The organism is Actinomadura rubrisoli (assembly GCF_004349215.1).
GTDB lineage: Bacteria > Actinomycetota > Actinomycetes > Streptosporangiales > Streptosporangiaceae > Spirillospora > Spirillospora rubrisoli.
Genome location: NZ_SMKU01000041.1, coordinates 1 through 41,055, shown reverse-complemented (window position 1 = coordinate 41,055; position 41,055 = coordinate 1). Strand labels below are relative to the sequence as shown.

Below are 41,055 nucleotides of genomic sequence, written 5' to 3'. Positions count from 1 at the left end.
TCTTCCGCTGGGCCACCCGCTACAACACCCGCCGCAGGCACTCCCGCCTCGGCCAACTCTCACCGATCAACTACGAGAAACCACCGGTAGCCTGACCGCTACCGCCTGAAATCGGTGTCCACATTTCAGGGGGAAGCCCCTGATGACGTTCTACCTGTCACGGGCACGGGCCGAGCAGCATCTCGAACGCGACGACGTCACTGAGGCCGTTGCCGCCCGCCTAGAACGGCAACAGTGCTTGACCCGGCCAGACGCCCTGTGGGGTTTCATCCTCGAAGAAGACGTGCTGTGGTACAGGTCTGGGCCCGCCGACACTCATCGAGAGCAGTTACAGCACCTCATCGAGGTGAGCGGTTCTGACCGGCAGAACGTTCTCCTCGGGATCATCCCGCGCGACGTCGACCGGCGGGGCGTTATCCCCGGCGAGGCGTTCATCATGGACGACGACAGGCTTGTCACTGTCGAGCTGATCAGTGGATACCTGCGCCTGACCATGCCGGACGAGATCCGCATGTACGGCGAAGCCTGGGACCGGCTGCTGTCCATCGCCGTGCACGGCGACCAGGCCCGTGCGCTGATCCACAGGCCGCTGCAAGCGCTCGGGTGAAGGACCTTGGGCTCACACCGTGAACTCGTCGTGCGGCGTCGCACGCTCCCAGACCTGCTCGAACGCGGCGACGACCTGGGCGACGTGGCAGGGATCGGAGGTGTATTCGTACCCCGGCACGTGCTCGCCGTCTCCGTCATTGAAGTTGTAGAGCACCACCCGCTGATCGAACATCCACAGGTCGGCGCCGGGCAGCATGAGATCGAACGCCTTCCGCCGGGGCAGCCATCGCACGTCCTCGCCGGCCTTGAGGTTGACGTCGGTGACCAGGTGCAGCCAGCGGGTGTAGTCGCTGACCGGCTCGGACACGACACGGGCTCGGCGAACCCGCACGCCGCGGCCGACAGCGTCTTGGACCACCGCGACCCAGGAACTGCGGTCGGTGCGCCCATCGCCCCCGGCCATCCAGTCAGCGAAGCCCGGCGACGGCTTGTAGAGGTCGCGCATCTCCAGGTGGACCGCGGAGCGCGTCGCCCTGGCGAGCAGGTTCCTGACGGTCGGTTCGCCGTGTCGATCACGAGCCATGATCGGCACTCTGGCCTGGGCTGACCGCGTCAGCGGGGTGGGGGTTGGATCTTGCCTATGCCCAGGGTGTTGCCGGCGGGCATGAGGCCCGTCTCCAGGACCTTGATCAGGATCGGCATGGTCAGGTCGGTCAGGCGTCCGCGCTTCTGCGGGCCCAGCGCCCGCCAGGGCTCGTAGGCGAGGTCGTCGGTGGTGCGCTCGATGGAGTCGCGCAGTTCGTGGCCCTTGCCGGTGGCCGTGCCCTCGGCGGTGACCAGGCCGCGGGACGCGAGGCGGTCGCGGGCGGCGGTCCATTCGGCGTCCGTCCAGCCGCGGCTCCCGAACGTCTCGACGGGGGCCGCGCCGACCGCGGCGAACGACACCAGGGCCTCGGTCGGGTCGAGGCCGGCGGTGAGGAGCGCGGCGACGTGGCCGTCGCCGCGGTGCTCGCGGAGGATGCCGATGGCGTGCCAGAGCGCCAGGTGCGGCTCGTCCGGCCAGGGGAGGGCGGCGTTGGCCGCGGCGATCGGACGGCCCGCGGTGTTCGCGGACGCGGCGGCGCTGCGCGCCAGCTCGGCGGCCTCGGCCAGCTCCGGGGACGCGACGTCGTCGCCGAGCAAGGCTCGGTACATGCGGTCAACGGCGCGGGTCCGGGCCTCCAGGACGCGCTCGGGCGCCGCGATCGTCCAGGCGGACGGGACGTGCTCGGCCACCATGCGGGGGCTGAAGCTGTAGAACGCCGCGGACACCAGTTCGGCGGGCGCGGCGCCGAGGGGCGCGGCGCGCCAGGCGAAGTAGCTGGGCCATCGGGTGTCCACCTTGTAGCCGAGATCCCCTGCTTCGGTGACCGCCTCGGGCGCGTACCAGAAGAGGGCGTGCAGGGGTTCGAGCTGGTGCCACATCTGCCGTGCGATGCCCGGGTCGTCGGTCATGCGCCCAGCCTTTCATGATCGCCTCCCTGCCCTCTCAGGTGCGTGGCGGGCACGTCCAGCCGGTGCCCGCCGGTCGTCATCGCCGTGCCGAGGCCGGAGACTTCGGTAGCCAGAGGTGTCTCCCGGTGGACGGCGCCCCCAACCCCCGTCCACCAGGCGAGAAACGCTGTCGAAACGGAGGGTGACAGGGAGAGGGCGTCCGGCGATTCGGGCCGGATCACGGAGAATATGGGCGTTTTGCGCGCCCGGATGAGGAGCGATGTGAGCATTCGACGACGCCGGGTTTACTTTTGTCATAATCCCGGGATGAGGCGTTAAGTCATACCGTAGGCTCCGCCACAAGCTGGACCGGAAGGCGGCCGTCCCGCCGAGCGCGTCCCGGAAAGGTCAAGATCAAGACGCCCAGTGCGTTGCCCGATCACTTGTCGTAGGTGAATGATTGCGATGCGCTTCCGATCCTCAGTGTGGTGATGCAGTGACTCTCGGTACGACCGCCCTCGCCCTCCGCGTCCGCCCGCGGCGGTGCGTCACGCCGGACACCGGGTCGTGACCGCCGGCATGGAGCGGCTCGGCGATCCGCTCGTCTTCCCCGCCGACCCGGGCGAGGGCCGCCGCGCGCGGCGCGCGATCCGCGAGCTGGCCGCCAAGGCGATCCCCGAGGGCACGCTGCTGGACGACGTCGAGCTGATGGGCGCCGAGGCCATCGCGAACGCCATCCTGCACGGGTCCGGGCTCATCCGGGCGGCGGTGTCCACCGACGGGCGGCGGCTGCGCGTGGAGGTGGGCGACGACGGTCCCGCGCCGGGCGACCTGCAAGGCCGGCGCCGCGTCGACCACGGGCGCGGCCTGACCGTCATCGACGCCCTGGCCGACGAGTGGGAACTGGACCAGACGCCCCGCCGCACCCTGCTGTGGTTCGAGGTCGACACCACCGCCGACGTGACCGCCGACGCCGCCCGCTGAGCCGACAGGCCGGGTCGTCGTCGGCCATTCGGCGAGGCGCTTGTCAAGATCCTTGCAACTGGCGGCTCCGCGCGCGCATGACCGACTCCCGCCGCAATGGCTCTGCCGAGGATTCTCACCCCTTCCGAACAAGTCCGCGACCTGCGGTGTTATTGCCAAGGCGCCGAAAACAGCAGGTCAGAGGATTAGGGGCGCCAGCGGGTGCCGTGCGGCGAAAACACGCCGCCACCTGCGGCCGGAGCCTTGCTGGACTTGCGATCTCATACGCTTTCCACAATGGTCGTCTTGCGTGTCTGGGTAGGGTGGGCCGACCATGAGGACAAACAGCGGGGAGATCAACGGCGGACTGCGCGAGCGCAAGAAGGAGGCGACGCGCAAGGCGCTCCACGAGGCCACGATGCGGCTCGCGGTCGAGCATGGATTAGACGAGGTCACCGTGGAGGCGATCGCCGACGCGGCGGGGGTCTCCCGGCGGACGTTCTCCAACTATTTCGCCGGCAAGGAGGACGCGCTCCTCTACGGCGACGAGCAGCGGATACGGGTGCTGATGGAGACGTTCGGCGCCCGTCCGCCCGGGGAGTCCTCGTGGACGGCGCTGCGGGTGTCCTTCCACGCCATCGTCGACGGGGTGGGCGAGGCCGATCTGCGGTGGGCGGCGCAGGCGCGCCTCGCCCGCGTCCACTCGTCCGTCCAGGCGCGGCAGCTCGCCCGCTACGCCACGTTCGAGCTCACCCTCGCCGAGCTCATCGCCGCCCGGGACGGCCTCCCGCCCGGCGGCGCCCGCTCCCGCGCGATGGCCGGCGCGTTCATGGCCGCCCTCCGGATCGCCGCGCACGTGTGGAGCGACGAGCGGTCCCCGCGCACGCTGGGGGAGATAGCCGACGAGCTCCTGGACGAGCTGGCCACGCCGTTCGAATGACGCCCGGCCGGGCAGTGGCCACGCCGTTCGAGTGACCCCAGCCGGCCGGTCAGGGGCGCGGGATGTTGCGCAGGTTGCTGCGCGCGAGGTCGAGCATCTTCCCGACGCCGCCGGTCAGCACCGTCTTGCCCGCCGCGAGCGCGAAGCCCTTGACCTGCTGCGGCGTGATGTGCGGCGGGATGGACAGGGCGTTCGGGTCGGTGACGACGTCCAGGAGGTAGGGGCCCGGCGAGGCGAGGGCCGTGCCCAGCGCCGCCCGCACGTCGGCGGGACGCTCTACGCGGGCCGACTCGATCCCGGCGGCCTCGGCGATGGCGGCGTAGTCGACGGCCTCGTGGTCGGTCTCGAACGAGGGCAGCCCGTCCACCAGCATCTCCAGCCGGACCATGCCCAGCGACGCGTTGTTGAACACGATGATCTTCACCGGGACGCGGTGCAGCCGGACGGTGAGCAGCTCGCCGAGCAGCATCCCGAGCCCGCCGTCCCCCGACACCGAGATGACCTGGCGTCCGGGCGCCCCGTACTGCGCGCCGATCGCGTGCGGAAGCGCGTTGGCCATGGAGCCGTGCACGAACGAGCCCATGACGCGGCGCCGCCCGTTCGGCGTGATGTAGCGGGCGACCCAGACGTTGCACATGCCGGTGTCCACGGTGAAGATCGCGTCCTCGGCGGCGAGATCGTCCAGGACGCTCGCGACGTACTCCGGATGGATCGGCGTGTGCCGGTCGATGTCGCGCGTGTAGGCGGAGACGACGTTCTCCAGAGCGCGCGCGTGCTGGTGCAGCATGTCGTTCAGGTACGTCTGGTCCCTCTTCTGCTCCACCTTTCCCAGGACGAGCCGGAGCGTCTCCCCGACATCGCCGTGGACGGCGAGGTCAAGCGGCGTGCGGCGGCCCAGCCTGGACGGGTCGTCGTCCACCTGGATGGTGTTCTTGCCGGGCAGGAACGGGTCGTACGGGAAGTCGGTGCCGAGCAGCAGGACCAGATCGGCCGCCTGCATCGCCTCATAGCAGGCGCCGTAGCCGAGCAGGCCGCTCATGCCCACGTCGAACGGGTTGTCGTACTGGATCCACTCCTTGCCGCGCAGGGCGTGCCCGACCGGCGAGAGCACCCGGTGCGCCAGCCGCATCACCTCGGCGTGGGCGTCCCTGACCCCCGAGCCGCAGAACAGCATCACCTTGCGGGCCCGGTTCAGCGCGCCGGCGAGCTGGTCGACCTGGTCGGCGGGCGGACGGACGACGCCCCTCCGCACGAGGAAGTCGTGCTCGCCCGTGGGCCCGGCGGCGTCCCGGCTGGCGGTGTCGCCGGGCAGCGCCAGCACCGCGACGCCGCCGAGCCCGACGGCGTGCTGGATCGCGGTCCGCAGGATCCGCGGCATCTGCGCCGGAGTGCTGATCATCTCGCAGTAGTGGCTGCACTCGGTGAACAGCCGCTCGGGGTGCGTCTCCTGGAAGTAGCCGCTGCCGATCTGCGTGCTCGGGATCTGCGAGGCCAGCGCCAGCACCGGCGCCCCCGACCGGTGCGCGTCGTACAGGCCCTGGATCAGGTGGGTGTTGCCGGGCCCGCAGCTTCCCGCGCACACCGCGAGCCGTCCGGTGGTCTGCGCCTCGGCCGCCGCGGCGAACGCCCCCGCCTCCTCGTTGCGGACGTGCACCCACTCGATGCCGCCCGTCCGGCGCACGGCGTCCACGACCGGGTTGAGGCTGTCGCCCACCACCCCGTAGATCCGCCGCACCCCCGCCTGCCGCAGCACCTCGATGAACTGATCGGCGACCGTCGCCATCGTCCCCCCATGGATCGTCCCCGCCGCAGGTGAGATGCCCCAAGATCGTCCACCTGACACACCGGCCCCGGGCCGCTGCCCCGTGACCGCTGACCGATAATCAATCCATGAACAAAGCCGAGGCGGACCCCGGGACTAGGCTGGTGACCATGGACGGCGAGCGCGAGGACCTGGACTTCTGGTCGTTCGTCGACCTCGCGGGCCGCCGTCTCGCGGACGAGTTCGGGTTCCCGCACCGGCTCGCGACCCGGCTGCTGCTGACCCTCAACCGGGCCTCGGCGATCGTCACCTACGACCTGGAGTCCACGGTGCACCGGCCGCGCGGGCACTCGTGGGCGGGCTTCCGGCTGCTGTTCGTGACCTGGCTCGCCGGGCCGCTGGAGCCGGGCCGGGCCGCCACCCTCGCCGGAATGAGCAGGGCCGCGGTGTCCAATCTGGCCAAGACGCTGGTCGCGGACGGGATGATGGTCCGCACGCCGGGCGAGCACGACGGCCGCTCGGTGATCCTGTCGCTGACCGACCAGGGGCGGCAGGCCATGCTGGAGATCTTCGCCGGGCAGAACGAGCGCGAGCGGCAGTGGGCGAGCGTGCTGACCGAGACCGAGCAGCACATCCTCATCATGCTGCTGGACAAGCTCATCGCGGGCCGCGGCCAGTTCGACGTCCGCGAACGGAGCTGACACGCCCGGCGGGGCGAACGGGCCTTCCCTCGGCCTGTGAAGGGTCGTAGTGTCGTCCAAAGTAGTACATGCGTTAATCATCTGCGGGAGGCGACGACCATGGCCCACTACCGCCGGGCCGGCGATGTGCCGCCGAAGCGCCATACCCAGCACCGGGACGGCGACGAGCGGCTCTACTTCGAGGAGCTGATGGGCGAGGAGGGATTCTCCTCGGACTCGTCCCTTCTCTACCACCGCGAGATCCCCTCGGCGATCGTCGACTCGCGGGCGTGGGAGATCCCCGACGTCGCGACGACGGCCAACCATCCGCTCAAGCCGCGCCATCTGCGGCTGCACGAGCTGTTCCCCAAGGAGACCTGGGACGAGACGGACGCCGTGACCGGCCGCCGGCTCGTCCTCGGCAACGGAGACGTCCGCCTCTCCTACGTCGTCTCGGCCACGGCGTCGCCGCTGTACCGCAACTCGACCGGCGACGAGATCGTGTACATCGAGTCCGGCTCCGCGACCGTGGAGACGATCTTCGGGACGCTGCGCGCGCGGGAGGGCGACTACATCGTCATCCCCACGGCCACGACCCACCGCTGGCTCCCCACGGGCGACCTTCCGCTGCGCGCCTACGTCATCGAGGCCACCGGGCACGTCGCGCCGCCCAAGCGCTACCTGTCCCGCTACGGCCAGTTCCTGGAGAACGCCCCGTACTGCGAACGCGACCTGCACGGACCGGCCGGCCCGATCCCGGTGAACGGCACCGACGTCGACGTCCTGGTGAAGCACCGCGGCTCCCGGGGCGTCACCGGCACCCGCCTGACCTACGCCCGGCACCCGTTCGACGTGGTCGGCTGGGACGGCTGCCTCTACCCGTACACGTTCAGCGTCCACGACTTCGAGCCCATCACCGGGCGGATCCACCAGCCGCCGCCCGCTCACCAGGTCTTCGAGGGGCACAATTTCGTCGTGTGCAACTTCGTCCCGCGCAAGGTGGACTACCACCCGCTGTCGATCCCGGTGCCCTACTACCACTCCAACGTGGACTCCGACGAGATCATGTTCTACTGCGGCGGCGACTACGCGGCCCGCAAGGGATCGGGGATCGGGCAGGGCTCGGTCTCCGTCCACCCCGGCGGCCTCGCGCACGGCCCGCAGCCCGGCGCGTACGAGCGCAGCATCGGCGCCGAGTTCTTCGACGAGCTGGCCGTCATGGTCGACACGTTCCATCCGCTGGAGCTGGGAGAGGGCGGCCTGGCCTGCGAGGACCCTGGCTACGCCTGGACGTGGGCGAGGCGGGGGCCGCAGGGATGAGCGGCCTGCCCGCGTTCGCCCTGGGCCTCTGCGACGACGCGGCCGTGTTCCCGCCGGGACTCGCGCCGCTCGCCGACGCCGTCCCCGCCCACCGCCGCCACCGCGCCGCCGCCTACGCGGACCTGGTCGGCCCGCTCGTCCTGCCCGTCCCCGCGCTGGACGAGCTGGCGCCGCTGCTGTCCGGCGAGGACGAACTGGACGTCTCGGTCACCGCGCCAGGCGGCCCCGCCCAGGCCGCCGGCGCCCTCGCCGCCGCCACCGGCCTGCCGATCGACCTGCGCGGACTGGAGGTCGCCGTCCCCGCCGGAACGGCCACCGCCGACTTCTTCCGCGCGCTCGACCTCGCCCGCCGGGGCCGCGAGGACGTGCCCGTCTACGTCGAGGTGCCCCGGGACGAACGCCGTCCATCGGTCATCGAGGGCCTCGCGGCCACCGGGCACCGCGCGAAGTTCCGCACCGGAGGCGTGACCGCCGACCTCTACCCGTCTCCGGACGAGCTGGCCGCCGCCGTGCACGCCGCCGTGGGCGCGGACGTGCCGTTCAAGGCCACCGCCGGACTCCACCACCCCGTCCGCAACACCGACCCGGAGACGGGCTTCGACCAGCACGGCTTCCTCAACCTGCTGCTCGCCACGGACGCCGCGCTGGACGGCCGCCCGCCGTCCGACCTCGCCGAGCTGCTGGCCGACCGCGACGCCGCGTCCGTCGCCGCCCGCGTGAGCGAACTGTCCGCCCTCCGCGTCGCCGCCGCGCGCGCCCGCTTCCAGTCCTTCGGAACGTGCAGCATCACCGACCCCCTGACCGAACTCGCGGACCTCGGACTGCTCCCGCCCGCGATCACCAAGGACACCCGATGACCCGGATCGCGATCCCAGAAGACTCCCCGTTCGGCCTCGCCAACCTGCCGTACGGCGTGTTCTCCACCCCCGGCACCGAACCCCGCGTCGGGGTCCGCGCGGCCAACGTCGTCGTGGACCTGGCCGAGGCGCTCGGCGACGACGTCTTCGCCCGTCCGTCCCTGAACGCCTTCATGGAACAGGGCCACGAGCGGTGGGTGGAGGTGCGCGAGCAGGTCCTGGACCTGGTGACCGACGAGGTCCCCGGCTCCGCCGTCCACCCCGTCGGCGCGGTGACGACGCACCTGCCGATCGAGATCGCCGACTACGTGGACTTCTACGCCTCCGAGCACCACGCGTCCAACCTCGGCCGCCTGTTCCGCCCTGACTCCGAGCCCCTGTTGCCGAACTGGAAGCATCTGCCCGTCGGCTACCACGGCCGCGCCGGAACGGTCGTCGTGTCCGGGACGGACATCGTCCGCCCGAGCGGCCAGCGCAAGGCCCCGGACGAGCCGTCCCCCTCCTACGGCCCGTGCCGCCGCCTGGACATCGAGGCCGAGGTCGGCTTCATCGTCGGCACCGGCTCCCCCCTCGGCACCCCCGTGGCCGCCGACGACTTCCACGAGCGCGTCTTCGGCGTCGTCCTGGTCAACGACTGGTCGGCGCGCGACGTCCAGGCATGGGAGTACGTGCCGCTCGGCCCGTTCCTCGGCAAGAGCTTCGCGACCTCGATCTCCCCGTGGGTCGTCCCGCTCCTGGCCCTGGAGGCCGCCCGCGTCCCGACCCCGCCGCAGTCCCCCGAACCCCTCCCGTACCTGCGCGAGACGAACCCGTGGGGCCTCGACATCGACCTCGTCATCGAGTGGAACGGCCAGGTCGTGTCCCGTCCCCCGTACCGGGAGATGTACTGGTCGCCCGCCCAGATGCTCGCGCACCTGACCGCGAACGGCGCCTCGTCCCGCACCGGTGACCTGTTCGCCTCCGGGACGGTCTCGGGCCCCCTCAAGAGCGAGCGCGGCGCGTTCATCGAGCTCACCTGGGGCGGCAAGGAGCCGATCGAGGTGCAGGGCGAGAAGCGCGCCTTCCTGGAGGACGGCGACGAGGTCGTCATCTCCGCCACGGCCCCGGGCCCGTTCGGCACCCGCGTCGGCTTCGGCGAGGTCCGAGGCCGCGTCCTCCCCGCCCGCTGACGCGATTACCCAACGTTCATGGCCCGTAACAGCTACCGTTGAATGGTCGCCGTGGCGTCGCTCACGGCGACAGAAAATTACGGTCAACACCGGTCAATACGGGTGGGCACAATGGCGTCCGACGACATGACGGCCTTCAGCGAGAAGCTGCACGCGCTCGTTACCGCGCGTCTCGGCCTGTCGCAGCGCAGGCTGGCGAACCAGGTCTTCATCAACCCCGGCCACCTCTCTAAGATCATCAATGGCCACAAGCTGCCGTCGCCGGAATTGGCGCAGGCCCTGGACGATGCCGTGGGCGCTGGAGGGGAGCTCGTCGCGCTCTTGCCCGCACGCGAGGCGCGTACCTCGCGCAAGGCCCGTCAGGGCCAATCCACGCCCCCGGCGGGTACCGTGGTTCACGGTCCTACTCCCGAGCGGGGAGGCGACGAAGTGAGACGCCGTGCCGCAATGAAGTTGATCACCGTAGCCAGCGCGGGGGCCGCGATTCCTCCGGGAACTCTGGAAACAACTCTGTCCGGAATCGAGGAAGCGCTGGGCAACCCTCTGGACGTTGCCGGGTGGGAGCGGTTGGTCACCGATTATGATCACCAGCTTCATACCACCCCCGCCGGTGGTCTGATCAGCGATCTGACGTCCGACATCGTCGCCATGAGCGAGGTGTTCAAGCGTCGCCTTCCCCCACTACAGCATGCGGAGCTGCTTCGGGTGAGCGCGGCGCTGTCCGGGCTCCTGGCCATCGAGTTCTGCGATTCGGGCGACCAGCGTGCCGCGCGCATCACGTGGGGTATCGCCATCAGAGCGGCCGACACATCCGGCGATCAGCAGATGCGAGTATGGACGCGAGGACGAGCCGCTCAGGATGCCTTTTTCGCCGGAAGCTCACCCGTGGCAGTGGCGAACCTCGCCAACGAAGCGGAGCACATAGCGGGCGGCACGCCTTCGCCCGGACTCGCGAAAGCCTGTGCCGCACGCCTCTCTCTAGCAGTCCAGCAACGCGACAACACCAAGATCCATGTCGCGCTCGCAGACCTGAGACGAACATGTGACCAGGTACCGGATTCCAACATCAAGCAATCTGTTTTTGGGCACCGGGAGACCCAACGGCTGTGGGAAGAGTCCTACGCCTATGTTCACATCGGGGATAAGCGCGCCGAAGGCACCCTAGCCCAAGCCCGTGCGCTCTATCCCGACAACGCTCTCGCACCTCTATCCAATCTGAAGCTCATGCGCGCGGTGTCCCTGATCAAAGCCCGAGACGTCACCACCGGACTTCAGTTGGCCCTGGACACTCTCCAGACACAGAAACGGAGCAGCGCAGGGGGCCGCATGCTCGCCGGTTCCGTCCTCGGCGCTCTGCCGCTCAAAGCCCGCGCATTGCCCGAAGCCCGCGAAATCCGCGCCCTCGGATTCACCGCCGGAGCCTGAGAGGCGAGAGCTACGTGGGCTTTTGCCCCATATGGAAGGCTTTGACAAACGCACCAAACCCTTGTTCGTCAAGGTTTAGCGATCTTTCGGCCAGGGCATCTCGCTGACGGCCATACGTACCGTCAGGAGCGAATCATGGAAAATCAAGAACTGTACAAACGGGATATCAGCGGCGCCAAGTGGCGCAAGAGCAGCCACAGTCTCATGATCTGCGTCGAGGTCGCCGAGATCGGCGAAGGCGCCATGGCAGTCCGGGATTCCAAGAATCCTGACTTGGGCGCCCTCCGCTTTACCCCGGAAGAGTGGACTGCCTTCCGCGAGGGAATCCGCGCGGGCGAGTTCTGAGCCCTCACGTGCACCAACGGCCGGGTACCGGCAAGCGGCCAGGAGCCGCCTACCGGTACCCGGTCCCCTTCCTCCACGTCAGATTACTAACAGAATTCCGGTTGAACGTGGTCGACCACGAACGGCTAATGAACCTACCCAAGGCAGAGTCGGAGCACACAGAATGCAGCGACTTGTCCCGTCCTGTCTGGAGGGGCGAGAGCACTGTTCTGCGCCGCGTGGAACCGAGCGACTGGGAAGTCGTCTTGGCCCTCGAATCCTCGTCTTCCTACCAGCGCGCCTGGGAGCGTGTCACCGCGCCGCGCTCGCCTGAGAACTGCCAAGAGTGGCTGAAGAAGGAATCGGCAAAGGACCCCCTGGACGACAACTTCCTCCTAGCCATCACCGATCGACGGCACGGCTTCATGGTGGGCTGCATTAATACGAGCCAAGCCGATCCCGTGGCGGGGCGCTTCTATCTGGGTCTGGCGGTCGCCCCAGAGCACCAGCGCAGGGGATACGCCTGGGAAGCCGGACTTCTGGTACTCGGCTACATGTTCGGCGAACGTCGCTACCAGAAAGCACAAGCCTATGTGCACGACTTCAATGAAGCCTCACAAACAGGCATGCTCGCCTTCGGTGCCACTCTGGAAGGTCGCCTGCGACGGCACGACTTCTTCGCCGGCCGATATCACGACAACCTGATCTTCGGCCTCACGGCCGAGGAGTTCTTCGCCGCACACGGAACCCCAGCCTCGCAAGCATCCACCTAAGCCAGGCCCTCACCCACCGCGACCGCGCGCTGACCTTCGCCCCGGGCAGGTCATCAGCACGTGTGCCTGTACGGCGACGCGTCCTCCACCCGCACCTGGCCCGGGGCTGGCCGAAGTCGGCCACCCCTCAACCGCTTCGCGAGCTACGACCGCAATGTCCGCTGCTTACGCGCGCCTCCCCGCGCACGAGTCGACGATCACGATCGGACTGTGCCGGAGTTCTTCCTTCAGGGGGGTTCAGCGTTTACCTGATTGGTTAATACTGAAGGGGGAGCCGCGATTGGAGGTACGGTATGCCGACCCGGACCTGCGCGACCTCTGTGCGTCCGACCGAGCGCTTCGCAAGAAGTACGGCGCCGCTTGCGCCAAGAAGATCGCGATCCGGCTCCGAGCGCTGGACGCGGCTGACAGCCTCAGCGACCTCATGCAGATGCCCGGCCACTGCCACCCGCTCAACGGCGGGTACTACGAGGACTGCTTCGCCTTCCGCCTGCACGCGGGGATGCGCATGGTCTTCCGCTTGATGACAGCTGAGGAGAGAAAGGCCCAGGGCATCCCGGATGACGTGGCCGCGCTGGTCGTTGAGATCATCGACTACCACGAAGGCTGATCAGACAGAGCAACGGAAGGGAGTGAGGGCGATGGCGACCAGCCAGGATCTGTACACGGCCGCAGAGCCGGACTATGCCGTGCCACCGGGCGAGACCATCCGCGAGTTTCTGGACGACCTGGGCATGACCCAGCGGCAATTGGCGGCTCGCCTTGGCCTCACTCCGAAGCACGTCAACCAACTCGTCCAGGGCCTGGTGCCGCTGTCTCCGGACGTAGCGGCCCGCCTGGAGCTGGTCACCGGGCTGTCCGCCCGGATGTGGAACCGCCTGGAGGCCGACTACCAGACCACCGTCACCCGGTTGCGCCAGCGTGATGACCACGCCGAGCTCGCATCCTGGGTGAAGGACGAGATCCCGGTGGGAGAACTGGTCAAGCGCGGCGTCCTCCCGGCAGCGCCCAAGGATGAGAGCAGCCGCATTCAGCAGGTATTGACGTTCTTCGGCGTCGCCCACTTGGAGACCTACCGGGAGCTGTACGAGTCCACCGCCGTGAGCTTCCGGCAGACCAAGGCATTCAAGGCCGAACCCGGTGCGGTCGCCTCTTGGATACGTCTGGGCGAGCTGAAAGCCCAGGATGTGCGTTGTCGGCAGTACACCAAAGCGGGTATCGAGGCCGCGCTGCCACGGCTCCGGCAGCTGACCGTCCAGCCTCCCGAAGTGTTCTTCCGGCTTACCAGGGACATCTGCGCGGCGAACGGAATCGCCGTGGTGGTGGTACCGGAGATCACTGGCGCACGCGCCTGCGGGGCAACGAAGTGGCTGTCACAGGACAAGGCGATGGTGATGCTCAGTGGCCGGTACAAGAAGAACGACCAGCTGTGGTTCACGTTCTTCCACGAGCTGTGCCACGTGATCAGGCATGGCAAAGGCGAGGTGTGGATCGAGGGCGGCCCCGGCAGCGAGGAGCCTCGCGAGCAGGAGGCCGACAGGTTCGCGCGGGATCTCCTGATCCCACCAGCGAAGGCGTCGCGCCTCCCGTCACTCAAGACCTTGGCAGAGGTGGGGCGTTTCGCTGACGAGATCGGTATCGCGCCGGGCATCGTCGTCGGCAGGATGCAACGCGAAGGGCACATGGACTACCAGGTCGGCAACATGCTCAAGGTCGGTATCGACCTCGCGAAGGCCGTCGACTGATCAGCAGCCGGGTCACGGGTGGCTGTCGGGTGGGTGGAGGCTTAGGGCGGCGAGGGCAGCCAGGGGATGAAATGGGTTCACTCTCACCCCCGACCGGTGTGGGTCTTTCAGGAGTTGATCGGGTTGTCCGGTGAGTCGAGCCAGATCGTTTGACCCTCGGGGCTCACGGTGAGACCGAACCTGCTGCGTTCGGGCTGTCCGCAGCCCAACCATGTGAGGTAGGCGCCTTCCACCTCCTCCCAAAGCCGCCGATCACCGGCTTGCCGAACCTCGAAGGTGCCATTGCCGGCCTCGTAGGTTGCAAGCGCCCAAGGACCGCCTGGGCCGCTTCCATCCAGCAGCCAGAAGGCGTCGTCCGTCCTGCGGCCGAGTACCCCGGGCACGAGCGCCGAGATCACTAGATCAGCCTCAGCCGGAGCCCACGCGATGGTACGCGGGTCGAGCTTTGTCCTGGTGGTGGAGTCATGGTCACCGGCTGTCATCCACTCGGAGGCGTCACTGGTCGAGTAGCGCTGCGACCGCATCATCATGTAGTTGGCCCCCGTGGGAAACCGACCGACAGCGGTGCCGTCAGCGAGCACGGCCAGGCGTGCCAGATGCCCCCACCCGAACCAGGGCTGAAACGGTGTAACGATCACCGCGCCGGGCCTGCACTGCTGGAGCCAGACGTGGGGGACCTGCGCGACCGAGCACGTGCTGAGGACCCGATCGAATGGACCACCGGCGGCCGTCACACTCCCGCCATCGCCGACGATGAGATGAGGCGCGAATCCCGCCGCATCCAGGTTGACGGCGGCCTGCTTGGCCAACGCCTCATCCACTTCGACGGAGCTGACATTCTCCTGTCCCACACGATGTGATAGGAGCGCGGCTGTCCAGCCGGTACCGGTGCCGATTTCCAGGACTCGATGATGATCCTCCGGCAACAACTCTCCGAGGGACCAGAAGACCGCGCTTGGAGCCGACAGCGATGAGGTATGGCGCCCCTCACCAGTGGTGTGTTCGCCGGCCCCGTCATCGGTTTGGATGACGATCGCGGCATCGGCATATGCTGCCTGCCACCACTCCTCGGGCCGGGCCTCCCGGTCGATCGGATGGTCCTCACCATCTCCGCCGGACAACCAGCCCCGCGCGGGAACGAACAGGTGCCTTGGTGCTGCGTACAGAGCCTCGTGCCACCGATCGTCAGGCAGGAGATTCTTGGCCGCCATCGCATCGGCCAAGGCCGTGATGCGCGCCTCCTCCACGGCTACTTTCCCCGCTTGCCGGGGCCCTTGCCAGGGTCTGCGGGCGGGATGGGCCGCCCCTTGCCCATCGCGCGCTCTCCTCTCCGCCGCACCTGCCTGGAACCAACGAAAGCACAAGCGCTGAGTTGGAGTCTCCGGGCAGACGAACCTTGCGGGTTGGACCTCAAGGACGCGCAGGGCACTCTCACCTGACCCGCCCGTCGGGTGGGTGGAGGCTTAGGGCGGCGATGGCTGCGCGGGCGTGGTCTGGTTGGGCGCCTTCGGCGACGGCTGTCAGTGCCGCTCGCCAGGCCGCCGCGAGCACCGGACCGAGAAGCGGTATTGCTGGGACGGCGTTCTGGCTGAGCATCTCGGCCAAGCGGTCGTGTTCGGTGCCCGCGGGCGGGTCGCCCAGGATGCGGAGGAAGCCCTCGCGTACGGCGAAATCCAGCCCGACCAGCAACGCCGACGTTACGGCTGCCGAGCGGTCCGACGCTGGTCCCGTGGCCGCCAGTGCGCCTTCCATCCGGTCCAGCAGGCGCCGCTCGACGTCCGTCCGCACGAAGGCGTACAGCCCGAGCTTGCTACCGAAGTGGTGGTAGAGCGCGCCCGTGGTGACCTTTGCCGCCGCCGCCAGCTCGGCGACCGTGACCTCGTCGAAGGGGCGCCCTCCGAACTCCTTGACCGCGGCGAGCACAAGCCTGCCCTTGGGGGAGGTCGACACCGGGATCCACTCGCGCATCCGCCCATAATGGCGTTACGCTCTCCGGGAGTCCAGTTACGCAGCTCGGAAGGATGCACCATGAAACTTGAGTTCCTGTTCGTCCCCACCTCCGACATGAAGGGCTCCCTCGCCCTCTACCGCGACGGCCTCGGCTTCACCGAGACGTGGCGCGAAGGTGACGCGACCGTCGCGCTGGCCATGCCGGGCACCGAGGTCCAGCTCATGCTCGACGCGCACGACGCCGACGCGCCGGTCGGGCCGCTGTTCATCGTCGACAGCGTCAAGGACTTCCACGCCGGCCGCCCGGAGACGCTCGCCGTGGTCGCGGCGCCTTCGGAGATTCCCGGCGGCCGCCTGGCCACCTACAAGGACCCGGGCGGGGCGACCATCTACGTCATGGACCAATCGACAGATCAGAACGCCCAGTAGGAGCGACCGGTGGAGGCCAGGGGCCAAGCTGGGGCCGTTCCCTTGGAGGAGGCCGCCGCTACGAGTTGCGGCCTTCGCCCAGGGGCGCGGGTCATTGGTCAGGAGGCCGCCACCGGGGGCCTTGGGATGAGGCGGAAGGCTATGAAGGCGGGGAGTTCTTCGAGTTTCGCGTGGTCGTCGGGGTAGCGGTCGGCCATTTCGGGGACGGGACGGGGCTCCAGGAGTTCCTCGATGAGGAAGCCGGCCCGGCGGAACTCGTCGCAGGTCACGGTGAGGGGGCGGCGCCATGCGCGGATGGGCCAGTCCGCGTCCGGGCTCAGGGATTCTTCGACGGGTTCGGTCGTGAAGTAGGAGCCGCCCAGCCGGAGCCAGGCCATCATCGGGTGCTCGGTGGACAGGACGACGGCTCCGGCGGGTGTGAGGACTCTGCGGAACTCTTCCAGGAGGGCCACGCGGTCGTCGATGTAGTGCACGGCCAAGGCGAGGACGACCAGGTCCACCGAGCCGTCCGGGACCCAGGTGAGGGGGGCGGACAGGTCGTGCAGGCGGATGTCGGCGCGGCCCCCGGTACGGTCGCGGGCCAGCTCGACGAAGGTCGGGGACGCGTCGCAGCCGAGGACGCGGGCGCCCCGGTCCAGGAACTCGCGGGCGTAGATGCCGGGGCCGCAGGCGGCGTCGAAGACGGTCCGGCCCGCGACGTCGCCCGCCAGGCCGAGGACGGCCGGACGGTCGTAGAAGGCGTTGTGGGCGCTGTCCTCGGCATGGGCCGCGTACTCGCGGGCGAAGCGTTCGTACATGTCCCCGATCGTGCCAGACAAGATCAACTTGGCGGACGACCGGTCTCGGTCAGGTCCTCCGGGACGGACGGGAGGACGGAGGCGAAGTAGTCGCGGGCGGCGGCCGTCGTGCCCACGTCGCGGCCGCTCTTCTCGGACAGGAACCAGCGGTGTTCCAGGACCTCGTGGAAGATCTCGACCTCGTCCAGGCGGTCGCGGAGGCCCTTCGGGATCGCGCGGACGACAGGTTCGTACACCTCGGCGAGCCACCGGTTGGACGCCACCACCTCGGGCACCGGGCCGCCGTTGACGCGCTCCAGGTGCCCCCGGTAACCGGCGATGTCGTTCAGGAGGCGGCGCGCCTGGTTCTCCTGGGCGTCGAGGCCGGTCCTGGCCATCAGGATGCGGCGGTGGTGGCCCGGCTCGGCCACCCGGGTGCGGACGCGGAGCCGCGCGCCGCCCGCGCCCGTGTCGACCAGCTCGACCTCGTCCACGTCGAAGCCCAGGGAGTTGATGCGGCGGAGCCGTTCGGCGATGCGGTAGCGCTGGTCCTCGGGGCGCAGCAGCTCCTCTCGGGTCAGCTCGTCCCAGAGCGCGGTGTAGCGGCGGACGGTGTCGTCGGCGATCTCGATCGGGTCGACGGGCGGCAGCGTCCCGGCGGCCTGGAGGTCGAACAGCTCGCCCGCGATGCGCTCGCGGGCGAGGTCGACGTCGTAGGCGCGCTGCCCCTCCGACAGGGACGGGTGCAGCTCGGCGGTCTCGGCGTCCACGAGGTAGGCGGCGAACGCGCCCGCGTCCATGCGGAACAGGACGTTCGACAGCGAGCAGTCGCCCCACATGAAGCCCGCCAGGTGGAGCCGGACGAGCAACTCCACCAGGGCGTCCTGGAGCCGGTCGGTGGGGTGGCCGTAGCGGGCGTTGGCGAACAGGGCCCGGTACGAGCTGGAGTAGTCGAGGAACCGGGTGACGAGGATCGCGTCAAGCCCGGACGGACGGTCCACGACGACGCCCATCACCTCCACGGCGGGCAGGCCGAGGTCGCGCAGGCGGCGCAGCAGCCGGTACTCGCGGCGGGCGAGCCGCGCGTCCAGCTCCTTCATCGCGTACACGTCCCCGGCCTCGGCCACGAACCGGACCGGATGCCGCGACAGGCCCCGCTGCCTGATCTCCACGAGCCGCTCGTCGTCCCATTCGTCGAGCGGCTCGTCCCAGGGCAGGTCCAGCAGGCCGGACGCTGTCTCGGCGGGCGGGGCGAAGACGAAGTGCATCAGCCGGTGTCCTCCGCCGCGCCGTCGGCAGGGTCGTCGGCCGGGTCGCGCTGGGCGCGGCGCTGGGCGTCGCGCGACTGCTCGGCGACGCGGCCGAGCTGGGCGACGCGGTCCTCGTCACGGGTCAGGTTGTCCCCGGTGGCCGGGTCGAAGATGTGGATCCGCGAGGTGTCGATCCACAGCTCCGCCTCCAGCCCCGGCGTGATCAGGCTGCCGGCGTCCAGCGCGACGACGGCCTGGGTGCGCAGCTGGTCGCTGTCGAGCTCGCGCGACAGCTCGCGGAGCTGCGCGGCGACGTCGGCGGGCGCCTCGTACGGGACGTAGGCGTACTGCTCGTTGCCCAGCCACTCGGTGACGTCGACGCGGGTGCGGACGACGCTGCCGCGCGCCTTCTTCTCCTCGCCGACGAGCGAGGCGTCCTCGAAGTGCTCGGGACGGATGCCGACGAGCACGATGTCCCGGGCGCCGACCGCGGCGGCCTTGCGTTCGTCGCGCAGCTCGAAGCGGCCCAGCGGGGTTTCGAGGAACGCGCCGTCCACGGAGGCGGGCAGGAAGTTCATCGACGGCGAGCCGATGAACCCGGCCACGAACAGGTTGACCGGTTCCTCGTACAGCTCGCGGGGGCTTCCCACCTGCTGCAGGAGGCCCTTGCGCAGCACCGCCACGCGGTCGCCGAGCGTCATCGCCTCCGTCTGGTCGTGCGTGACGTACACGGTGGTGACGCCGAGCCGCCGCTGGAGCCGGGAGATCTCGGTGCGCATCTGCCCGCGCAGCTTCGCGTCCAGGTTGGACAGCGGCTCGTCGAACAGGAACGCGTCGGCCTGCCGGACGATCGCGCGGCCCATCGCGACGCGCTGCCGCTGGCCGCCGGACAGGTTCGCGGGCTTGCGCTCCAGGTGGTCGGTGAGCTCCAGCAGCTCCGCGGTCTCGGTGACGCGGCGCTTCACCTCCTCGTTCGGGAGCTTGGCCAGGCGGAGCGGGAACGCGATGTTCTCGAAGACGGTGAGGTGCGGGTAGAGGGCGTAGTTCTGGAACACCATCGACAGATTCCGCTGCCGAGGTGCGATCTTGTTGACGACCTTCCCGCCGATGAGCATCTCGCCGGAGGTGATGTCCTCCAGGCCGACGATCATGCGCAGCAGGGTGGACTTCCCGCAGCCGGACGGGCCGACCAGGATCATGAACTCGCCGTCCCGCACGTCCAGGGACACCTCGTTCACGGCCGGGAAACCGTCGCCGTACCGCTTGACGATGTTCTTCATGGTGATGGCGGCCATGGTTCTCCTCAGCCCTTGACGGCGCCGGACGTCAGCCCGGCCACGATGCGGCGCTGGAACAGCAGGACGATGACGACGACGGGGACGGTCACGACGACCGCCGCCGCGCAGATGGCGGTGGTGGGCTGCTCGAACTGCGACTCCCCGGTGAAGAACGCCAGCGCCGCCGGGACGGGACGGGCGTTGTCGGTAGAGGTCAGCGAGATGCCGAAGACGAAGTCGTTCCAGCAGAAGAAGAAGGTGAGGATCGCGGCGGTGAACACGCCCGGCGCGGCCAGCGGCACGATCACCTTGCGGAACGCCTGCCAGGTGGTGGCGCCGTCGACCTGCGCCGCCTGCTCCATCTCCCACGGGATCTCGCGGAAGAACGCCGACAGCGTCCAGATCGCGAGCGGCAGCGCGAACGAGATGTAGGGGATGATCAGCCCCGGCCACGTGTCGTACAGGCCGATCTTGCGCCAGAGGTCGAACAGCGGGCCGACCAGCGACACGACCGGGAACATCGCGATGGCCAGGGCGAACGACAGGATCGCCTTCTTGCCGGGGAACTCCAGGCGGGCGATCGCGTACGCGACGAGCGTCGCGAACACCACCCCGACGACCGTCGCGATGAGCGAGATGCCGATCGAGTTGATCAACGCGGCGGTGAACAGGTCGGTCTCGAAGACCGTCCGGTAGTTCTCCCAGGTCCAGGTCTTCGGGAAGAATCCCTTCTGGTTGCCGATCTCGCCGGGCTGCTTGAACGACAGCATCACGATCCACAGGATCGGGAAGGCCGTCCAGACGAGGATGAGCAGGGACGCGACGATCCACAGCCATTTGGAACGTGCCGACTCCATCACCGATCACCTCGCACTTGCGACAGGTCCACCCGGAAGCCCCGGATGAACACGACAGCGATGAGCACCACGGACAGGAACAGCAGCACCCCGACGGCGTCCCCGAGCCCGATCGCGGTCCGGGTGATCGTCTGCCGGTAGGTGAGGAACGACAGCGTCTCCGTCTTCTCCTGGCCGAGGGTCATGATGAAGACGTTGTCGAAGATCCGCCACGCGTCCAGGGTGCGGAACAGCACCGCGACGAGGATGGCGGCCTTCATGTTGGGGATCGTCACCCGGCGCAGCCGCTGCCACGCCGTCGCGCCGTCCACCGTCGCGGCCTCGCCGAGGTCGCGCGGCACCTGCGCCAGCCCGGCCAGGAGCAGCAGCGACACGAACGGCGTCGTCTTCCAGATCTCCGACAGGATGATCACGAAGAGCGCGGACCAGCGGCCGGAGAACCAGGCGTGGTCGCCGAGGCCGAACCAGGAGTTCACGAACCCCGACTGGAGGTCGAAGGCGTACCGCCAGGCGAACGCCGAGATCACGGTGACGATCCCGTACGGCAGCAGGATCGCGGTGCGGACGGTCCGCCGGGCGAACAGCGCCCGGTGCATCACCATCGCCAGCCCGAACCCGATGACCAGCTCCACGGCCACCGTGATGAACGTGACGAGGAACGTGGTGAGGACGTCCTGCCAGAACAGCGAGTCGGACAGCGCCGTCCCGTAGTTGGCGAGGCCGACGAAGCGGCGGTCGTCGGGGGCGGTGAGCCGGTAGCTGAACAGCGACAGGTACAGCGCGTTGATCAGCGGGTACGCGGTCACCAGCAGCATCACGATCACGGCGGGGGCCGACAGGATCAGCCCGAGGCGGCGTTCGGAGCGGCTCCGGTCGGAGATCTCCGCGCGCCCGGCCCGGCGCCCGGCGGTCGGGGCGGTTTCCACTGCGGTCATCATCCGTCCCTTCAGAGCAGCGCCTGGTCGCGCAGGACCTGGCGGATGAACGAGTCGGACCGGCCGGGCGTCGAGTTCGGGTTCACCGACGCGGGCGGATGCCACCGGCTCTGCACGGCGCCGGAGACGTCGGTGTAGTACGGCGTGATCGGACGGGTCGCCGCGGCGTTGATGGAGTCGCGGATGAGCCCGGCCATCGGGAACTCCTTCTTGACCTCCGGGTCGTCGAAGACCTCGGCGCGGGCCGCCGGGTTGCCCGAGTCGAGCATGTAGAACTTCATGTTCTCGGTGGAGGTGATGCACTTCACCGCCTCCACGGCGAAGGTGTTCTTGTACTTGCCGTACGCGCCGATGCCGAGCTCGATGCCGCCGAAGGGGGGCTTGCTGTCCTGGCCCGGGTTGACCTTCGGATACCGGGCCCAGCCGAGGTCGGACGGGATGTCGCGGGGGATGACGCCGTCCTTGGCGTCGCCGTTCTCGGCCCGCCAGATGTAGCCCCAGTTGACCATGAAGCCGCCGCGCGGGCCGTTCAGCAGCGACCGGGCCTGCTCCTCGATGTCGGTGGACAGCGTGGGGCTGGCCGCCCTGGACCGGGCCAGCTTCGAGATGATCGTCGCGGCCTGCCGTCCGGCGGGGGAGTCGATGTCGATGCTGGCGTCGTCGCCCCGCTCGGCGTCGCTGATGACCCGTCCGCCCGCGGACGCGAGGAGGGCGTTGATCCACACCATGTAGCCCTCGTACTTGTTGCCCTGCACCCCCACGGTCGTGTTGGTGCGCAGGGCCGCGTCGATGAGCTTGTCCCAGGTGAAGTCGGGCGCGTTCGGATCGATGCCCGCCTTCTGCGCCGCGGACTTGCGGTACCAGAGCAGCTGCGTGTTCGCCCAGAAGGGCGCCGCGTACAGCTTGCCCTCCCACGTGGAGTTCTGGACGGCGGGCGGGAACACGCCCTGCGTGAACTGGGCGGCCTCACCGGCCGGGAAGGGGCGCAGGAACCCGGCGTTGGCGGCCTCGGCGACGAACACCGGGTCCAGGCTCATGATGTCGAGCCCGGAGTCCTTGGCGGCCAGCCGCCGGACGAGCTGCTCGCGCTGCTGCGTCGCGTCGTTCGGCAGCACCGATGTCGTGATCTTGTATCGCCCGCCGGCCGCCTTTGTGCAGGCCGCGGCGAGCTTGACCTGGCCGCCGCTGTCGGGGTTGATGTACCAGCGGAGCGTCGGTTTACCGCCGCCCCCGGAGCACGCGGCCAGCCCACCGGCCAGCAACACCAGCGCGACGGCGGCCCGGACCGTGCCGGGCGGACCGCCCCGGCTCCGCGGCCGCCTGCCCGGCCGTCCGCCGCTCCGTCCGCCCGCTCGCCCCCGTCTGACCGCCTGGCCCCGTCTCCGGCCCTGCGGCCTGCCCCTCGCTCGTCCGGCTTGCTCGCCTTTCTCGCCTTTCTCGGCTCTCTCGGCTTGCTCGCCTTGCTTGGCTTGTTCGACTCGTCCGACTCGCTCGACCATCGGGCCTCCCGAAGCCTCCCACCACGCGCGGGCGCTTCGCCGGGCCGCAATCATGGCGGGACCGATCTCCATTCGAGCACCGGACCCAGGGCCTGTCGAGGTCCAATCCCTGGTCGGTGAGGGGAACACAACCCACAGGACACACAAGTCACACCTGGGGCTACACATGCAAGAAGGCGCGGAAGGCTCGCGAGCCCCGACCGACCCGCGAGCCTCCCACGCCTTCGCCTATGGTGCGGCGTGGGCGCGGCGCCGCCTCAGTAACCGCCGCCCGACCCGTAGCCGCCCGACCCGTAGCCGCCGTCGCCACCGCCGTCGCCGCCACCACCGGCGGCGGCCTTGGCTTTCTTGCCCTCGGGCGTGGAGGCCCACCAGATCCCGCCGACGCCCTGGCCCTCGGTGTCGCCGGGCTGGTCGTCCTTGGCGTAGTAGTACAGCGGCCAGCCGTTGACGGTCAGCTGGCACTCGCCGTCGTCCTTGCGCTCGATGAAGTTGACGAGCTTTTTGTCGACGCCCTCCAGCTTGAGGCGCTTCCACCCGTTGAAGACGGCCGGCGGCCACGCCTTCTTGCACGCGCCGAAGCAGGTGGAGTTCGGCGGCTTGGGGGTGTCCTTGTCGAAGCGGTAGAGCGTGCGGCCCTTCCCGTCCGTAAGGATCTGGCCGAGCTTCGGGTCCTGCTTGGCCTTGACGACCGTCCAGCCCTTCCAGCGGTTGCCCGCCGGCGGCGCCGCCTTCCTCGGCGGGGCCGCGAGGGCGCCCGCCTTCTTGCCCGTCGGCGCCGCGGCGTACCAGGTGCCCCCCACGCCCTGGCCCTTCACGTCGCCGGGGCTCTGGTCCTTGGCGAACCGGTAGAGCGGCCACCCGCCGAGCGTGACCTGCCACTTGCCGTCCGGCCGCTTGACCTTGCCGACCAGCGACTGCTGGACGCCCTTGACCTCGGGGTTCTCGGCGCCGGCCCACACCGGCGGCCACGCCTTGGCGCAGGCGTCCATACAGGTGGACGCGGGCGGCCGGGCGGTGTCGTTGTCGAAGCGGTAGAGCGTGCGGCCCTGCCCGTCGGTGACGACCTTGCCGAGCTTGGTGACGCTGGCGACCTCCAGCGTCGTCGGCTCGGCGGCCGGTGCCGAGGGCTCGGACGAGGTGTCGGGCTCCGCCTTGGCACCGGCGGCGGCGTTCTGCTGCTTCCCGGCACTCTCCTGCCCGCACGCGGTGAGCACCAGCCCGGTCGCGGTAAGGGCGGCCGCGGCGGGGATCGCCCAACGTGGGAATTCCATGTCGTGTCCTCCAGTCGATCTGAGTCCCGGCTCCGGTCCAGGTCGCTCACGTTCGATCGAGGCGGAGCGGCCGCACCGCTCTCCCGGATCGTGGAGCAGTACGGTGACGGCGCGGAGCGGGTTCAACCGGGCGGAACGGCCTCCGGTACCGGGGAACCTTCCGGGCCTGGGCGGGGTCTGATCCACACATGCAGATCAACCGCCGAACGGTCGCGAGGTAAGAAGTGGGCAGCCGTGCACATGAGCCCGCGGACATGGGCCTCCCTGGACCTGTCAGCCTGAGCAAGGAGCCGCCCGCCACCGCTCTGGCCGCAGCCACCGGTGCGGCCGAAGCCGCCGCTCCGGCCGGGCCGGCGTGGATCGTCATCCCGGTGCGGGTGGTGGCGCTGGTCGTCCTTGTCCCGGTGCGTCTCGTCCACGACCTGGCCGTGCTGGCCGGACGGGGCCTGCGCGCCCTGATGCGGATCCCGGTCGGGCTGGTCCGGCTGATCGGCTCCGGGCTGGCCTGGCTGTTCGGCGTCCTGCTCGTGCTGCTGTCCCCGGTGGGCCGGTTCTTCGCCGCGCTCGGACGCGGGATCGCGCGGGTGCTCGGGTTCGTCCTGCTCCGTCCGCTCCTCGTCCTCGGCCGCGGTCTGGCCTGGCTCGGGAGGGGCGTGCTCCTGCTGTTCAAGGGCATCGGGCTGCTGTTCAGGGGCATCGGGCTGGGGTTCGGCCAGCTGCTCACCGTGCTCGTGGTGACGCCCGCCGTGCTGCTGTGGCACTACGTCCTGCGGCCGCCGCTGCGGATCGTGTGGCGGTACGTCCTCTCCCCCATCTGCCAGGGCGTCGCCGGGACGTGGCGTCTCGCGGGCCGCTTCCTGCGCTGGCTGTGGCTCGTCCTTGTCGTCGTCCCGGCCCGGTGGGGCGGACGGGCGGGACGCGTCCTCATCGTCGAACCGGCCAGGTGGGTTCGGACGAGCGTCCTGCGGCCCATCGGGAACGCCGTCCGGAACATGTGGCGGGTGTACGTCCGCGACCCCTACCGCTCCGCCCGCCGGACGATGCGCGAGACGAGCCGCGAGGTCCGTCTCACCCTCCGCCGGACCTTCCGCGGCCGCTGACCGGCACGGCTGGGATACTGGCGTGCGATGTATCGACTCTTGTTCTCACTGGTCATCAGCCGGGTCTCCGCGGAGACCGTCCACCACCTGACGCTGCGGGCGCTGCGGGCGATCCAGGCCGTGCCGGGCGCGGCGTCGCTGCTGCGGCGCCTGCTCGTCCCGCGTGACCCGGCGCTGGCCGTCCGGGCGCTCGGGCTGGACTTCCCGAGCCCGCTCGGGCTCGCCGCGGGCTTCGACAAGGACGCCGTGGCCTATGACGCGCTCGGCGCGTTCGGGTTCGGCCATGTCGAGATCGGCACCGTGACCGGCCGCCCGCAGCCCGGCAACCCGCGGCCGCGGCTGTTCCGGCTGGTCGCCGACCGGGCGGTCGTCAACCGGATGGGCTTCAACAACCAGGGGTCGGAGGCCGCGGCGGGGCGGCTGCGCGGCCGCGGCGCGGGCACGATCGTCGGCGTCAACATCGGCAAGACCAAGGCCGTCCCGGAGGGCGAGGCCGCCGCCGACTACGTGGCGAGCACCGAGCGCCTCGCGCCCCACGCCGACTACCTCGTCGTCAACGTCAGCAGCCCCAACACCCCCGGCCTGCGCGACCTCCAGGCCGTCGAGCACCTGCGCCCGCTGCTGACGGCCGTCCGGGAGGCGGCCGACCGGTCCGGCCCCCGCCGCGTCCCCCTGCTCGTCAAGATCGCGCCGGACCTGGCGGACGACGACGTCGACGCGGTCGCCGACCTCGCCCTGGAACTCGGGCTGGACGGCATCATCGCGACCAACACCACCATCGCGCGGGACGGCCTGCGCAGCGCTCCCGACCTGGTCAAGGAGACCGGCGGGCTGTCGGGCGCCCCGCTGAAGGAACGCTCGACCGAGGTGCTGCGCCGCCTGCGCGACCGCACCGGCGGCCGCCTCGTGCTCGTCTCGGTCGGCGGCGTCGAGACCGCCGACGACGCCTGGGAGCGCATCCGGGCGGGCGCGACCCTCGTCCAGGGCTACACCGGGATGGTCTACGGCGGCCCGTTCTGGGCGCGCCGCGTCCAGCGCGGCCTGTCCCGCCGCCTGCGCGAGAGCACGTTCCCCACCATCGAGGCCGCCCGGCACTGACCCGGCCTTGCCCGCTGCTGTCGGTCGTCCGGCCACGTTTAGGGGACCTCGAAGAACCCGTCGGCGACCAGTTCGGGCAGGACGACGGCGGCGTGCGCGCGGACCTGCGCCGCGTCCATGCCGGTGAGCTGGGCGATGGCGTCCAGCAGCGGCTCCAGCGGCAGGGTTCCGTCGCAGACCCCGGCGAGCCCTGCCTCGACCGTCCCGACGCCGGCCGCGCGGCGGAGCCCGCCGGTCTGCCGCAGGACGATCCGCTCGGGGTCCTCGGCACCGGGCGCGCCGATCTGCTCCTGGACGATCCCGGGCGCCGCGCGGAGCGTTGTCATCCCACCTTGTCCACAGGCTGTGGAAAACTCTTCGGCTGCGGCGAGCCCGTCCAGCACCCGGCCGGCATAGGCGCCCACGGGCTGCTCGACGGCGTGCCGGATCTCCTCGACGCGGACGGCGGGACGCTCCGCGCCGGTCCGCCGCAACGTGATCCACCCGAAGCCGATGCCGGTGACGCCTCGGCGCTCGAAATGGTCGAGCCACGCCTCGTACCGGGACGCGTACTCGGGTGTTCCGGCCTCGCACGAGTCCCGCAGCCACAGCTCGGCGTACTCCGCCGGGTCCTGAACGTCCCGCTGGACGATCCACGCGTCGCACCCCGACTCTCGCGCCCATGCTCCGACGCGCTCGTCCCACGGCACGTCCTCGACGTGCAGCCAGTTGGCCAGCAGCTGGCAATGGCCGCCGTCGTTCAGCAACGCCGGCGCCTCGGCGACCAGCCGCCGGCAGAAGTCGTCACCGGGCATCCCGGACTCGCGGTAGGTGAAGCGCCGGTCGCCGGACGGCGCGACGACGAACGGCGGGTTGGACACGATCAGGTCGAAGCGGCGCCCCCGGACCGGCTCCAGGAACGGCCCCTCCAGAAGCTCGACGCCGTCCACGCCGGAGAGCACGAAGCTCATCGCCGCCAGGTCGAGGGCGCGCGGATTCACGTCCGTGGCCGCGATCCTTGCGTGACGGTTCCGCGCGGCCAGATGGACCGCTTGCACCCCGCATCCCGTCCCGAGATCCAGAATGTTATCCACAGGGCTGTGGATAACCAGCCGCGCCAGGTTTCCCGAGGCGCCCCCGACACCGACGACGTGATCGGGCGCGACGGCGCCCCCGGACCCTGGCCGCACCTTGAGATCCGAGACCGCGTATCCGGCGTGCCCGTCGCCGTCCACGCTGTCCACGCCGTCCACGCTGTCCACGCCGTCTGCGCCCTCCACGCCGTCTACGGACTCCAGTGGCTCCACATGCAGAAGCGGCCGGAGCTGACCGCCGGAGAGTTCGGCCAAGGCGGCGCCGACCAGATCGTCCGCGAGACCCTTCACGGCATGTGCGTCCACAGGCACCTGTAGCCAGAACAGCCGGGTCAGGGCGTCCAGGGGCGTCCCGCCGCCGGTCGCGCGCAATGCCGGGACGATCTCGTCACGCGCCAGCGCCCCGCCCGCCACCGGGCCGAGCAGCGCGCGCACACCGCCGACGGTGTATCCCGCCTCCAGGAGGCCGGCACGGACACGGGCGAGGGGCACGCAAAAATCAGGCATCCGCCAATCCTGCCCGCTGCGCCCGCGCAGGACCGTCCACACCCGGCGGCGAGTCCCGCGGGCTCACCTTGCGTCGGCTCGGCGTGCGCCGGCCCACCTTGCGCCGGCTCAGCTGAAATAGGACTCGAAGCCCTCGACCAGGGACTCGGCGATGCGCTGGCGGAACGCGGCATTGGAGAGCTTGGCCGCGTCGCCGGGGTTGCGCATGTTGCCGCACTCGATGAACACCTTCGGGACCGTGGACAGGTTCAGCCCGCCCAGGTCGTCGCGCCGGTCCAGGGCCTTCTCACCGAGGTAGGTGGAGTAAACGATGCCGGTTCCCGAGTGGTAGGCATCGCGGATCGCCTTGCCGAGCTTGAGGGAGGCGGGCACCGACCCGGCGTTGTGGCCCCGCACCGCGATCGGCTCGATGATGTGGAAGCCGTGCCCGGACGCGGCGGCGCCGTCGGCGTGGACCGACAGCGCGGCGTCGGCGTGGAGCCGGTTGCCGATCGCGGCCCGCTCGGTGATGCACGGCCCGACGCCGGTGTCGCTCTTGCGCGTCAGCGTGACCTTGGCCCCCTCCTCGCGCAGCAGCCTGCTCAGGCGGTTGGAGACGTCCCAGGTGAAGGCGTGCTCGTTGTAGCCGGCGGCGGTGCTGGCGCCGGCCGTGTCGCACTCCTTGGTGCCGTTGCCGATCTGGACCTGCTTGTTGATCTCGGACGGGTGGGACGCGTTGCCCCCGTTGTGCCCCGGATCGATCACGATCACCTTGCCCCGCAGCGCGCCGGTCTTCACGCCCGCGCCCTCCGGTGCGCCCGTGGCACCGGACGGGGTGGTCCCTTCCGCGGTCGGAGGGGAGGCCGGAGCCCCCGCGTCCCCCTTGCCGGAGGAGCCCCCGCAGGCGGCGAGCGCGCCCAGGCACAGCGCGATACCGGCGACCGCCGGGCCGCCTTGATGGATTCGCACAGGCCGTCCTCCGTGATGACTTCGTTACCGACCCTGACAGTCTGCACACCGTCTGGAGTTCGTCAAACGCAGTCGGAGAAGACGGCACCGGTTCAGCGGAGCGGGTCCTCCTTGCCGAGCAGCGCCGCGAGGGCGCGCGCCTCGTCCGCGTCCAGGCCGAGCACCACGCGGGGCCGTCCCCACGGATGGTCGATCGAGTGGGCCACGTAACTGGCGACGGACTCCGAGACCTGCTCGGCCAGCCCCCGCGCATGCCGCCACTCCGACCACGCGCGTTCCAATTCGTTCGCCGCGCGCTGCGCGCACGACACCAACTCAGGATCACGCACGAGCTGAACCCCCTTGGGTGAACACGACCCTTCCCCCTGTCCGCTGGAGGGCCCCCGCCCGGGCGGCCTCCCCCGAGGCCGCCCGGGCCCGGTTTCCCGGCCCGCCGAACGGTGGGTCCATTAACCCCCCGGCGCGGGCCGGGGACACGGCGAATGCGGCAGCCTTGCCCTGCCTGTTACCCGTGGCGCACCAGTTCGAGGAACGATCGACTCTGCACGTACCTCAAGAACACCTGCGCGCGACCGGCCGTCGCCTGGAAGGAGATGGGGAGCTGGAAGCAGGCGGGGGGCCGTAAAGGGGACCGGCTGTGGCCACTACAGGACGGGCGCGGGGCCCGTCGTCGATCGCACGACGAGGTGGGGGACGACCAGGTTCTGCCGAGCGGCACGCGCGGGATCGCCGATCCGGGCGGTCAGCAGCTCGGCGGCCACCCGTCCCATGTCCCGGCGCGGCTGGTCGACGCTGGTCAGCGAGATGTGCCGGATCGCCGCGAGGTGCGTGTTGTCGTAACCGATGATCGACAGCTGCGCCGGCACCGGCATCTCCAGTTCGTCGGCGGCCGACAGCGCGCCGGTCGCCACCAGATCGTTCGGCGCGAAGATCGCCGTCGGACGGCGCTCCCGGCGCAGCAGCGCGCGGGCGGCTCGGTAGCCGCCCTCCTCGGTGAAGTCGCCCGGCTCGACGATGATCTCGCCGGTGAGGCCGTGCCGCCGCATCGCCTTTTCGTATCCGGCGCGCCGGTACCTGGCGGTCGTCGAGCGCGCGCCCTCGATGTGCGCGATCCGCCGGTGCCCCAGGTCGACGAGATGGTCGACGGCCAGGCTCGCGCCCAGCTCGTCGTCGTCCACCACGATGTCCACCCCGACGACGTCGCGCTCCCCGACGACCACGACCGGAACGCTGGCCGCGGCCTCCTTGAGGGACTCCGGGACGACGCTGAGCAGCACCAGCCCGTCCACGCGCATCTCCAAGAACGCCTCGACCGCCTCCGCCTCGAACAAGGGGTCCCAGCGGCCGCTGCCGACCAGCATCCGCAGGCCCGCCCCGTGCAGGCTCTCCTGGAGCCCGTCGAGGAACTCGGCGAAGAAGGGGTTGTGGAGGTCGGCGACGATCGCGCCGATCAACCGGGTGCGCCCTTCCACCAGGCTGCGGGCCACGGCGTTGGGCCGGTACCCGAGCTCGCGGGCGGCTTGCAGGACCGCCTGCCGCCGGCGCTCGCTCACATGCGGTGACCCCCGCATCACCAACGAGACGAGCGATTTGGAGACGCCGGCCCGTTCGGCGACATTGCGGATCGTCGGTTTCGGCGCGGGCACGCTCCTTCCCTCTTCGCTGCGCACGGGGGGAGAGGGGCTGTTGCGCGGTGGGGGCACCGCGCCCTCTCCCAGCACCGGCCTGTTGTGCGGGGGTTTTCCTTCACCAGACATGGCACTCCGTCCAGGGGGCCTGTAGGACTTGCCGCCACGGCGCTCCGGGGATCCGCTGCTGCCGGGAGTCGTCGCGCACATCCTCCGCTCAGGAGGAGATGCCATGATGCCTCGCCTTCACCCCATATCGTCGCAACAGTGAGTAACGGGCATCCGCCAATGGCAGTTCGGGCCCATGGTGTTCGGGATCACAGACCTGCCGCGCGGGATACACGACCCTAGGAAAACCCTGCTCCGCCCCTACGGTCGGGCGTGCGGCCCTCCGCCCTCGGATACGCTGCGCAGGTGGGAGATCGTGCGGTGGCCGGCGGAAAGGCGCGGAGCCGGCAGGGCGGCGGACGAGGACGTCGCAGGCTCAGCGTCGACGAACGGCGAGACGAACTGATCGAGGCGGCGCTGCAGCTGTTCAGCACGCGGCCGCCGGAGGACATCTCGATCGACGATGTCGCCGCGGCGGCCGGCGCGTCGCGAGCGCTGGTCTACCACTACTTCGGGGGCAAGTACGAGCTGTACCTCGCGGCGCTCACCAGCGCCGCCAAGCAACTGTCCGTGCTGCTGGAGCCGCCGACCGAGGGCTCGCCGCTGGACCGCCTGAGGATCTCCCTCGAACGCTACTTCGACTTCGTGGAAAGCCACGCCGCGGGCTACACGGCCCTGCTGCGCGGCGGCCCGGCCGACCGCTCCGGCGAGGTCGGCGAAATCGTCGACAGCATCCGCCAACTGCTGCTGGACCGCATCCTGCACGCCCTCGAAGTGGAGACGCCGCAGCCCATCCTGCGCATCACGCTGCGTTCCTGGATGGCGTCGGTGGAGACGGCCTGCCTCGACTGGCTGGAGAACCGCGACGTGACACGCCCGGAGCTGGAACGCCTCCTGGTCGACCAGCTGGTGGTCCTCCTCCGCGTCGCCGGCCAACACGATTCCGGCACCGGCGCCCTGCTCGACCGACTCGTCGAACAGGAGATAGGACCGAAATCCTGAGGACCACCTCGGTGTCCTCATGTGGACGCTCAGACCCCACCTGACCACCCAGTCCCGCAACCGAGCACCCCAAAACCACCCCCAGGCAACCCGCACAATCGAAACATTCACGAACGCCCCCGCCGCAGACGCCACCCCACACAGACACCGCCCCGCCCGTCGTAAACGGCGCCCGTATACACGTCGCCCCGGCGTAGACGGCGTCTCGCGTGGGGACGCCTCGTTGGAGGGTGGTCGCGGGCACGCGGAAGTCCCGCTCGCTGGTCGCGAGCGGGACTTCCGCTTGTACGGTGCGTGGCCTGGGACCGCGATTCTCGGATGACCGTGGTCCCCGGCCTTTTTGTTCAGGAGACCTCTGAACCGTCCTCGCCCGAACTCGACGTGCGAGGTCGTCCAGCGGCCTCCTGACCCCCCAATGCTCCGCCGGGTACGTCCGGCGGTCCCGGCGGGAGCCCCCGCCGGCCGGAGTCGCTACTCCGATCGCTGCTGCGGTATACCCGCCAGCAGCGCCCGCACTTCCGCCTCGCGGTAGCGCCGGTGCCCGCCGAGCGTGCGGATGGACGTGAGCTTTCCGGCCTTCGCCCACCGCGTGACGGTCTTGGGGTCGACGCGGAACATCGTCGCCACCTCCGCCGGCGTCAGCAGGGGCTCGGCCTCTGGCGTACGTGCTGACATGTTTGCGGCCTCTCCTCCATGGACCGATGACAGCGATCCTGCGATTGATCCTCGCGCGGTCACTGATGTCCCCTATGGCCCGAAAGAGCCACTATGACATCACAACGTGTAACCTTGCCACCACTCAGCGCAACAAGCAAGTTCCTGGCGGTAGTTGCGTGCAAACATCCCCGCGGGCGCGGGGAGCGGTGCGTCTTCGATGGCCAACGGGTCACGCTGCGTGATTCTAGCGACACGTATAGTCGTATCGCGCGCGGATTCGGGAAATTTGTTTTAGTTCGCCGATTCCAGCGCCCGCACGGGCCGCCAGCGCGCAAGGAGGCGCTTGTACATCGCGACGGCCAGCTCGACCTCACCGCGCCTCATCGCGGCGAGCGCCACGGCCATCTCGGCGACCGACTCGTCCGCGCACAGCGCACGGTCGTCCATGAGGTGGACGAGCCCGCCGTAGTCCAGCTCCACGAGCGCCCGCGGGTGGAACTCGCCGAGCCAGCGATCGATCGTCTCCAGCCGTCCCGCCGACAGCGGGATCGCGTCGCCCGCCGCGTCGCCGAGGCTGTCGCGCACCACCGGCAGCGCGGAGGAGACCCTCCGGCGCGCCTCCCCCATCGAGGTGACGTAGATGAGGGTACGCGCAGGAGCGGCCGTCGCAGGGCCATGACCTGCGTGTTCCTGAAACGCGTCGTCCGTCTTGCGGTAGCCGGTGCCCGGCGCGCCCAACATCAGGCACCGCTCGGCACCGGCGAACGGCACGAACCACGCGAGCGGCACGTGCCACCTGCTGGTGCGGATGTGGTGGCGCAGCGACCGTCCCGACTGCTTCCAGTGCTCGAACTCCCGCGCCGCCCGCTCCCCGACCTCCGGCGGGACGAACGCGGCCGCCACGCTCGCGGACCGCTCGTCCCGGAAGCGCTCGAAGGCCAGCCAGGAGCGCAGGCGCGTCTGCCACGGGCACACGTAGATCATGTCGTCCGAGCGCCGGACGTAGGCGTCCCTGCTCTCCCGGTCGGGGACGACCTCGGGCGGCCAGGCGATGAACCGGCGCGCCGCGTTCCGATGCTCGGTCCCGAGCGCGTGGATCCGCCGGGGGCGCCTCCTGGAGTCGGCGTAGACCGTCCACAGGGTCCGCGCCGGTTCCGTGAAGGCGGTCACCGGCTCATATACCCGTAGGTACGCGGCGTACGGAAACACAACCGCATCGTGACATGAGACCGGCCGAACCGACGGCCCGTCAGGGCCACTGAGACAGCCGCGTTACCTCGCCGATCGCCCGCTGGGCGGGCGCCACGGAAAACGTCCATAGGCAGGCGTCGCGGCACCGGCCGCCCGTAGTCTGATCTAGAGACAGAGAGGAGGGCACTACCGTGCCTAATGTCTTCGGGTCGCCTCACAAGGGCTCAGAACCCCGACACGAGCAGGTCGTCTTCTGCCAGGACGAGGCAAGCGGTCTGCGCGCCATCATCGCGATCTACTCCACCGCGCTCGGCCCTGCGCTGGGCGGCACTCGTTTCTACCCGTACGGGTCGGAGGAGGAGGCGCTCACCGACGTACTGAACCTGTCCCGCGGAATGGCGTACAAGAACGCCTTGGCGGGCCTCGATCTGGGCGGCGGCAAGGCCGTCATCATCGGTGATCCCGCCATCGACAAGTCGGAGGCGCTACTGCGGGCGTACGGGCGCTTCGTCCAGACGCTGAACGGCCGCTACTACACGGCGTGCGATGTCGGCACCTACAGCGAGGACATGGACCTCGTCGCGCGCGAGTCACGCTTCGTCACCGGCCGGACGGTCGAGCACGGCGGCGCGGGCGACTCGTCCATCCTCACCGCGTTCGGCGTGTTCCAGGGCATGCGCGCCGCCGCCGAGACCGTGTGGGGCGCGCCGACGCTGCGCGGCAGGCGGGTCGGGGTCGAGGGCGTCGGCAAGGTCGGCCACCGGCTGGTCGAACACCTGCGCGAGGACGGCGCGGACGTCGTCATCTGCGACGTCGACGAGGCCGCCGTCGAGCGGGTCCGGACGCTGCACCCGGAGGTGGAGGTCGTCGCCGACCAGCACGCCATGGTCCGCACCAAGCTGGACGTGTACGCGCCGTGCGCGCTCGGCGGGTCGCTGGACGACGACACCGTGCCCGTGCTGTCGGCCCGGATCGTCTGCGGTGCCGCCAACAACCAGCTCGCTCACACCGGCATAGAGAAGAGCCTCGCCGACCGGGACGTTCTGTACGCGCCCGACTACGTGGTCAACTCCGGCGGTGTGATCCAGGTCGCGGACGAGATCGACGGCTTCGACTTCGAACGTGCCAAGGCCCGCGCCACCGGGATCTTCGAAACCACCCGGAAGATCTTCGCGCTGGCCGCCGACGAGGGCGTTCCGCCGGCGGTCGCGGCCGACAGGCTCGCCGAGCGGCGGATGTCCGAGATCGGGCGGCTGCGGGGCATCCTGGTCTGAACAAGCTCTCCCGAAGACAGCGTGGGGCACGTCACACCCGTCCCCCAGGTCCGAGTGAATCGTTCCCAAAGCCGCCGTGGGACGCTGCTTTACCGTCCTGCGGCGGCTTCGGCGTACCTGGTGACCTGCCCGGCAGAGGCGCCCGGGGGCTTGTATCGTCCCTTGTCGAGGGCCCTGTGACCACCGGATAGACTGAGGTTCTCCGCAACAAGAGCGCCGCCACGTACCGTCCATGTACCGAGCCGGGCGCAAAACGGGTACGGTTGTATCCGTGACTGACGCATGGCTCATCAGGCACCGGTTCGTGTGGTACACGCGCGCGTTGATGGGCCCACGAAAGCCCTGACCATCGAGGGGGTCGAGCCAATGGGTCGCGGCCGAGCCAAGGCCAAGCAGGTAAAGGTTGCCCGACAGCTCAAGTACAACAGCGGCAACACGGACCTCGACCGCCTGAAGAGCGAACTTGGAGTCAACGACTCCGGCGACGACTCCTATGACGAGCTCGCCGAGAAGTACGCCGACTTCGCCGAGGACTACGGCACCGAGGAGCGCAAGGACGGCACCTCCGGTTGACCGGATGACATGACGCCACTGCCCGGGGCTACCCCGGGCAGTGGCGTTTGTTCAGGGGGTTGTGTTCCGGGGGCGTTCCGTGTTCGGGCGTCAGGGCGACGCCAGGGCCTGGGTCACGCCCGGTTCCTTCCTGCCGAGCAGCGCGGGATCGGGCCGCAGCGTGAGGCTGCCCATGGCCTTCACCATGGCGAGGGGTTCGCGGACGTAGCCCTTGATGGTGGCGTCCGTCCGTCCACCGCCCATGCTGTTGTCGCCGACGCCCCATGCCTGGATTCCCGCGGCCCGGCACAGCGCGACCGCCCGGGGCAGATGGAAGTTCTGCGTGACGACGGTCAACCGGGTGACCCCGAAGATGCGCTTGGCGCGCACACAGGAGTCCCAGGTCTCCAGCCCCGCGAAGTCACGGACGACTTTGCGTTCCGGGACGCCCTTGCCCGCCAGATAGGTGCGCATGACGGTCGGCTCGTCGTAGCCCTTGACCCGGTTGTCGCCGGAGACCAGCAGCACCTTCACTTTGCCGCGCCGGTAGAGATCGGCGGCCAGATCCAGGCGCCGGGCCAGCAGCGGCGAGGGCTGGGCGCCCCAGATCCCCGCGCCGAGGACGAGTGCCACTGGCGTGTCGGGGACGTGGGCGGCGGAGTATCGGTAGCGGGCGGTGTCGGCGTACGCCCATCCCAGCGGCGCCAGCACCGCGTACACCCCGAGGCCGCCGAGAACGCCCAGAGGGCCCGCCCAGCGCCTCACCCGTCCCAGGAGCCCCGTCCGGCCCCAAAGCCGCCCAGCGGCCGACTCAGCCGCGTTTGCGGTGGACGTCGCGTTCGCGGCGGGCGCGGCGATCTCGGCATCGGCTCCGCGCTTCGAGCGAAAGATCACATCGAGTGCGACGCCGCGGGATCGGGAGAAGTTCGTCCCGCATGCCGCGTTCAGCCCAGAGTGGCGGTGCCCGTGCCGGGAGTGATCTTGCCGAGCGGCCAGGCGGTCACGCCCCGGCCCGCGAGCAGGCGCAGGGCCGCGTCCGCGACGTCGGGCGCGACGATCGCGGCCATGCCGACGCCCAGGTTGAACGTCGTGTCCATCTCGGCCTGCGGCACATCGCCGTGGCCTTGCAGGACGCGGAAGACGGCCGGGACCTCCCAGGACGCACGGTCGAGCACGGCGTCCACGGTGGCGGGCAAAGACCGGGCCAGGTTGGCGGCAAGGCCGCCGCCCGTGATGTGGGCGAACGCCCGGACGCCCCCGGCGCGCGTCAGGGCGAGGCAGTCCTTGGCGTAGATGCGTGTGGGGGTGAGGAGTTCCTCCCCGAGGGGACGGTCAAGCTCGGCCGGCTGGGACTCCAGGTCGAGGTCTGTCGCGGCCAGGATGTGCCGGACGAGTGAGTAGCCGTTGGAGTGGATGCCCGAGGACGCCATTGCCAGGACGACGTCACCGGGACGCACCCGGTCGGGCCCCAGCAGCTCGTCGGCCTCGACCACGCCCGTTCCGGCGCCGGCGATGTCGAACTCGTCGGCCTCCAGCAGGCCCGGATGCTCGGCCGTCTCGCCGCCGACCAGGGCACAGCCCGCGAGCGCGCACGCGTCGGCGATGCCGCCGACGATGTCGGCGATCCGCTCGGGCACCACCTTGCCGCAGGCGATGTAGTCGGTCATGAACAGCGGCTCGGCGCCGCACACGGCCAGGTCGTCGATGACCATGCCGACCAGGTCGTGGCCGACGGTGTCGTACACCCCGAGGCGGCGCGCCAGGTCGACCTTGGTGCCGACACCGTCCGTGGACGTCGCCAGCAAGGGACGCTTGTAGCGCAGGAACGCGGAGGCGTCGAACAGCCCCGCGAACCCGCTCGCGTCGTCCACGACCTCGGGACGCCGTGACCGGGCCACCCGGGACTTCATCAGCTCGACGGCGCGTTCACCCGCCGCTATGTCGACCCCGGCGGCCTCGTAGGAGGTCACTGGATGACCTCCAGCAAATGCTTGCCGCGAGCCTCCTGGTCGACCTCGATCGGGTAGACGCCGTCGAAACACGCCCGGCACAGGTTGTCCTTGGGGATGCGGGACGCGGAGATGAGCTCGTCCAGGGAGATGTAGCCGAGGGAGTCCGCGCCGATCGAATCGCGGATCTCCTCCACCGACAGGTTCCCGGCGATCAGCTCGGCCCGAGTGGCGAAGTCGATGCCGTAGAAGCACGGCCACGCCACGGGCGGGCTGGAGATGCGCACGTGCACCTCGGCGGCGCCCGAGTCGCGCAGCATCGAGACGATCGCGCGCTGGGTGTTGCCGCGCACGATCGAGTCGTCCACCACGATCAGGCGCTTGCCCTCGATCGTCTCGCGGAGCGGGTTGAGCTTGAGGCGGATGCCGAGCTGGCGGATCGTCTGGGACGGCTGGATGAACGTCCGGCCGACGTAGGAGTTCTTCACCAGGCCCTGGCCGTACGGGATGCCGGACGCCTCGGCATAGCCGATCGCCGCCGGGGTGCCCGACTCCGGTGTCGGGATGACCATGTCGGCCTCGACGGGATGCTCGTGGGCGAGCCGCCGTCCGACCTCCACCCGGGTCGCCTGGACGCTGCGTCCGGCGATCGTGGTGTCGGGCCGGGCCAGGTACACGTACTCGAACAGGCAGCCCTTGGGCCGCGCCTCGGCGAACCGCTCGGAGCGCACGCCGTCACCGTCGACGGCGATCAGCTCGCCCGGCTCGATCTCGCGGACGAAGCGCGCGCCGACGATGTCCAGACCGGCGGTCTCGGAGGCCACCACCCAGCCGCGGTCTTCCAGCGCACCGAGGACGAGCGGACGGATGCCCTCGGGATCGCGGGCGGCGTACAGCGTGCCCTCGTCCATGAAGACCAGTGAGTACGCGCCGCGCGTGGCGGGCAGGATCTCCCGCGCCGCCGCCATCGGGCCGCCCTCGCGGGTGGCGAGCAGGGCCGTCAGGACCTCGGTGTCGGTGGTGGCGGTCAGCACGCCCGGCTCCAGCCGCGCGGCCAGCTCCGGCGTGTTGATCAGGTTGCCGTTGTGGACGAGCGCGAGCCCGCCGCCGTCGGTCGACCTGAACGTGGGCTGGGCGTTCTCCCACGTGGGCGAGCCGGTCGTGGAGTAGCGGCAGTGGCCCACGGCGATGTGGCCGCGCAGCGTGTTCAGCACCGACTCGTCGAAGACCTGGGCGACGAGGCCCATGTCCTTGAAGACGACGATGCGGGAGCCGTCGCTGACCGCGATACCGGCCGACTCCTGCCCGCGGTGCTGGAGGGCGTAGAGGCCGTAGTAGGCGAGCTTGCTCACCTCGGCTCGCGACGCCTGGTCCGAGGGGACCCAGACGCCGAATACTCCGCAGGCGTCCTGCGGGGGGCGGTCGGAGGGATCGATGTCGTGGCTCAGACGTCCATCACGGAGAGGCACACTCGCCAGTGTAGTTGCCCAGTTCACCTGCTCCGATCGACGCATCTCCTTAACCGACCTTTACCCACCGGAACCACGGGCCTCACGCGGCGCAGGGAAATCTGGTGGGCGACAGGGGGAGGTACTCATGACGATGCCTGGATACCGGACCTACGCGCCTCCGGCGCCGCCCAGGAGGAGCGGTATGGCGAGGGCGTCCCTGGTGCTGGGGATCGTCGGCCTCGCGGGCCTCGTCGTGTGCCTGCTGGGCATGATCCCGGCGCTCGTGGGTCTCGTCCTGGGGACGGTGTCGCTGGCGCGCGGCGACTCCGAGCGCGGAGCGGCGGCGACGGGCATGATCTGCTCGGCCGTCGCGCTCCTCTTGGGCTCGATGGCGCTCTTCTGGTTGCTGGGCAAGGCGGCCCAGTGCGGCGACGAGTCCAAGTACCCGAGCGACACGGCGCGGAAAGGCTGTGTGGAGCGGGAGTTCCCCTTCGCCCATGCGACCGCATCGCCCTAGCAACCGCATCCGGACGGCTCAGTCGAGCGGCAAGGGAAGGTGCTCGGACAGGTCCGCGCGCGCGCCGCTGGCCCGAACCTTTCCGACCGCGACCGCGTCGTCCCAGGCCAGACGGCCCGTGGCCAAGGCGATCCAGGCGGCGGCGTCCATCTCCACCACATTCGGCGGGGTTCCCCGGGTATGGTGCGGGCCGTCGATGCACTGAACGGCGGCGTACGGTGGCACGCGGACCTCCACCGACCGGCCGGGCGCGATTTCCGCGAGCCGGTCGAGCAGGAACCGCACCGCCCCCTGTACGACCGGACGGGACGGCTCGGCGGTCCCGGCCTCGATGGAGGCCAGGACGGTGTCGAAGGCCGCACGGCGCAGCGCGGCGGGCTCTTCCTCTCCGCCGTAGGGCGGCAGGCCGAGCACGGTGCGCTGCTCGTTCAGGACGGCCGAGGAGAGCGGTGTACGTGGCATCGCGACCGACGCTACCGGGTCGTGGGCCCGTGGTCATTCCGCCACATGCAGCACCAGAACGCCACGCAGGCGGTAAAAATGGACCCCGGTGCCAGGCGTGGGAGAACGGAAGGAACGGGGACGGCCGGGGACGCGGTCCCCGGAGGACACGGAGGTTCGTCAGATGCCCGAGGCGCTGCCCCTGCAGCCCGGTGACCCGCACAGGCTCGGCGTGTACGAGATCACGGGCCGGCTGGGCGTCGGCGAACAGGGCGCCGTCTTCCTCGGCAAGGCCCCGAAGGCCCGCGCCGTGGCGGTGAAGCTGCTGCACGTGCGGCTGAGCGGCGAACCTGTGGCACGCTCCCGGTTCGCCGGTGCGTTCGCCGCCGCACGCAAGGTCTCCGGCTTCTGCACGGCGGCGATCCTGGACGCCGATGTGGAGGGCGACCGGCCCTACGTGGTGAGCGAGTGCGTGGACGGGCCGTCCCTCCAGCAGCTCGTGGACGAGGAAGGCCGCCGCGGTGACGCCGTCGCCGAGCGCTTGGCGATCGGTACGGCGATCGCCCTCGCGGCCGTCCACCGGGCCGGGGCCCTGCACCACGACTTGAAGCCGGGGAACATCCTCCTGGGCCGTGACGGGCCGAGGATGAGCGACTTCGGTATCGCGCGCGCTCTGGAGGCCGTGAACGCCGCCCCCGCCGGACGGATATCCGAAGACCCCGCCTACAAGGCCCCCGAGCAGCTCAGCGGCCAGGGCATCGGACCGGCCGCCGACGTGTTCGCCTGGGCCGGGACCATGCTGTTCGCGGTGACGGGCAAGGCGCCGTTCGGTGACGACTCGCCGTCCGAGGTGATGCAGCGGATCGTCTACGACGACCCCGACCTGTCCGAGGTGCCCGACTCCCTCCGCGAGGTGATGGCGGACGCGCTGGCCAAGGACCCGTCCGACCGTCCGACCGCCAAGAAGGTCCTGGGGCGGCTCCTGGACGAGAGCGGACCCCTGGCCGCACGCATGCCCGCCTCGATGGTGGACGAGGGCCGTGCCCTCGCCTCGGGCTCCGTCCCGACGCCGCAGTCACGGGCCCTGGAGGCTCCGGCCCCGGTCTCCCAGCCTGGCCGGCCGCCCCAGCCCGCGCCCCCGCGTTCGCCCATGGGAGCCCCACCGCCGCCTCCTAGCGGCGCCCCGCACACGTTCGCACCCGCCCCGGGCAATGCCTCGAACGCGGAAGCGCTCGGCCAGTCGATGCCGGGCCCCGCTCCGCAGCAAGGCATCCCGCTGGCCTCGCCAGTGCCATTCACGCTGCCGCAGCCGGGTGCACCGTTCCAACACCC

The 41,055-nt window shown here is 70.1% G+C and carries 42 protein-coding genes; 20 read left to right on the top strand and 22 right to left on the bottom strand.

Features of this window, described 5'->3' with window-relative positions; translation table 11 throughout:
• The first annotated feature begins 142 nt into the window (after window positions 1-142).
• Complete coding sequence (locus tag E1298_RS11270) at window positions 143-607, top strand: Scr1 family TA system antitoxin-like transcriptional regulator (protein ID WP_131892088.1); 465 nt, start codon at window positions 143-145, stop codon at window positions 605-607.
• 12 nt (window positions 608-619) lie between these two features.
• Here the strand turns inward: E1298_RS11270 and E1298_RS11265 are convergent, their stop codons facing one another.
• Both E1298_RS11265 and E1298_RS11260 read right to left on the bottom strand, forming a co-directional pair.
• Complete coding sequence (locus E1298_RS11265; RefSeq protein ID WP_131892086.1) at window positions 620-1,132, bottom strand: DUF6879 family protein; 513 nt, start codon at window positions 1,130-1,132, stop codon at window positions 620-622.
• Window positions 1,133-1,161: 29 nt separating this feature from the next.
• Complete coding sequence (locus tag E1298_RS11260) at window positions 1,162-2,043, bottom strand: SCO6745 family protein (protein WP_131892084.1); 882 nt, start codon at window positions 2,041-2,043, stop codon at window positions 1,162-1,164.
• A gap of 546 nt (window positions 2,044-2,589) precedes the next feature.
• On the opposite strand from E1298_RS11260, the gene E1298_RS11255 reads away from it, so the two are divergent.
• Window positions 2,590-3,006, top strand: a complete 417-nt coding sequence (locus E1298_RS11255; RefSeq protein ID WP_243725512.1) for an ATP-binding protein — start codon at window positions 2,590-2,592, stop codon at window positions 3,004-3,006.
• A 313-nt stretch (window positions 3,007-3,319) separates the two neighbouring features.
• Complete coding sequence (locus tag E1298_RS11250; RefSeq protein ID WP_131892082.1) at window positions 3,320-3,925, top strand: TetR/AcrR family transcriptional regulator; 606 nt, start codon at window positions 3,320-3,322, stop codon at window positions 3,923-3,925.
• A 49-nt stretch (window positions 3,926-3,974) separates the two neighbouring features.
• Here the strand turns inward: E1298_RS11250 and E1298_RS11245 are convergent, their stop codons facing one another.
• Window positions 3,975-5,708 (bottom strand): pyruvate dehydrogenase, encoded by a 1,734-nt coding sequence (locus E1298_RS11245; RefSeq protein ID WP_131892080.1) that lies wholly within the window; start codon window positions 5,706-5,708, stop codon window positions 3,975-3,977.
• A 107-nt stretch (window positions 5,709-5,815) separates the two neighbouring features.
• Here E1298_RS11245 and E1298_RS11240 point away from each other — a divergent pair, with 107 nt between their 5' ends.
• The 9 genes from E1298_RS11240 to E1298_RS11200 all read left to right on the top strand — a co-directional run bounded on the left by E1298_RS11240 (window position 5,816) and on the right by E1298_RS11200 (window position 13,980).
• Complete coding sequence (locus E1298_RS11240) at window positions 5,816-6,388, top strand: MarR family winged helix-turn-helix transcriptional regulator (protein ID WP_243725511.1); 573 nt, start codon at window positions 5,816-5,818, stop codon at window positions 6,386-6,388.
• A gap of 99 nt (window positions 6,389-6,487) precedes the next feature.
• Entirely contained in the window at window positions 6,488-7,687 is a 1,200-nt protein-coding gene (locus E1298_RS11235) for a homogentisate 1,2-dioxygenase (protein WP_131892078.1), read from the top strand.
• Window positions 7,684-8,544: a hypothetical protein gene (locus tag E1298_RS11230; protein ID WP_131892076.1), complete on the top strand. Its 861-nt coding sequence runs from the start codon at window positions 7,684-7,686 to the stop codon at window positions 8,542-8,544. Before E1298_RS11235 ends, E1298_RS11230 begins: the two co-directional genes overlap by 4 nt.
• Window positions 8,541-9,713 (top strand): fumarylacetoacetase, encoded by a 1,173-nt coding sequence (gene fahA / locus E1298_RS11225; protein WP_131892074.1) that lies wholly within the window; start codon window positions 8,541-8,543, stop codon window positions 9,711-9,713. The genes E1298_RS11230 and fahA overlap by 4 nt, the downstream gene beginning before the upstream one ends.
• Before the next feature lie 111 nt (window positions 9,714-9,824).
• The gene (locus E1298_RS11220; protein ID WP_243725510.1) at window positions 9,825-11,138 is read left to right on the top strand and encodes a helix-turn-helix domain-containing protein; all 1,314 of its coding nucleotides are present in this window, start codon (window positions 9,825-9,827) and stop codon (window positions 11,136-11,138) included.
• A gap of 135 nt (window positions 11,139-11,273) precedes the next feature.
• A complete protein-coding gene (locus E1298_RS11215; protein ID WP_131892072.1) occupies window positions 11,274-11,483 on the top strand; it encodes a DUF397 domain-containing protein in 210 nt (69 codons plus the stop codon).
• Between the two features lie 218 nt (window positions 11,484-11,701).
• A complete protein-coding gene (locus E1298_RS11210) occupies window positions 11,702-12,235 on the top strand; it encodes a GNAT family N-acetyltransferase (RefSeq protein WP_165975415.1) in 534 nt (177 codons plus the stop codon).
• Between the two features lie 280 nt (window positions 12,236-12,515).
• On the top strand, window positions 12,516-12,845 hold the full coding sequence (locus tag E1298_RS11205) for a type II toxin-antitoxin system RelE/ParE family toxin (RefSeq protein ID WP_131892068.1): 330 nt from the start codon (window positions 12,516-12,518) through the stop codon (window positions 12,843-12,845).
• 31 nt (window positions 12,846-12,876) lie between these two features.
• The gene (locus E1298_RS11200; protein ID WP_165975414.1) at window positions 12,877-13,980 is read left to right on the top strand and encodes a HigA family addiction module antitoxin; all 1,104 of its coding nucleotides are present in this window, start codon (window positions 12,877-12,879) and stop codon (window positions 13,978-13,980) included.
• 107 nt (window positions 13,981-14,087) lie between these two features.
• Here the strand turns inward: E1298_RS11200 and E1298_RS11195 are convergent, their stop codons facing one another.
• The gene (locus tag E1298_RS11195; RefSeq protein WP_131892064.1) at window positions 14,088-15,227 is read right to left on the bottom strand and encodes a methyltransferase domain-containing protein; all 1,140 of its coding nucleotides are present in this window, start codon (window positions 15,225-15,227) and stop codon (window positions 14,088-14,090) included.
• 184 nt (window positions 15,228-15,411) lie between these two features.
• On the bottom strand, window positions 15,412-15,948 hold the full coding sequence (locus tag E1298_RS11190; protein ID WP_131892062.1) for a TetR/AcrR family transcriptional regulator: 537 nt from the start codon (window positions 15,946-15,948) through the stop codon (window positions 15,412-15,414).
• Between the two features lie 60 nt (window positions 15,949-16,008).
• On the opposite strand from E1298_RS11190, the gene E1298_RS11185 reads away from it, so the two are divergent.
• Window positions 16,009-16,359, top strand: a complete 351-nt coding sequence (locus E1298_RS11185; protein ID WP_131892060.1) for a VOC family protein — start codon at window positions 16,009-16,011, stop codon at window positions 16,357-16,359.
• 98 nt (window positions 16,360-16,457) lie between these two features.
• Here the strand turns inward: E1298_RS11185 and E1298_RS11180 are convergent, their stop codons facing one another.
• The 7 genes from E1298_RS11180 to E1298_RS11150 all read right to left on the bottom strand — a co-directional run bounded on the left by E1298_RS11180 (window position 16,458) and on the right by E1298_RS11150 (window position 24,227).
• A complete protein-coding gene (locus E1298_RS11180; RefSeq protein WP_131892058.1) occupies window positions 16,458-17,156 on the bottom strand; it encodes a class I SAM-dependent methyltransferase in 699 nt (232 codons plus the stop codon).
• Between the two features lie 23 nt (window positions 17,157-17,179).
• On the bottom strand, window positions 17,180-18,403 hold the full coding sequence (locus E1298_RS11175) for a DUF4032 domain-containing protein (RefSeq protein ID WP_131892056.1): 1,224 nt from the start codon (window positions 18,401-18,403) through the stop codon (window positions 17,180-17,182).
• A complete protein-coding gene (locus E1298_RS11170; RefSeq protein ID WP_131892054.1) occupies window positions 18,403-19,680 on the bottom strand; it encodes an ABC transporter ATP-binding protein in 1,278 nt (425 codons plus the stop codon). The genes E1298_RS11175 and E1298_RS11170 overlap by 1 nt, the downstream gene beginning before the upstream one ends.
• A gap of 8 nt (window positions 19,681-19,688) precedes the next feature.
• Window positions 19,689-20,519 carry a carbohydrate ABC transporter permease gene (locus E1298_RS11165; protein WP_131892052.1) on the bottom strand — a complete coding sequence of 277 codons (831 nt, stop codon included), beginning with the start codon at window positions 20,517-20,519 and terminating at the stop codon, window positions 19,689-19,691.
• Complete coding sequence (locus tag E1298_RS11160) at window positions 20,519-21,445, bottom strand: carbohydrate ABC transporter permease (protein WP_207944562.1); 927 nt, start codon at window positions 21,443-21,445, stop codon at window positions 20,519-20,521. Before E1298_RS11160 ends, E1298_RS11165 begins: the two co-directional genes overlap by 1 nt.
• A gap of 20 nt (window positions 21,446-21,465) precedes the next feature.
• Window positions 21,466-22,719, bottom strand: a complete 1,254-nt coding sequence (locus E1298_RS11155; protein ID WP_207944561.1) for an extracellular solute-binding protein — start codon at window positions 22,717-22,719, stop codon at window positions 21,466-21,468.
• Window positions 22,720-23,210: 491 nt separating this feature from the next.
• Window positions 23,211-24,227 carry a hypothetical protein gene (locus tag E1298_RS11150; RefSeq protein WP_131892046.1) on the bottom strand — a complete coding sequence of 339 codons (1,017 nt, stop codon included), beginning with the start codon at window positions 24,225-24,227 and terminating at the stop codon, window positions 23,211-23,213.
• A 254-nt stretch (window positions 24,228-24,481) separates the two neighbouring features.
• Between E1298_RS11150 and E1298_RS11145 the strand changes: the two genes are divergently transcribed.
• Window positions 24,482-25,327, top strand: a complete 846-nt coding sequence (locus tag E1298_RS11145) for a hypothetical protein (protein ID WP_131892044.1) — start codon at window positions 24,482-24,484, stop codon at window positions 25,325-25,327.
• 27 nt (window positions 25,328-25,354) lie between these two features.
• The gene (locus E1298_RS11140; protein ID WP_131892042.1) at window positions 25,355-26,425 is read left to right on the top strand and encodes a quinone-dependent dihydroorotate dehydrogenase; all 1,071 of its coding nucleotides are present in this window, start codon (window positions 25,355-25,357) and stop codon (window positions 26,423-26,425) included.
• A 38-nt stretch (window positions 26,426-26,463) separates the two neighbouring features.
• Here E1298_RS11140 and E1298_RS11135 read toward each other — a convergent pair whose 3' ends face one another.
• From E1298_RS11135 to E1298_RS11120, 4 genes are all read right to left on the bottom strand, one after another.
• Window positions 26,464-28,005, bottom strand: coding sequence for a DUF7059 domain-containing protein (locus E1298_RS11135; protein WP_131892040.1), 1,542 nt, complete (start codon window positions 28,003-28,005; stop codon window positions 26,464-26,466).
• A gap of 108 nt (window positions 28,006-28,113) precedes the next feature.
• A complete protein-coding gene (locus E1298_RS11130) occupies window positions 28,114-28,953 on the bottom strand; it encodes an N-acetylmuramoyl-L-alanine amidase (RefSeq protein ID WP_341770617.1) in 840 nt (279 codons plus the stop codon).
• 92 nt (window positions 28,954-29,045) lie between these two features.
• Window positions 29,046-29,282: a hypothetical protein gene (locus E1298_RS11125; RefSeq protein ID WP_067451750.1), complete on the bottom strand. Its 237-nt coding sequence runs from the start codon at window positions 29,280-29,282 to the stop codon at window positions 29,046-29,048.
• Window positions 29,283-29,597: 315 nt separating this feature from the next.
• Window positions 29,598-30,599, bottom strand: coding sequence for a LacI family DNA-binding transcriptional regulator (locus E1298_RS11120; protein WP_131892038.1), 1,002 nt, complete (start codon window positions 30,597-30,599; stop codon window positions 29,598-29,600).
• A 396-nt stretch (window positions 30,600-30,995) separates the two neighbouring features.
• Here E1298_RS11120 and E1298_RS11115 point away from each other — a divergent pair, with 396 nt between their 5' ends.
• A complete protein-coding gene (locus E1298_RS11115) occupies window positions 30,996-31,691 on the top strand; it encodes a TetR/AcrR family transcriptional regulator (RefSeq protein ID WP_131892037.1) in 696 nt (231 codons plus the stop codon).
• 471 nt (window positions 31,692-32,162) lie between these two features.
• On the opposite strand, the gene bldC is transcribed toward E1298_RS11115, so the two are convergent.
• Together bldC and E1298_RS11105 are read right to left on the bottom strand one after the other, a co-directional pair.
• Window positions 32,163-32,366 carry a developmental transcriptional regulator BldC gene (gene bldC / locus E1298_RS11110; protein ID WP_012850682.1) on the bottom strand — a complete coding sequence of 68 codons (204 nt, stop codon included), beginning with the start codon at window positions 32,364-32,366 and terminating at the stop codon, window positions 32,163-32,165.
• Between the two features lie 273 nt (window positions 32,367-32,639).
• Window positions 32,640-33,557, bottom strand: coding sequence for a DUF8083 family protein (locus E1298_RS11105; RefSeq protein ID WP_131892035.1), 918 nt, complete (start codon window positions 33,555-33,557; stop codon window positions 32,640-32,642).
• 173 nt (window positions 33,558-33,730) lie between these two features.
• Between E1298_RS11105 and E1298_RS11100 the strand changes: the two genes are divergently transcribed.
• Together E1298_RS11100 and E1298_RS11095 are read left to right on the top strand one after the other, a co-directional pair.
• The gene (locus tag E1298_RS11100) at window positions 33,731-34,813 is read left to right on the top strand and encodes a Leu/Phe/Val dehydrogenase (protein WP_131892033.1); all 1,083 of its coding nucleotides are present in this window, start codon (window positions 33,731-33,733) and stop codon (window positions 34,811-34,813) included.
• A 366-nt stretch (window positions 34,814-35,179) separates the two neighbouring features.
• Window positions 35,180-35,386, top strand: coding sequence for a DUF3073 domain-containing protein (locus tag E1298_RS11095; RefSeq protein WP_131892031.1), 207 nt, complete (start codon window positions 35,180-35,182; stop codon window positions 35,384-35,386).
• A 90-nt stretch (window positions 35,387-35,476) separates the two neighbouring features.
• On the opposite strand, the gene E1298_RS11090 is transcribed toward E1298_RS11095, so the two are convergent.
• From E1298_RS11090 to purF, 3 genes are all read right to left on the bottom strand, one after another.
• The gene (locus tag E1298_RS11090; protein WP_131892029.1) at window positions 35,477-36,130 is read right to left on the bottom strand and encodes a SanA/YdcF family protein; all 654 of its coding nucleotides are present in this window, start codon (window positions 36,128-36,130) and stop codon (window positions 35,477-35,479) included.
• 179 nt (window positions 36,131-36,309) lie between these two features.
• Window positions 36,310-37,335 carry a phosphoribosylformylglycinamidine cyclo-ligase gene (purM, locus tag E1298_RS11085; protein WP_131892027.1) on the bottom strand — a complete coding sequence of 342 codons (1,026 nt, stop codon included), beginning with the start codon at window positions 37,333-37,335 and terminating at the stop codon, window positions 36,310-36,312.
• Entirely contained in the window at window positions 37,332-38,783 is a 1,452-nt protein-coding gene (purF, locus tag E1298_RS11080) for an amidophosphoribosyltransferase (RefSeq protein WP_131892025.1), read from the bottom strand. The genes purM and purF overlap by 4 nt, the downstream gene beginning before the upstream one ends.
• A 184-nt stretch (window positions 38,784-38,967) precedes the next feature.
• On the opposite strand from purF, the gene E1298_RS11075 reads away from it, so the two are divergent.
• Window positions 38,968-39,282 (top strand): hypothetical protein, encoded by a 315-nt coding sequence (locus E1298_RS11075; protein WP_243725509.1) that lies wholly within the window; start codon window positions 38,968-38,970, stop codon window positions 39,280-39,282.
• An 18-nt stretch (window positions 39,283-39,300) separates the two neighbouring features.
• Here the strand turns inward: E1298_RS11075 and E1298_RS11070 are convergent, their stop codons facing one another.
• A complete protein-coding gene (locus E1298_RS11070; protein WP_131892021.1) occupies window positions 39,301-39,744 on the bottom strand; it encodes a sterol carrier family protein in 444 nt (147 codons plus the stop codon).
• 163 nt (window positions 39,745-39,907) lie between these two features.
• On the opposite strand from E1298_RS11070, the gene E1298_RS11065 reads away from it, so the two are divergent.
• Window positions 39,908-41,055, top strand: a 1,148-nt coding sequence (locus tag E1298_RS11065) for a serine/threonine-protein kinase (protein WP_131892019.1), incomplete at its 3' end; no start/stop codon positions are given.

What these genes read in the sequence shown, in the direction of transcription:
- E1298_RS11270 (WP_131892088.1), top strand. Translation starts at nt 143, where the DNA reads ATGACGTTCTACCTGTCACGGGCACGGGCCGAGCAGCATCTCGAACGC.
- E1298_RS11265 (WP_131892086.1), bottom strand. Translation starts at nt 1,132, where the DNA reads ATGGCTCGTGATCGACACGGCGAACCGACCGTCAGGAACCTGCTCGCC.
- E1298_RS11260 (WP_131892084.1), bottom strand. Translation starts at nt 2,043, where the DNA reads ATGACCGACGACCCGGGCATCGCACGGCAGATGTGGCACCAGCTCGAA.
- E1298_RS11250 (WP_131892082.1), top strand. Translation starts at nt 3,320, where the DNA reads ATGAGGACAAACAGCGGGGAGATCAACGGCGGACTGCGCGAGCGCAAG.
- E1298_RS11245 (WP_131892080.1), bottom strand. Translation starts at nt 5,708, where the DNA reads ATGGCGACGGTCGCCGATCAGTTCATCGAGGTGCTGCGGCAGGCGGGG.
- E1298_RS11240 (WP_243725511.1), top strand. Translation starts at nt 5,816, where the DNA reads ATGAACAAAGCCGAGGCGGACCCCGGGACTAGGCTGGTGACCATGGAC.
- E1298_RS11235 (WP_131892078.1), top strand. Translation starts at nt 6,488, where the DNA reads ATGGCCCACTACCGCCGGGCCGGCGATGTGCCGCCGAAGCGCCATACC.
- E1298_RS11230 (WP_131892076.1), top strand. Translation starts at nt 7,684, where the DNA reads ATGAGCGGCCTGCCCGCGTTCGCCCTGGGCCTCTGCGACGACGCGGCC.
- fahA (WP_131892074.1), top strand. Translation starts at nt 8,541, where the DNA reads ATGACCCGGATCGCGATCCCAGAAGACTCCCCGTTCGGCCTCGCCAAC.
- E1298_RS11220 (WP_243725510.1), top strand. Translation starts at nt 9,825, where the DNA reads ATGGCGTCCGACGACATGACGGCCTTCAGCGAGAAGCTGCACGCGCTC.
- E1298_RS11215 (WP_131892072.1), top strand. Translation starts at nt 11,274, where the DNA reads ATGGAAAATCAAGAACTGTACAAACGGGATATCAGCGGCGCCAAGTGG.
- E1298_RS11200 (WP_165975414.1), top strand. Translation starts at nt 12,877, where the DNA reads ATGGCGACCAGCCAGGATCTGTACACGGCCGCAGAGCCGGACTATGCC.
- E1298_RS11190 (WP_131892062.1), bottom strand. Translation starts at nt 15,948, where the DNA reads ATGCGCGAGTGGATCCCGGTGTCGACCTCCCCCAAGGGCAGGCTTGTG.
- E1298_RS11185 (WP_131892060.1), top strand. Translation starts at nt 16,009, where the DNA reads ATGAAACTTGAGTTCCTGTTCGTCCCCACCTCCGACATGAAGGGCTCC.
- E1298_RS11180 (WP_131892058.1), bottom strand. Translation starts at nt 17,156, where the DNA reads ATGTACGAACGCTTCGCCCGCGAGTACGCGGCCCATGCCGAGGACAGC.
- E1298_RS11175 (WP_131892056.1), bottom strand. Translation starts at nt 18,403, where the DNA reads ATGCACTTCGTCTTCGCCCCGCCCGCCGAGACAGCGTCCGGCCTGCTG.
- E1298_RS11170 (WP_131892054.1), bottom strand. Translation starts at nt 19,680, where the DNA reads ATGGCCGCCATCACCATGAAGAACATCGTCAAGCGGTACGGCGACGGT.
- E1298_RS11165 (WP_131892052.1), bottom strand. Translation starts at nt 20,519, where the DNA reads ATGGAGTCGGCACGTTCCAAATGGCTGTGGATCGTCGCGTCCCTGCTC.
- E1298_RS11150 (WP_131892046.1), bottom strand. Translation starts at nt 24,227, where the DNA reads ATGGAATTCCCACGTTGGGCGATCCCCGCCGCGGCCGCCCTTACCGCG.
- E1298_RS11145 (WP_131892044.1), top strand. Translation starts at nt 24,482, where the DNA reads ATGGGCCTCCCTGGACCTGTCAGCCTGAGCAAGGAGCCGCCCGCCACC.
- E1298_RS11140 (WP_131892042.1), top strand. Translation starts at nt 25,355, where the DNA reads ATGTATCGACTCTTGTTCTCACTGGTCATCAGCCGGGTCTCCGCGGAG.
- E1298_RS11135 (WP_131892040.1), bottom strand. Translation starts at nt 28,005, where the DNA reads ATGCCTGATTTTTGCGTGCCCCTCGCCCGTGTCCGTGCCGGCCTCCTG.
- bldC (WP_012850682.1), bottom strand. Translation starts at nt 32,366, where the DNA reads ATGTCAGCACGTACGCCAGAGGCCGAGCCCCTGCTGACGCCGGCGGAG.
- E1298_RS11095 (WP_131892031.1), top strand. Translation starts at nt 35,180, where the DNA reads ATGGGTCGCGGCCGAGCCAAGGCCAAGCAGGTAAAGGTTGCCCGACAG.
- E1298_RS11075 (WP_243725509.1), top strand. Translation starts at nt 38,968, where the DNA reads ATGGCGAGGGCGTCCCTGGTGCTGGGGATCGTCGGCCTCGCGGGCCTC.
- E1298_RS11070 (WP_131892021.1), bottom strand. Translation starts at nt 39,744, where the DNA reads ATGCCACGTACACCGCTCTCCTCGGCCGTCCTGAACGAGCAGCGCACC.